Origin of the sequence: Nocardia sp. NPDC058518, assembly GCF_042719655.1 — a bacterium.
GTDB lineage: Bacteria > Actinomycetota > Actinomycetes > Mycobacteriales > Mycobacteriaceae > Nocardia.
In genome coordinates, this window is record NZ_JBHXNJ010000001.1 from 115,344 (window position 1) to 173,014 (window position 57,671).

General features: G+C 67.9%; 46 protein-coding genes (1 of these 46 only partly in view). 20 read left to right on the forward strand and 26 right to left on the reverse strand.

Annotated features, from left to right (window positions below; translation table 11 throughout):
* From ACFWPX_RS00475 to mshC, 3 genes are all read right to left on the reverse strand, one after another.
* Window positions 1-111, reverse strand: partial view of a hypothetical protein gene (locus tag ACFWPX_RS00475; RefSeq protein WP_378924587.1) — the start only. The gene continues 1,308 nt to the left of window position 1, outside the view; 111 of the gene's 1,419 nt are visible here — the first part of the coding sequence; its start codon is at window positions 109-111; the stop codon falls past the left edge of the window.
* A gap of 133 nt (window positions 112-244) precedes the next feature.
* Entirely contained in the window at window positions 245-1,030 is a 786-nt protein-coding gene (locus ACFWPX_RS00480; RefSeq protein WP_378924589.1) for a universal stress protein, read from the reverse strand.
* 169 nt (window positions 1,031-1,199) lie between these two features.
* Window positions 1,200-2,438 carry a cysteine--1-D-myo-inosityl 2-amino-2-deoxy-alpha-D-glucopyranoside ligase gene (gene mshC / locus ACFWPX_RS00485; protein WP_378913622.1) on the reverse strand — a complete coding sequence of 413 codons (1,239 nt, stop codon included), beginning with the start codon at window positions 2,436-2,438 and terminating at the stop codon, window positions 1,200-1,202.
* 295 nt (window positions 2,439-2,733) lie between these two features.
* On the opposite strand from mshC, the gene ACFWPX_RS00490 reads away from it, so the two are divergent.
* Window positions 2,734-3,156 carry a helix-turn-helix domain-containing protein gene (locus tag ACFWPX_RS00490; protein WP_378913621.1) on the forward strand — a complete coding sequence of 141 codons (423 nt, stop codon included), beginning with the start codon at window positions 2,734-2,736 and terminating at the stop codon, window positions 3,154-3,156.
* Complete coding sequence (locus ACFWPX_RS00495) at window positions 3,153-3,995, forward strand: alpha/beta fold hydrolase (protein WP_378924591.1); 843 nt, start codon at window positions 3,153-3,155, stop codon at window positions 3,993-3,995. Before ACFWPX_RS00490 ends, ACFWPX_RS00495 begins: the two co-directional genes overlap by 4 nt.
* Before the next feature lie 51 nt (window positions 3,996-4,046).
* Here ACFWPX_RS00495 and ACFWPX_RS00500 read toward each other — a convergent pair whose 3' ends face one another.
* The 7 genes from ACFWPX_RS00500 to ACFWPX_RS00530 form a co-directional block, all read right to left on the reverse strand.
* Window positions 4,047-4,310, reverse strand: a complete 264-nt coding sequence (locus ACFWPX_RS00500; RefSeq protein ID WP_378913619.1) for a hypothetical protein — start codon at window positions 4,308-4,310, stop codon at window positions 4,047-4,049.
* Window positions 4,311-4,424: 114 nt separating this feature from the next.
* On the reverse strand, window positions 4,425-4,976 hold the full coding sequence (locus tag ACFWPX_RS00505) for a dihydrofolate reductase family protein (RefSeq protein ID WP_378924593.1): 552 nt from the start codon (window positions 4,974-4,976) through the stop codon (window positions 4,425-4,427).
* Window positions 4,977-5,042: 66 nt separating this feature from the next.
* The gene (locus ACFWPX_RS00510; RefSeq protein ID WP_378924595.1) at window positions 5,043-5,408 is read right to left on the reverse strand and encodes a DUF4345 family protein; all 366 of its coding nucleotides are present in this window, start codon (window positions 5,406-5,408) and stop codon (window positions 5,043-5,045) included.
* A 178-nt stretch (window positions 5,409-5,586) separates the two neighbouring features.
* On the reverse strand, window positions 5,587-6,384 hold the full coding sequence (locus ACFWPX_RS00515) for an SCO1664 family protein (protein ID WP_378913616.1): 798 nt from the start codon (window positions 6,382-6,384) through the stop codon (window positions 5,587-5,589).
* 6 nt (window positions 6,385-6,390) lie between these two features.
* On the reverse strand, window positions 6,391-6,978 hold the full coding sequence (locus ACFWPX_RS00520; protein WP_266288581.1) for a DUF3090 domain-containing protein: 588 nt from the start codon (window positions 6,976-6,978) through the stop codon (window positions 6,391-6,393).
* A 49-nt stretch (window positions 6,979-7,027) separates the two neighbouring features.
* Window positions 7,028-7,744 carry a histidine phosphatase family protein gene (locus tag ACFWPX_RS00525; RefSeq protein ID WP_378913615.1) on the reverse strand — a complete coding sequence of 239 codons (717 nt, stop codon included), beginning with the start codon at window positions 7,742-7,744 and terminating at the stop codon, window positions 7,028-7,030.
* Window positions 7,745-7,776: 32 nt separating this feature from the next.
* Window positions 7,777-8,706 carry an undecaprenyl-diphosphate phosphatase gene (locus ACFWPX_RS00530; protein ID WP_378926067.1) on the reverse strand — a complete coding sequence of 310 codons (930 nt, stop codon included), beginning with the start codon at window positions 8,704-8,706 and terminating at the stop codon, window positions 7,777-7,779.
* A gap of 240 nt (window positions 8,707-8,946) precedes the next feature.
* Here ACFWPX_RS00530 and ACFWPX_RS00535 point away from each other — a divergent pair, with 240 nt between their 5' ends.
* From ACFWPX_RS00535 to ACFWPX_RS00560, 6 genes are all read left to right on the forward strand, one after another.
* On the forward strand, window positions 8,947-9,924 hold the full coding sequence (locus ACFWPX_RS00535; RefSeq protein WP_378913613.1) for an aldo/keto reductase: 978 nt from the start codon (window positions 8,947-8,949) through the stop codon (window positions 9,922-9,924).
* Window positions 9,925-9,941: 17 nt separating this feature from the next.
* A complete protein-coding gene (locus tag ACFWPX_RS00540; RefSeq protein WP_378913612.1) occupies window positions 9,942-10,955 on the forward strand; it encodes a hemin ABC transporter substrate-binding protein in 1,014 nt (337 codons plus the stop codon).
* Window positions 10,952-12,073: a FecCD family ABC transporter permease gene (locus ACFWPX_RS00545; RefSeq protein WP_378913611.1), complete on the forward strand. Its 1,122-nt coding sequence runs from the start codon at window positions 10,952-10,954 to the stop codon at window positions 12,071-12,073. Before ACFWPX_RS00540 ends, ACFWPX_RS00545 begins: the two co-directional genes overlap by 4 nt.
* Window positions 12,070-12,942: a heme ABC transporter ATP-binding protein gene (locus ACFWPX_RS00550; protein ID WP_378924597.1), complete on the forward strand. Its 873-nt coding sequence runs from the start codon at window positions 12,070-12,072 to the stop codon at window positions 12,940-12,942. The genes ACFWPX_RS00545 and ACFWPX_RS00550 overlap by 4 nt, the downstream gene beginning before the upstream one ends.
* A gap of 193 nt (window positions 12,943-13,135) precedes the next feature.
* Entirely contained in the window at window positions 13,136-13,468 is a 333-nt protein-coding gene (locus tag ACFWPX_RS00555) for a VOC family protein (RefSeq protein WP_378913609.1), read from the forward strand.
* Window positions 13,469-13,582: 114 nt separating this feature from the next.
* Window positions 13,583-14,677 carry an asparaginase gene (locus ACFWPX_RS00560; protein ID WP_378924599.1) on the forward strand — a complete coding sequence of 365 codons (1,095 nt, stop codon included), beginning with the start codon at window positions 13,583-13,585 and terminating at the stop codon, window positions 14,675-14,677.
* A 22-nt stretch (window positions 14,678-14,699) separates the two neighbouring features.
* Here ACFWPX_RS00560 and ACFWPX_RS00565 read toward each other — a convergent pair whose 3' ends face one another.
* The 4 genes from ACFWPX_RS00565 to ACFWPX_RS00580 all read right to left on the reverse strand — a co-directional run bounded on the left by ACFWPX_RS00565 (window position 14,700) and on the right by ACFWPX_RS00580 (window position 31,904).
* Window positions 14,700-28,481 carry an amino acid adenylation domain-containing protein gene (locus ACFWPX_RS00565; RefSeq protein WP_378924601.1) on the reverse strand — a complete coding sequence of 4,594 codons (13,782 nt, stop codon included), beginning with the start codon at window positions 28,479-28,481 and terminating at the stop codon, window positions 14,700-14,702.
* A 428-nt stretch (window positions 28,482-28,909) separates the two neighbouring features.
* The gene (locus tag ACFWPX_RS00570) at window positions 28,910-30,988 is read right to left on the reverse strand and encodes an MMPL family transporter (protein ID WP_378924603.1); all 2,079 of its coding nucleotides are present in this window, start codon (window positions 30,986-30,988) and stop codon (window positions 28,910-28,912) included.
* A 19-nt stretch (window positions 30,989-31,007) separates the two neighbouring features.
* On the reverse strand, window positions 31,008-31,541 hold the full coding sequence (locus ACFWPX_RS00575; RefSeq protein ID WP_378913605.1) for a hypothetical protein: 534 nt from the start codon (window positions 31,539-31,541) through the stop codon (window positions 31,008-31,010).
* Window positions 31,542-31,547: 6 nt separating this feature from the next.
* A complete protein-coding gene (locus ACFWPX_RS00580) occupies window positions 31,548-31,904 on the reverse strand; it encodes a hypothetical protein (RefSeq protein ID WP_378924605.1) in 357 nt (118 codons plus the stop codon).
* Window positions 31,905-32,070: 166 nt separating this feature from the next.
* Here ACFWPX_RS00580 and ACFWPX_RS00585 point away from each other — a divergent pair, with 166 nt between their 5' ends.
* Genes ACFWPX_RS00585 through ACFWPX_RS00595 form a run of 3 tightly spaced genes read left to right on the forward strand, consistent with a single transcriptional unit; the run spans window position 32,071 to window position 34,428 of the window.
* Window positions 32,071-33,081, forward strand: a complete 1,011-nt coding sequence (locus ACFWPX_RS00585) for a hypothetical protein (RefSeq protein WP_378924607.1) — start codon at window positions 32,071-32,073, stop codon at window positions 33,079-33,081.
* The gene (locus ACFWPX_RS00590; protein ID WP_378913602.1) at window positions 33,081-33,341 is read left to right on the forward strand and encodes a DUF5703 family protein; all 261 of its coding nucleotides are present in this window, start codon (window positions 33,081-33,083) and stop codon (window positions 33,339-33,341) included. Before ACFWPX_RS00585 ends, ACFWPX_RS00590 begins: the two co-directional genes overlap by 1 nt.
* 7 nt (window positions 33,342-33,348) lie before the next feature.
* Entirely contained in the window at window positions 33,349-34,428 is a 1,080-nt protein-coding gene (locus tag ACFWPX_RS00595) for a quinone-dependent dihydroorotate dehydrogenase (protein WP_378913601.1), read from the forward strand.
* A gap of 4 nt (window positions 34,429-34,432) precedes the next feature.
* On the opposite strand, the gene ACFWPX_RS00600 is transcribed toward ACFWPX_RS00595, so the two are convergent.
* Window positions 34,433-34,828 (reverse strand): hypothetical protein, encoded by a 396-nt coding sequence (locus ACFWPX_RS00600; RefSeq protein WP_378924609.1) that lies wholly within the window; start codon window positions 34,826-34,828, stop codon window positions 34,433-34,435.
* Window positions 34,829-35,052: 224 nt separating this feature from the next.
* Between ACFWPX_RS00600 and ACFWPX_RS00605 the strand changes: the two genes are divergently transcribed.
* The 3 genes from ACFWPX_RS00605 to ACFWPX_RS00615 all read left to right on the forward strand — a co-directional run bounded on the left by ACFWPX_RS00605 (window position 35,053) and on the right by ACFWPX_RS00615 (window position 39,253).
* Entirely contained in the window at window positions 35,053-36,531 is a 1,479-nt protein-coding gene (locus tag ACFWPX_RS00605; RefSeq protein WP_378924611.1) for a PfkB family carbohydrate kinase, read from the forward strand.
* Between the two features lie 80 nt (window positions 36,532-36,611).
* Complete coding sequence (gene ribA / locus ACFWPX_RS00610) at window positions 36,612-37,298, forward strand: GTP cyclohydrolase II RibA (protein WP_378924613.1); 687 nt, start codon at window positions 36,612-36,614, stop codon at window positions 37,296-37,298.
* A gap of 131 nt (window positions 37,299-37,429) precedes the next feature.
* A complete protein-coding gene (locus ACFWPX_RS00615) occupies window positions 37,430-39,253 on the forward strand; it encodes an AMP-dependent synthetase/ligase (protein ID WP_378924615.1) in 1,824 nt (607 codons plus the stop codon).
* 53 nt (window positions 39,254-39,306) lie between these two features.
* Here the strand turns inward: ACFWPX_RS00615 and ACFWPX_RS00620 are convergent, their stop codons facing one another.
* Together ACFWPX_RS00620 and ACFWPX_RS00625 are read right to left on the reverse strand one after the other, a co-directional pair.
* On the reverse strand, window positions 39,307-39,834 hold the full coding sequence (locus ACFWPX_RS00620) for a YbhB/YbcL family Raf kinase inhibitor-like protein (protein ID WP_378924617.1): 528 nt from the start codon (window positions 39,832-39,834) through the stop codon (window positions 39,307-39,309).
* 22 nt (window positions 39,835-39,856) lie between these two features.
* Window positions 39,857-41,218, reverse strand: a complete 1,362-nt coding sequence (locus tag ACFWPX_RS00625; RefSeq protein WP_378924619.1) for a M20/M25/M40 family metallo-hydrolase — start codon at window positions 41,216-41,218, stop codon at window positions 39,857-39,859.
* A 157-nt stretch (window positions 41,219-41,375) separates the two neighbouring features.
* Between ACFWPX_RS00625 and ACFWPX_RS00630 the strand changes: the two genes are divergently transcribed.
* Window positions 41,376-42,332: an endonuclease/exonuclease/phosphatase family protein gene (locus ACFWPX_RS00630; protein ID WP_378924621.1), complete on the forward strand. Its 957-nt coding sequence runs from the start codon at window positions 41,376-41,378 to the stop codon at window positions 42,330-42,332.
* Here the strand turns inward: ACFWPX_RS00630 and ACFWPX_RS00635 are convergent.
* Window positions 42,329-43,045 (reverse strand): MarR family transcriptional regulator, encoded by a 717-nt coding sequence (locus tag ACFWPX_RS00635; protein ID WP_378924623.1) that lies wholly within the window; start codon window positions 43,043-43,045, stop codon window positions 42,329-42,331. The two genes, ACFWPX_RS00630 and ACFWPX_RS00635, sit on opposite strands and share 4 nt — an antisense overlap.
* Before the next feature lie 256 nt (window positions 43,046-43,301).
* Here ACFWPX_RS00635 and ACFWPX_RS00640 point away from each other — a divergent pair, with 256 nt between their 5' ends.
* Both ACFWPX_RS00640 and ACFWPX_RS00645 read left to right on the forward strand, forming a co-directional pair.
* Window positions 43,302-44,129, forward strand: a complete 828-nt coding sequence (locus ACFWPX_RS00640) for an alpha/beta fold hydrolase (RefSeq protein ID WP_378924625.1) — start codon at window positions 43,302-43,304, stop codon at window positions 44,127-44,129.
* A gap of 48 nt (window positions 44,130-44,177) precedes the next feature.
* Window positions 44,178-44,585, forward strand: coding sequence for a hypothetical protein (locus tag ACFWPX_RS00645; RefSeq protein ID WP_378924627.1), 408 nt, complete (start codon window positions 44,178-44,180; stop codon window positions 44,583-44,585).
* 71 nt (window positions 44,586-44,656) lie between these two features.
* Here the strand turns inward: ACFWPX_RS00645 and ACFWPX_RS00650 are convergent, their stop codons facing one another.
* Window positions 44,657-45,268 (reverse strand): TetR/AcrR family transcriptional regulator, encoded by a 612-nt coding sequence (locus ACFWPX_RS00650; RefSeq protein ID WP_378924629.1) that lies wholly within the window; start codon window positions 45,266-45,268, stop codon window positions 44,657-44,659.
* A 65-nt stretch (window positions 45,269-45,333) separates the two neighbouring features.
* Between ACFWPX_RS00650 and ACFWPX_RS00655 the strand changes: the two genes are divergently transcribed.
* The 3 genes from ACFWPX_RS00655 (at window position 45,334) to ACFWPX_RS00665 (ending at window position 48,438) form a co-directional block, all read left to right on the forward strand.
* Window positions 45,334-46,179: an alpha/beta fold hydrolase gene (locus ACFWPX_RS00655; protein WP_378924631.1), complete on the forward strand. Its 846-nt coding sequence runs from the start codon at window positions 45,334-45,336 to the stop codon at window positions 46,177-46,179.
* Window positions 46,180-46,298: 119 nt separating this feature from the next.
* Window positions 46,299-47,489: an NAD(P)/FAD-dependent oxidoreductase gene (locus tag ACFWPX_RS00660; protein ID WP_378924633.1), complete on the forward strand. Its 1,191-nt coding sequence runs from the start codon at window positions 46,299-46,301 to the stop codon at window positions 47,487-47,489.
* Between the two features lie 10 nt (window positions 47,490-47,499).
* Window positions 47,500-48,438, forward strand: a complete 939-nt coding sequence (locus tag ACFWPX_RS00665; RefSeq protein WP_378924634.1) for a sigma-70 family RNA polymerase sigma factor — start codon at window positions 47,500-47,502, stop codon at window positions 48,436-48,438.
* Window positions 48,439-48,453: 15 nt separating this feature from the next.
* Here the strand turns inward: ACFWPX_RS00665 and ACFWPX_RS00670 are convergent, their stop codons facing one another.
* From ACFWPX_RS00670 to ACFWPX_RS00700, 7 genes are all read right to left on the reverse strand, one after another.
* Window positions 48,454-49,071: a class I SAM-dependent methyltransferase gene (locus ACFWPX_RS00670; protein WP_378913586.1), complete on the reverse strand. Its 618-nt coding sequence runs from the start codon at window positions 49,069-49,071 to the stop codon at window positions 48,454-48,456.
* A gap of 37 nt (window positions 49,072-49,108) precedes the next feature.
* Window positions 49,109-50,185 carry a metallophosphoesterase gene (locus ACFWPX_RS00675; protein WP_378924636.1) on the reverse strand — a complete coding sequence of 359 codons (1,077 nt, stop codon included), beginning with the start codon at window positions 50,183-50,185 and terminating at the stop codon, window positions 49,109-49,111.
* Between the two features lie 79 nt (window positions 50,186-50,264).
* Window positions 50,265-51,491, reverse strand: coding sequence for a hypothetical protein (locus tag ACFWPX_RS00680; RefSeq protein WP_378924638.1), 1,227 nt, complete (start codon window positions 51,489-51,491; stop codon window positions 50,265-50,267).
* Between the two features lie 135 nt (window positions 51,492-51,626).
* Window positions 51,627-52,361, reverse strand: coding sequence for an HAD family hydrolase (locus tag ACFWPX_RS00685; protein WP_378924640.1), 735 nt, complete (start codon window positions 52,359-52,361; stop codon window positions 51,627-51,629).
* Window positions 52,358-54,691 carry a glycoside hydrolase family 65 protein gene (locus tag ACFWPX_RS00690; RefSeq protein ID WP_378924642.1) on the reverse strand — a complete coding sequence of 778 codons (2,334 nt, stop codon included), beginning with the start codon at window positions 54,689-54,691 and terminating at the stop codon, window positions 52,358-52,360. The genes ACFWPX_RS00685 and ACFWPX_RS00690 overlap by 4 nt, the downstream gene beginning before the upstream one ends.
* Window positions 54,692-54,800: 109 nt before the next feature.
* Window positions 54,801-56,279 (reverse strand): sugar porter family MFS transporter, encoded by a 1,479-nt coding sequence (locus ACFWPX_RS00695; RefSeq protein ID WP_378924644.1) that lies wholly within the window; start codon window positions 56,277-56,279, stop codon window positions 54,801-54,803.
* A 130-nt stretch (window positions 56,280-56,409) separates the two neighbouring features.
* Window positions 56,410-57,585 carry an ROK family protein gene (locus ACFWPX_RS00700; protein ID WP_378924646.1) on the reverse strand — a complete coding sequence of 392 codons (1,176 nt, stop codon included), beginning with the start codon at window positions 57,583-57,585 and terminating at the stop codon, window positions 56,410-56,412.
* Between the last annotated feature and the right edge of the window lie 86 nt (window positions 57,586-57,671).

The following is a 57,671-nucleotide window of genomic DNA, read 5'->3' on the forward strand; positions in this document are numbered from 1 at the left end:
GGCGCTGAAGATCGGGATGGTGATCATCTCGACCCAGAACTTGCTCAGACCGGTCATCTGCTCCCAGTCCAGCAGGCCGAAGAACCCCGCCGCCTCGATCCCAGCATTCATCCGGCGTCCACTCCGTTGTGTGGCGAACATCGCACGTACGGTCATCATAGGCGACCGAACTCCCCGGTCCAGGCAAGTTCCGCCGTTACCCGCTAAACCGGAGCAAACTTCGATGCCCTCGGTGGCCGGCGAATCAATGCGTGGTGTTGACCAGCAGGAGGTTGGTATCGATGTCGTGGGTTACCTTGTTGGCTACCGAACCCAAAAGGCGTGCGGGGCCGCTCATTCCGCGGTTGCCGATCACGACGAGGTCGTATTTCCAGGCCGAGTTGCAGATCGCCTCGGCCGCGGGGACTCCGGTGAGGACGTCGCGGCCGAACAGTTCCGGGTCCTCGACCTCGATCTGACCCTCCACGTCGATCAGGACCTCGGCACCGTCGTCGTCGGTTTTGGCGGAAGTCACCAGGAACGGGCGCGCGCCGAGGGCGAGGGCGAGTTCGTAGCCGCGACGGACCGCGGTCAGCGAACTCGCCGATCCGTCGGTGGTGAGGCCGATGGTGGTCCAGCGTTTGGGCACCTTGCTGGTGAACACGACATCGGTTTGACTGTGGTGCGACACGTGATTGGCTGTCGAGCCGAGCAGGCGCGCCTTGGAACTGCCCAGGCTGCCCCCACCGATGACGAGCAGGGTGTCGGGTTCCTGTTCGGCGAGCTCGAGCAGCAACGCGCCCGCGGCGCCGTCGAGTTCGGCGCGCGATACCTCGGGCACACCGGCGGCGGTGAGAGTTTCCGCGGCCGCGGCGGTGGCCTGTTCGGCCCACTCGGCGTCGGTGCCCGATTTGCGCCCCGCGTCCTTCCACACACTCACCGCGGTGACCGGGATATCGAGGCGCACCGCGAACTCCCCCGCCACCGCTACCGCTGTCTGCGCGGACTCCGAGCCGTTGGTTCCCACGATGATGCGCTGGTAGCACCCCATGTGACGCTCTCCGATCGACGGCAGGTCAGCTGCGCTGTGGCCCACAGTATAAGCGCAGCACACTGCGGGCAACCGGCATGGATCGGCCAGACCGCAAGGCTCTACCGGTGCTGTGCCACCGAGCGCAGCGACAGCCCGCGCGCCCGGCTTCCAGCCGACCGCGATCTCGTCAGAGCGTGATACCCAGGAGTGCGTCGACGGCGGTGCGGACCAGGGTGGGGGCTTCGGTGTCGGTGCCACCGTAGGCGATGGCCTGTTCGGCCCAGTTGTCGATCGCGTCGAGGGCCTTCGGAGTGTCGAGGTCGTCGGCCAGGTGCTGACGCAGCCGGGCGACCGTGTCGGTGGCCGAGGGGCCCGCGGTCAGCGACACGGCCTCACGCCAGCGGTCGAGGCGGTTCTGTGCGGCGGTGAGTACCTCGTCGGTCCACATGCGGTCGGACCGGTAGTGCCCGGCGAGCAGGCCGAGGCGGATCGCGGCGGGGTCGACACCGGAGCGGCGCAGCTTCGACACGAGCACGAGATTGCCCCGCGACTTCGACATCTTCTCGCCGTCCAGGCCGATCAGCCCGGCGTGGACGTAGTGGCGGGCGAAGCGGCGGGTGCCGGTGATCGCTTCGGCGTGTGCGGCGGAGTACTCGTGATGGGGGTACATCAGGTCCGAGCCGCCGCCCTGGATGTCGAATTCGGCGCCGATGCGGTTGAGCGCGATCGCCGCACACTCGATGTGCCAGCCGGGGCGGCCCGCGCCGAAGGGTGCCTCCCACGACGGTTCACCGGGGCGCTCGGCCCGCCACAGCAGGGCGTCGATGGTGTCGCGCTTGCCCGCCCGGTCGGGGTCGCCCCCGCGTTCGGCGAACAGCGTCTCCATGGTCGCGCGGTCGTACCCGGATTCGTAGCCGAACTGCTCGGTCGCGTCGGTGCGGAAGTAGATGTCAGGGAATTCGGCATCATCGACGATGTACGCGGCGCCGGCCGCGAGCAGTTTCTGTACCAGCTCCACCACCTCCTCGACCGATTCGATGGCACCGATGTAGTGCCGGGGCGGCAGCACCTGCAGCGCGGTCATGTCCTCGCGGAACAGGTCGATCTCCCGGCTGCCGAGGTCGCGCCAGTCGATGCCGTCGCGATCGGCGCGTTCGAACAGCGGGTCGTCGACGTCGGTGACGTTCTGCACGTAGTGCACGTCGTGGCCCGCGTCGCGCCAGATCCGGTTGACCAGGTCGAACGTCAGATAGGTGGCGGCGTGACCGAGGTGGGTGGCGTCGTAGGGAGTGATGCCGCAGACGTACATTTTCGCGGTCTCGCCCGGGGTGACCGGGCGGATCTGACGATCGGCGGTGTCGTACAAACGCAACGGCGGCCCTGTTCCGGGGACGGTCGGCAGGGCGATATCGGACCAGGACTGCATGTCTTCGAGGGTAGAGCCCCTGCCGAGGGGCTCGGCTCGCGGCCCGGCCCATGGGGTTGCTCGCGGCGTCGCGACACGGCCCGCTACCTGCACACAAACGTGTTGTGGCGCCCGCGTCAAGGTTTGCACTCGAGCAGATCCGCTGGTCACGGCGGTAACGGGTCAAATCGGGCGTGTCGTGCCCAGTGTGCGTTCCGAGCTGGGCGAACGGTTGCCATCGCGATCATTGTCACAGTCCACAGTTCCCTGAACTTCCCTATTTATCCCTATAGGTACCTTCGTTTACGGTTGTTTCATGACTGATCGTCTCTATTCGGTGGAGCAGGTTGCCGAACTACTCGGACTGCATGTGCGCACCGTGCGTAGTTATGTGCGCGACGGCAAACTCCCCGCCGCCCGCATCGGCAAGCAGTACCGCATCACCCACGAAGACCTCGAAGCGTTCACCGGGCTGCCGATCACCACACCGCAGACAGCGCCGGGGCGGCATGCGGAGTCCTCCTGCATCGTCGAAATCGACGACATCGACCGCGCCACCGTCGACCGGATCACCACCCTGCTCACCGCCACCGCCGGAACCCGCGGCGCGGGCGGTCAGCGGATGCGCGTGGAAACCAGCTACGACCCGGCCCGCCATCGCCTCAAAGTGATCCTGCTCGGCAGCCTCGCCGACAGCTCCCGCCTGCTCGACTACCTGGACGGAATCCTCAGCTCATGATCTACAAGTCCGACGAAGGCCGGCAGCTCGTCCAGCAGCGCTACCGCGAGCATCTCGACGCCTGGCCGGTCCCGCGCGAGGAACTGCGCATCGCCACCGGTGTAGGCGAAACGTTCGTCGTGGTCTCCGGACCCGCGGACGCACCGCCGCTGGTTGTGCTGCACGGCTCAGGAGCCAATGCGAGTACCTGGCGCGCCGATATCGCCGACTGGTCGACCCGTTTCCGCGTGTACGCCGTGGATCTGCCCGGCGAGCCAGGATTCAGCGCCCCGACCCGGCTGGCGCTGGACAGCGATGCGACCGCGAGCTGGCTCGACGAGGTGATCGATGGACTCGGCCTCGACACCGTGGCGCTGGTCGGCATGTCACTCGGCGGGTGGACCGCACTCGATTACGTGCTGCGCAGGCCGGGCCGGGTCACGACACTGGTCCTGCTGTGCCCGGGTGGACTGGGTAAGCATCGCTACGGCTGGCTGGTGAAGGCGATCGGCCTGCGGATGATCGGCAGGCACAGCGCGCGTGACATGGCGCGCATCGGTCTCGGCCTCGACGGGCCGGAAGCGGACCCGATCATCGACGACATAGCGCTGACCTTCGCGCATTTCACGCCGCGCCCCGTCAGTCTGCCCATTTTCCGCGACGAACAACTACGCGAGGTGGACATCCCGGTCCTGGTAATCGTCGGCGAACGCGACGCCCTGTTCGATTCGGCGCGCACCGCCGAACGCGCTCACGGCGCTTTCACGCGAGGCGAGGTGCGTCTGCTTCCCGGCGTCGGACACGCTCTGGTGAATCAGACTGCGGCGGTACGGGAATTCGTGCTGACGCACGCCGGATGATACTTCGGTGCCACCGCTCCCCGACGTGCGGCGACACCGAACGAGATCACATCACTGCTGGTAGCACTGCACATTCGCGGTGTCGGCATCCGGGCCGAACTGCGGCAGCGCGTAGAACGAGGCACCGACCTGGTCGGCGGCCTTCACGGTGACGTCGGGCAGCGGCGCGCCGGCGCGGTCGGTGGCGGTGCAGACGAAGGTCTTCTCGCTCCACCAGCCGGCCGGAAATGCCTGTGCGGGTGCGGCGATGGCAGCGGCGGCACCGGTGAGCAGCAGCGCGGCGGCGGAGGTGGTGACGATTGAACGGGTCGACATGTGGTTCCTCAGATCTCGCGGGGATAACGAAAGTGCTTGGAGCACACTAGCACCGGCACTGACCAGGCAACAGAGCCCCAGCGCCCGCGAGAAACCCGCAGCGGGGCACCCACCTCAGTCGACGAGGTAGCGCAGCAGCACCGCGGTGTCGAAGCGCCTCGTCTCGACCAATCGGAGTTTGATCCGCTTGTCCAGTGACGGGAACATCGGTGTGCCGCCGCCGAGCACCACGGGCGAGACGAACACCTGGTACTCGTCGATGAGCCCGTGTGGCATCAGCGAGGCCGCCAGGCTCGCGCCACCGACCTCCATGACGCCATCACCGTCGGCCTTGAGCCTGCGAACCTCTTCGACCGCGTTCGCGCTGACCAGCGTGCTGTTCCACTCGACCTCGGTGAGCGTTCGGGAGAAGACGACCTTGGGCTTGGCCGTCCAGAGTTCGCCGAACTCGCGTGTGATGCGTGGCGCGTCCTCGGGCACATACGGCCAGTACTCGGCCATCAGCTCGTACAGCCGACGACCGTTCAGCGCGACGTCGAGCCCGCGGAACCTGTCGTTGTGGAACTGGTGCAGCTCGTCGTCCGGGTCGGTCCAGTCGATGCTGCCGTCGCGGTCGTTGACGTAACCATCCAGGGACACGCCGAACCCGTAGATCAGTTTCCTCATGACTGTGTAGACCTCCTTCGTGCTCGAAACTCACCGGACCGTTCCTGCATAACGTAGATCGTGAAATCAGGCGACACCGAGCACGAGCGCGGCGCCGACCAGTTCGACCGAGAAGTAGAACCAGATCGGATAGAAGCGCACCCCGCTGTCGACCAGCCGTGAGATGACGCGGCCGCCGGCCATCCCGGCCAGGGCGAACCCTACTGTCAGCGCTGCCCCGGTTCGCAGCTCATCGGCACCGAACGCCGACCAGAACAACACGCCTGCGACAGCCAACCCGAAACCGCCGTACACCGCGCGAATCTCCGACCGGCTCACCGCCGTTGACACCGACAACCCGAACGGCCGGGCCAGCGCGGCAGGAGCCGCCAGCGCGTACAGTCCCATCCCCGCGAACAGCACACCGACCAGGCAGAGCACAACGGTTCTCATCGCCGACCCACAACCGAGAGCCCGTGCGCGACAGCGCGCTCATCCCGTAGCAGCGTGAGGCCGAACAAGGCCGGACCAGCATGTCGTCGCATGATTTCTCCTCGGATCGATGTCTGGCGATCCTCACACTCGGTGTAACCCGTGCGCTTCCGAAATCCTGCTACACAACCGGTTCGAATCAGAAAGCCGGCCAGGGAATCGGGCGTGACGAGTTGGGCACCGGCATCACCGGATGTTCGAGCAACGCCTTCGCGCGTTCGGTGAGCGCGGCGATCTCGGCGTCGGTGATGTGGGTGGCCAGCGAATCAGCTACGGCGCCGGGCAGATTCGCGGCGAAGGTGGCGATGTCGGTGATCAGTGACTCGTGCACCGGTCGCCCCGCCCAGCCCCACAGCACTGTTCGCAGTTTCGGTTCGGTGTGCAGGCAGATGCCGTGGTCGACGCCGTAGACCTGACCGTCGACACCTTCCAGCGCGTGCCCGCCTTTGCGATCGGCGTTGTTGAGCAACAGATCCAGCACCGCCATCCGTTGCAGCCGCGGATCGTCGGCGTGGATGAGCGAGACCTCGTTGCCCTGCTCATCTAGCGCGCGCAGGACTTCACAGAATCCCGCGGGCACCGTCCCCGGCGTGCACAGGTCGACGAGGTCGAGGCGCTGACGGGTATCGGTGCGGTTGTCGACCGAGGTGACCCAGCGCTGCACCATGCCAGGTCCGAAAGGCCCGTCGCGCAGCACCGTTTCGGGGATGACACCCCAGCCGAGGTGTTCGGAGATCAGATACGACGCGACCTCGCGGCCCGCGAGGGTGCCGTCGGGGAAGTCCCACAGCGGTCGTTCACCGCGCACCGGCTTGTACACCACTCGCAGCGGTGCACCGTCGGGTTCGGGTGCGGCGATCTCGCACACCAGTGTCAGATTGCTGGCGACGCCGATCCGACCGACGATGTCGAGTTCACCTTCGGTGAGTACCGGCACGGGAGATCACTCCTCTTCGAGCTCGGCAGCGCCGAAGATCTCGCCGCGCTTGTACCCGTTGGTGCGCACACACATGTGCCCGCGCGAGGACAGCGGTTCCCCGCACAGCGGGCATGGCGGGCGCCCCGCCGCGATCACCCGCGCCGACCGCAACGCGAACTCGCGCGCCTGGATGGGGGTCAGGAACACCCGCACCGCGTCGGGACCTTCGTCGGTGTCGTCGAGCACCACCGATTCGTCGACCTCGGTCTCGGTGATCGCGAGCAACTCGACCACCACAGCTCCCGCGTCGGAATCCCAGCCCAGACCCATGGTGCCGACCCGGAATTCGGTGTCGATGGGAGTGACCAGCGGCGCGACATCGCGCACGTCCTCCCCTTCGGGTGGCACCTCGGCGCCGAAGCGACGCGCTACCTCGTCGAGCAGCAGACCCATCCGGTCGGCGAGCACCTTCACCTGCTGCTTCTCCAGCAGCACGCTCACCACCAACGGCTCCTGCACGGCCTGTAGGTAGAACGAACGATCGCCCGGTTCACCGACGGTCCCGGCGACGAAACGATCGGGGGTGCGAAATACATGGATTGCGCGTGACACATGCACCTCCTGATACGTGACCCTGATCGACACTCACGAACACACTCCTCTAAGGAGAATCGCGGTGCCCCGCATTCCCATTATCCGCGTTCGCGGCAGTCGGCACCTCTCCACCGGGCGTCGGTGTCGTCGGTGCCGCCACGGCCAGCGCGGAAAGATCGGCGCCGGTGTCGTTGAACTTCCACACCGACGGCCCGTGTGGGCTGTAGCGAACAACGCTGATCGAGGCCGGTTCCACCGCGATCCGCTGAAAACTGTCCAGGTGCAAGCCCAAGGCGTCGGCCAGGATCGACTTGATGACGTCGCCGTGCGCGCACGCCACCCACAGCACATCCCGGCCCGCCTTCTCGGCCAGTGTGCGTTCGGTATCGCGGATCGCGGCGACCGCACGCTGCTGGACCTGGGCCAGCCCTTCCCCGCCGGGGAACACCGCACCCGAGGCATGACCCTGCACGACCCGCCACAGCGGTTCGGTGAGCAGTTCGGCGATCGGGCGCCCGGTCCAGTCGCCGTAGTCGACCTCGATGAGCCGTTCGTCGTGGTCGGGTTCGAGGCCCAGCTTCTCGGCCAGCGGCGCCACGGTGCGCTGACAGCGCAGCAGCGGTGAGCTGGCGATGTGTTCGATCGGCAGCATCGCGAGCCGGTCGGCCACCGCGGCGGCCTGTTCGGTGCCGCGTTCGGTGAGTTCGACGCCGGGGGCACGGCCCGCGAGGGTACGCGCGGTGTTGGAGGTCGACACTCCGTGCCGGAGCAGGATCACCGTCATGGGACCAGCCTAACCATGGGTCGGGGTCGGGATCAGGTGGCGGAGACGACGCCGGCGGCCAGCAGGCCCATCACAGCGAGGCCGACGATGATCCGATACCCGACGAACCAGTACAGCGAATGATTGCTGACGAACTTCAAGAGCCAGGCCACCGAGGCATAACCGACGAAGAATGCCAGCACGGTAGCGACCAGCAACTGCGGCCCACTGGCATTGAGGCCCTCACCGGCCGGTTCGAACGCGTCGGGCAGGCTGAACAGCCCGGACGCGGTCACGGCGGGGATCGCCAGCAAGAAGGAGAATCGCACCGCCGCCTCACGCTTCAAGCCCAGGAACAGGCCCGCAGTGGAGGTGGCGCCGGAGCGAGAGACGCCCGGGATCAGCGCGAGGCACTGCGCCAGGCCCATGATGATGCCGTCGCGGGTGGTGAGCTGTTCGATGGAGCGTTCCTTCTTGCCGTAGTACTCACCGGCGGCGATCACGAGGGCGAAAGCGATCAGCATGAACGACACCAGCCACAAATTGCGGGCACCGGTGCGGATCTCGTCCTTGAACAGGTACCCCAACACACCGATCGGGATGGTGGCGATGATCACGTACCAGCCGATGCGGTAGTCGAGTTCGCGCTGGGTGTCACGTTCGTGAGCTTCGCGGGCACTGCGGTCCATCACCGGCAGTTTCGTGGTGACCCGGTCGCCGACCGCGACCTCGCGCTGCGACCGTTCCCGCAAACGCATGCCGAGGGTGGTGAACCAGGCGACGAGGATGCGCCAGATGTCCTTGGCGAAGTACACCAGGACCGCGAGTTCGGTGCCGAGTTGGGTAACAGCGGTGAACGAGGCACCCGCGTCGTCGCCGAAGAACACGCCCGAGACGATCCGAAGGTGTCCGGAGGAGGAGATCGGCAAGAACTCGGTGAGCCCCTGCACCAATCCGAGTACCAATGCCTGGAACCAGGTCATCGACTCGCCCACCACGTCCTCCTGCTGACTCGCGCCCGAAAGACCGCATCCTCCTGGGCTTTTGCACTAGCCGCAACCTGCACGGCCACGATCTCGCAGCGACCCTACCCGTCGCAGTGTCCGGTCGCCGCCCGCGGACCTCATCGAGACGGATCCGGCCGATCCCGGTGCGGGTCGGTGAATGGGGCAGCGGTGGCCCGCGCATTAGGCTGTCGCCGTGACGAATGCGCGGGCGCGGTGATGGAACAGCGAACGGTGGGACGCAGCGGACTTCGGGTGTCGCGAATCGGGTTGGCGACCCATACCTGGGGGACACATACCGATGCCGACGAGGCATCGGTGCAGTTGGCGGCGTTCACCGAGGCCGGTGGCACGCTCGTCGACATCTCCCCCGTCTACGGCGAGGGCGCGGCGCAGCGGATCCTGGCGGATCTGCTCGGCGACCTGGTCTCGCGGGACGAATTGGTGCTCAGTGGCAGCGCCGGTGTGGTGATGCACGCGCCCGGCGCCGGGGTCGGCGACTCGGTGCCCGCGCCCGCCGCGGTGGGCCCGGTGGTCGACGCGTCGCGGCGCACGCTGCTCAAACAACTCGATCGCACCCTGCTCGAACTGGGCACCGATCATCTCGACATCTGGAGCATCGCCGCCTGGGATCCGTACACGCCGCTCGACGAGGTCGCGGCCACCCTGGACACCGCGGTGCGGACCGGCCGCACCCGGTACGCGGGTGTGCGCGGTTTCACGGCGTGGCAGCTGGCCAGCCTGGCCGCGATCGCGCCGATCACGGCCGCGCAGACGCCGTACTCGCTGCTCGCGCGTGGCACCGAGAACGACGCGATTCCCGCAGGCCGCCACCACGGGGTCGGCATCATCGCGTCGGCGCCGCTGGCCGGTGGGATTCTGACCGGCAAGTATCGCGACGGTGTCCCGGCGGATTCGCGGGGTGCCGACGAGGCGACGGCGGCCGAGATCCGGCGCAGGCTCGATGACGATCGCGCGACCAGGGTGGTCGATGCGCTGGTCACCGCCGCGGACGGGCTCGGCACGTCGCCGCTGGCGGTGGCGCTGGCCTGGATCCGTGATCGGCCCGGCATCGCGAGCATGATCGTCGGTGCTCGCGATATCGGTCAGCTCACCGGGGTGCTGGCCGCCGAAACCCTCGAGTTGCCGCGAGCGATCGCGGCTGCCCTGGACGATGTGAGCGCCCGTTCCGAATGATGGCTAGCCTCACCTATATGAAACTGCGTGGTGTGCTGACGGCGATGCTCGCGGCGACGGTGCTGACCGGTGCCGTCGCTTGCACCGCGAGCAATCCTGCATCGACTGCCAATTCGGGTGGTCCGGTGACGGCGCAGCTCGCTGACCTGGACCCCGTCCCGATCGGGCCCGCGCCGACGCCGCGGTTGCCGGTTACGGTGAAGTCCTATGACGGCAGCGACGTGACGATCGCCGACACCTCGCGCATCATCGCCGTCGACCGGTACGGCACCCTCGCCCAAACCGTGTGGGCGCTGGGTCTGGGCGCGAACCTCGTCGGCCGCAGCACCTCCGCCTCGTTCCCCGCCGTCGCGTCCGTGCCCAATGTGGCGGGCGGCAACGGCAGCCTCAGCGTCGAAGCGGTCCTGAATCTGCGCCCGTCGGTGTTCCTCACCGACACGACCAGCGCCGCCCCTGCCGTGCGTGAGCAGTTACGGGCGGCCGGGGTGACCGTCGTCTACTTCGACCCCGAGCGCAGCATGGCCGGTGTCGTCCCGCAGATCGAGGCAGTGGCCACCGCGCTGGGTGTTCCCGAGGCGGGCAAGCAGCTCGGCGCGCGCACCCACGACGAGATCGCCGCCGCGACAGCCCGCGTCCCGAAGCAGGATCCGCAGCCCAAGATCGCCTTCCTGTACCTGCGCAGCGCCGCCATCACCATGATCGCGGGCCGCGGTTCGGGCGCCGATTCGCTGATCACCGCGATCGGTGGCGTCGACGCGGGCACCGCCGCCGGAGTGAACGAGCCGTTCGTCTCCATCACCAGCGAGGCGATGATCGCGGCCTCACCTGATGTGCTGCTGGTGATGTCGGACGGGCTGAAATCGGTGGGCGGCGTCGACGGGCTGGAGAAGGTGCCCGGCATCGCCCAGACTCCCGCGGGCCGCAACCGGCGCGTGGTCGACATGTCCGACGCGGTGATCCTGAGCTTCGGCCCCAACACCGGCCGCGTCGTCTCCGCGCTGTCCGACGCCGTCTACGGCAAACCGGCATGAGCGATGGCCCCCACCTGACGAAGTCCGCGGACGCCCCGCGGATCACCGACGCCACCCCGGATCCCCTGCCGCCCACGAGGCACCGGGGCACGCGCGTGACAGTCGTGTTCGCTGTCGCGCTGCTCGCCCTGGTAGTGCTGGCCGTCGTGTCGGCGGTGCTCGGACAGGTACCGACGACCGCCGCCGAGGTACTCGGCAGTGTGGCGCATCGGATCGGCCTCGACATCGGGCCGATGCCGGCGCATCCGGCTGGTGAGGTGACGCTGTGGGAGGTGCGGTTCCCCCGGGTGGCCCTCGCCATCCTGGTCGGGGCTGCCCTCGCGACAGCGGGTGCGTTGCTGCAGGGGGTGTTCGCCAATCCGCTCGCCGAACCCGGTGTTATCGGGGTGTCGGCGGGTGCCGCGGTCGGAGCGGGGACCGTCATCGTGGTCGGTGGCGCGTTCGTCGCCGCCTGGTCGGTGGCGGCCGCTGCGTTCGTCGCGGGTTTGATCACGACCGCGCTGGTCTATGTGCTGTCGAGGTCGGGTGGGCGCACCGAGGTGGTGACGCTGATCCTCACCGGTGTGGCGATCAACGCCTTCGCCGGCGGCTTGATCGCGCTGCTGTTGTTCGTCGCCAGCCCCGCCGCGCGGGATCAGATCGTGTTCTGGCAGCTCGGCAGCCTCAACGGCGCGACCTGGCCGTCGGTGGCGGTCGTGGCGGTGCTGTCCGCGGTCGGCATCCTGGCGGCGATCCTGATCGCGCCGCGCCTGGATCTGCTCGCACTCGGCGATTCCGCCGCACGCCACCTCGGGGTGGATGTGGAACGGCTGCGCAGGCAGGTGATCGTGGTGGTCGCCGTGCTCACGGCGGCGGGTGTGGCATTCAGCGGCATCATTTTGTTCGTCGGGCTGATCGTGCCGCATCTGGTGCGGATGATGGTCGGGCCCGGGCATCGGGTGCTCGTTCCGCTCAGTGCGATCGTGGGTGCGGTGGTGTTGCTCGGCGCCGACGTCGTGGCCCGCACGCTGGTCCACAATGCCGACCTGCCGCTGGGCATGCTCACCTCCCTGATCGGCGGCCCGTTCTTCTTCTGGCTGCTGCGCCGCACCCGAGCCCGAGCAGGAGGCTGGGGATGACCGACACCGCCGACGCCGCACTCGGACGCCGGGCCTCCTGGCGTTCGCTGTTCGCACGAACCCCTGACGTGCCCGCGCGCCCCGAACTCGGCACCGTCACCCTGCGCGCCACCGGGCTCACCGTGCGGCGCGGCACCCGTACCGTCCTCGAAGCGGTCGACTTTCAGGTCGCGGCCGGGGAAATCGTCGCTCTCGTCGGTCCGAACGGTGCGGGCAAGTCCAGCCTGCTCGCCGCCCTGGCCGGCGAACTCGAGCCAAGCACCGGCACCGTGAAGCTCGAAGGCCACGCGTTGTCCCACTGGACCCCGGCCGACATGGCCCGCCGCCGCGCGGTCCTGCCCCAATCCCACGCCGTCGGCTTCCCGTTCACGGCCCGCGAGGTCGTCGCCATGGGCCGCGCCCCGTGGCTGCACACCGCGGCCGCCGCCAACGACGACGCACTCGTCACCGCGGCACTGGCCGCCACCGACGTCACCCACCTCGCCGCCCGCGTCTTCCCGTCGCTGTCAGGCGGCGAGCGCGCCCGCGTAGCCCTGGCTCGCGTCCTGGCCCAGGACACCGCCACCCTGCTGCTGGACGAACCGACCGCCGCCCTCGACCTCGGCCACCAGGAAGCCGTCCTGCGCCTGGCAGCCACCCGCGCCGCCGAGGGTGCCGCCGTGGTCGTCGTCGTCCATGACCTCGGGGTGGCCGCCGCCTACGCCGACCGCGTCACCGTCCTGGACGCGGGCCGCGTCGCCGCCGACGGCAAGCCACGCGAGATCCTCACCCGCGAACTACTCACCACCGTCTACCACCACCCCGTCGACGTCTTCGACCACCCGACCACCGGCGCCCAACTCGTCTTGCCCGAACGCGGTCACCACTGACGAACCGCCGGATCGAACGCGGGCGCCGCTGAGAACACTCCTCGACACGCGGATTCAGCCGAGGCGGACGGCCGAGCCCGCCTGAGTAGGGTGGGCACCGAGGTCATTCGTCCATCGCGGTCACCATCGCCGACGACGATCGGTCTACTCGTCGCCCGCGAACGTGGCTCGCTCCCACCGCAGAGGAGATCCGATGAGCCCCACCATCGCCAGCGTCGTCATCCCTGTATCCGATCTGGCCGCGACAAAAGCCGTCTACACCACCCTGTACGGAGCTCCGCACACCGACGAGCCCTACTACGTCGGCTGGGCGGTGGGCGATGTCCAGATCGGCCTCGACCCCAGCGGCGACGTAGCGGCGGGACCCGTCGCGTACGCCGGAGTCGACGATGTCGACAAGGCCCGAGACGCGGCCATCTCCGCGGGCGCCACCGAACGCACCGCGCCTCGTGAGGTCAGCCCCGGCACCCGCATCTGCGTCCTGGAAGACACCGACGGCAACCCGTTCGGCATCATCGGCAAGTAGCCGCCTCCGACCATCGAGACGATCTCACCCGTCGCGCGCAGTACCCCGGTATCGGATCGAGGTACTGCGCGAGGGTGATGTGGTCGCGTACTGGCCGTTCGTAGCGTCAGTCGCATGCCCACAGTCGCGAAAATCGCCGCCACGATCGCTCTCGCCGGAACAGTCGCCAGTGCCGGAATCGGTGTCAGCTCAGCGGATTCCGCACCGGCGGGAACGGCGCCGCGGGTGGCGGTGATCGGCCTCGGTGGCACCATCGCGGGAACCTCCGACCGGCGCACCGACCTCGAAACCTATCGGCCGGGCACGCGGCCGATCGCCGAACTCGTCGACTCCCTTCGCCCCGAAATCGGTGAGATCGCCGCCTTGTCGACCGAGGACTTCGGGCAGAAGGGATCCGGCGACTACACCGTCACCGACCTCTACGATCTGGCGCAACTGGTCGAACGCCGTCTCCACGACCATGATTCGGTCGTGGTCAGCACCGGTTCGGCCACCATGGAGGAGCTGAGCTACTTCCTCGACCTCACCGTACGCAGCACGAAACCGGTGGTCGTGACCGGTGCGATGCGACCGTGGACCGCGATCGGCAGTGACGGACCGGTCAACCTGTACAACGCGATCCGCCTCGCGGCGAGCAACCGGACCACCTGTTTCGGCACGGTCATCGCCCTCAACGACCAGATCCTGCCCGCCCGCGACGCCACCAAAACCGACTCGACCCGCGTGCACACCTTCACCACCCGCGAATACGGCGACCTCGGCACCATCGACGGGGCGGGCATCAGACTGCAACGCGCGCCCGCCCGCGTCCAGCGCTGCGACGACCCCGCCCGCTGGATGACCCCGTTCGATCTGAGCGCGATCAACCGCGACACCCTCCCGCGCGTCGACATCGCCCACAGCTACCTCGACGCCCCCGCCGAGTCCATCACCGCGGCCGTCGCCGCGGGCGCCAAGGGCATCGTGTTCGCGGGCACTCCCTCGCCGAAACAGGCGAGCGCCGCGCTGGCGACCAAGGGTGTCGCCCTGGTCGCCGCCAACGCCTACGGTTCCGGCGCGATCACCGTCGACCCGAAGATGGGCGTCGTCAGCGGCGGCGACCTCGCGCCGAAGAAGGCACGTCTGCTACTCCTGCTGGCGCTGGCCAGAACCACCGAGCACGACCAGATCGTGGCCTGGTTCCGCGATTACGGCAATCAGCAGTTCTGAGGCGGCTGATTCCGGATGATCTTCAGCATCGCCGTCGCGGGTCATCTCCGCGCTCGAGATGGTCTGCCAGCAGCGGACCGATGATCGAGGTCGATTCCGGAGTCATCATCTGCAGGTGATCTCCCTCGACGGTGTGTTCGAAGATCGTCCCCGCGACGGCTTTCCGCCACAACTTCGGGCTCACCTCAGCGGACTCGGCCAGTGAGTCCGCTGCGGCGAAGAACAGCATGTCGCCGTCGAAGATGTCCAGCTCGAGTTCCGCGCCTGCGCTGCGGTGTACCTCGGCATACGCTGCCAGGATACGTTCGAGTTCGAATGCTGTGAGCCCGGTTTCGTGACCGAACGAGCGATTCACCTGCGCGACTGCGGCTTCGGCGGACAGTGTTGTCTGCGTGTCGTCACCGGGGTCGATTCCCAGGCTCGCGAGCATCTCCGCGAGGGTGAGGTCCCTGCTGCTGCGCTGGATCGGGTAGTAGTCCAGAACGACCAGGCCGACGGTCTCTCCCGCGTTGCGAAGCGCAACCGCCATGTGGTGCGCGATCAGGCCGCCCTGTGACCAGCCGAGCAGTTGGTAGGGGCCGTGCGGACGAACGGCTCGGAGTTCGTCGACGTAGTGGCGGGCGAGCTCGCGCGCAGACGCGTAGGTCGGACCGCCGGACAGCGTCGGCGACTGCAGGCCGTACACGGGCCGGTCCGGAAGGTACTGCAGCAGACCGGCATACACCCAGGAGATGCCGATCGCCGGATGTACACAGAACAGCGGTGTCCGGCTACCTTCCGCGCGCAGTGGGATCAGCACGTCGAGTGCCTCGGGCATCGACGTCGTCGCGCCGGACCCGGCATCCAGTCGGCGCGCCAGGTCCGCGGGAGTGGGATCGAGGAAGATCAGTGGCAGCGCGACGTCCCGCGACAGCGCGGCCTGCAGGATGGATGCCACGCGGATGACGCTGAGCGAGTTGCCGCCGAGATCGAAGAAGTTGTCGTCACATCCGACCCGGTCGAGATCGAGCACCTCGGCGAAGGCCTCCGCGACGGTCCGCTCGGTGTCGGTTCGCGGAGCCCGGTACTGCGTCCGGGCGACCTCCGGAACCGGTAGCGCCGTGCGATCGACCTTCCCGGTCGAGGTCACCGGCATCGCGGGGAGCACCGTCAGTGTTGTCGGCACCATGTACGACGGCAGCACCGAGGCCAACGATCGCAGCACCTCGGCCGTGTCGACGTGGCCGTGTTCGGATGGGACCAGGTAGGCCACCAGCCGATCGCCGCCGCCGTCGTCGCGGACCACCGCCACCGTCTGGGCGACCGCGGGATGGCGCAACAGCGTCGCCTCCACCTCCGCCAACTCGATGCGCAACCCGCGCACCTTGACCTGGAAGTCGGCCCGCCCGACATAGTCGAGTTCGAGTCGGCCGGTTCCGTCGGTCCACCGCATCAGATCTCCGGTCCGGTACATCCGCCTGCCCGGTGCCCCGAAGGGATCGGCCACGAACCGGTGCGCGGACATCCCCGGTTGCCGGTGATATCCGCGGGCCACTCCCGGACCTGCGACGTACAGTTCGCCGACCACCCCGACCGGTACCGGTTGCAGTCGTTCATCGAGGAGCACCTCGGCGAATCCCGGCAGCGGGGCACCGATCGTGATCGGATCGCCCGCCGCCAACGGATCGCGGATGTTCGACGTCACCGTGATCTCGGTCGGCCCATACCCGTTGACCATGCGCCTGCCGCTCGCCCACCGCTCGACGAGCGCCGACGGACAGCTCTCACCGCCGACGCTCACGAATTCCAGAGCGGGCAGCCTGATCGGATCGAGGGTGGCCAGCACCGCGGGGGTGGTGAACAGGTGGGTGATCTGCTCGGTCAGGAGAAGAGTCTCGAGTTCGGGGCCTGCGTTCACCGTGGGTGGCGCCACCACCAGTCGCGCTCCCGCGCCGAAGGCGGTGAAGAACTCCAGTAGCGACGGGTCGAAACTCGGTGAGATCACGTGCAGGACGCGCGAACGGTTGTCCGCCACACCGGATAACCGTGCCGCCAGATGTGCCAGTCCCCGGTGCGTGACCGTCACGCCCTTGGGCACGCCCGTCGAACCCGACGTGAAGATCACGTAAGCGATGTTGTCGGGCCGGACCGGTGCGAGCCGGTCCGCGTCGGTGAGCGGGGAGGCATCCGAGCCCGAGGTGTCGAGCTCGTCGATGCACACACCCGAGTCGGTTCCCGCGAACCCGGTGCCCGTCGAGGTCAGCACACACACCGGCTGAACGATGTCGAGAATGTGCTGGGTACGTGCCGGTGGGAGATCAGCGTCGATCGGTACGTAGGCGCCGCCGGCCTCGACGATCGCGAGCATCGCCACCAGTTGGTCGGTGGATCGGCGCATCGCCACGGCCACGTGGACGTCGGGACCCACACCTCGGGAGATCAACCATCGCGCCAGCCGATTGATCCGGGCGCCGAACTCCGCGTAGGTCAGTTGTTTGCCGTTTCCGACCGCGACCTCTCGCCGATGGCGGGCCACCTGGTCGGCGAACATCGCGGTCCAGGTCGCCTCGGGCACTGGAACCGCGGTGGAATCGGTGACCGGAGCCAGGTTTCGGTGTTCGTTCTCATCGAGCAGATTCAGCCGTCCGAGCAGCATCTCGGGTTCGTCGACGAGAGCGTCGAGCACTCGGACCACCCGGGTCAGTGCCTGCTCGGCGTCGGCCCGGGCGTACAGGTCGGGTCGGTAGCTGGCCCGCAGGTGCAACCGAGTGTCCATGTGCGCGATCAGGGTCAGGGGATAGTGACCGGAGTCTTTGCCGCTCACGTCGGTCACGCGCATGCCGGCGATGTCGGTGGCGCGGCTCAGCGCGGCCCGGTCCACCGGATACGACTCGAACACCGTCAACGTGTCGAAGACGGCGCCCGGACCTACGGCCTGCTGGATGTCGCCCAGTCCGAGGTAGTGGTAGTCCAGTAGCTCCGCCTGGTCGGTGCGGACCGCGTCGAGCAACTCGGTGAGGGTCTTGTTCGGGTCGAGGGTGACTCGCACCGGCACGGTGTTGACGAACAGGCCGACCATCTCCTCGATACCGGGAACCGGTGCCTGCCGACCGGAGACGGCGCCACCGAACACCGCATCGCGCCGCGAGGTCAGTGTGCCGAGCACGATGCCCCAGGCGACCTGAACGAGCAGGTTCAGGGTCAAGGAGTGTGCATGGGCAAAGGTCTCGAGTCCTCGGCTCCGGTCTTCGTCGAGGGTCACCGAGGTGTCCTCGGAGACGGCGCCCACCGGCGCGCCGAGCCGAGCCGGGGCCAGCAGGGTCGGGCGGTCGATCCCGGCGAGGTAGCGCGACCACGCCGTGCGCGCGGCGTCGGCGTCCTGTCGGGCGAGCCAGCTCAGATAGTCCCGGTAGGCGGGGGGCCGCGGCAGCACCGACGCGTCGCCGTCGCCCGCGTAGAGAACGAGCATCTCCTTCAGCAGTAGCGGCGCCGACCAGCCGTCGAGCAGGATGTGGTGATTGGTGAACACCAGCCGGAATTCGTTGTCTGTCAGCCGGATCAGGGTCAGCCGCAGCAGTGGCGCGCTGGTGGAGTCGAAACGAACGGCCAGATCCTCGGTCAGGATCCGATCCACATCGGCTGCGCGGGTGGTGGTCTCGCCGCCCGTCAGATCGACCTCACGGAGCGGGAATTCGATCCCGTGTGAGACGACCTGCACGGGATTGCCGTCGTGCACCGCGAAGGCGGCGCGCAGGTTCGGGTACCGCTGCGACACGGCCTCGGCCGCGCGCCGCAGCCGCCGCGCATCGACCCTGCCCTCCAGATGCAAGGTGATCTGTACCAGGTAGGCATCGATCGAGTCGGCCTGCAACGTATGGAACAACAGACCGCTCTGCAGCGGCGTCAACGGCCAGATGTCCTCGAGTCCCGGATACCGATGTTCCAGCTCCTCGATCGCCCGCTGTGTCAGCGACACCAAAGGCAGGTCCGACGGGGTGTGTCCGCCCGCGCCGGGCTCGGTGGCGCCGACGGCGACTGCGGTCAGAGCTTGCTGCCATCGGTCCGCCAGATCGGTGACCTCGGCGGCGGTCAGCACGCCCGTCGGAAACGCGAACGAGGTGCGCAGCACCGGCCCGGCGTCGGTGTCGATGACGACGGCATTGACGGCCACCGCCGCGGTCGCGGGTTGGTCCGGGTCGATACCGCCACCGAGGTCGACGTCGGTGACCGGTAGCCATCCGGTCTCGCGCGCGAGACCGGGCGGTGTGGCGGTGATCCGGCCGAGATAGTTGAAGATGATCTGCGGATCGGGGCGGGCGGCGAGCACCGGCCCGAACTCGTCGTGCAGATAGCGCAGCACGCCGAATCCGATCCCGTGGTCCGGCACGGCGAGCAGTTGTTCCTTGACCGCCTTGACCGCCGCGATCGCCGTTCCTGTCCGCGCGCCGGTAGCGAGCACTTCGTCCGCGTCTATTCCGGACAGGTCAACTCGCAACGGGTACATGCTGGTGAACCAGCCAACGGTGCGGGACAGGTCGGCGCCGGGCATCACCTGTTCTTCTCGACCGTGGCCTTCGAGCCCGATCAGCACCTGGTCGGTGTCGTTGCCTCTGCCCCGTCGCCACGTGCTGACCGCCAGCCCGAGAGCGGTGAGCAGACCGCTGTCCACTCCCGCATGGACGGTGTCGGGCAGTGTGGTCAGGAGGGTCGCGGTGGTGCGGGTCGGAATGTCGACAGTGATCGTGTCGATGGTGGCGCCGGTGTCCGTCGCCGGATCGAGGGGCCGCGATCCCACCGGCGGTTCGTCGACCGAGAGGATCTGCTGCCACAGCGCCAGTTCGTCGCGCCGGGAGTCGATGTCGGCTTCCTCGCGCAATCCGTGTGCCCACCGGCGCATCGACGTGCCGACTGGTTCGAGTTCGGGATCGAGTCCGGCGATGATCCGTCCCCATGCGGTCGCGAGATCCGGCACCAGGATGCGCCACGACACACCGTCGATCACCAAATGATGGGCGACCAACAGCATTCGGCCGGAGGTGCCCGCGTCGAACCACACCGCCTGCAGCACGATCCCGGAGGCGGGGTCGAGTCGGCCCGCAGCGGCATCGAGAGCGGCCCTGGCCGTGGTGACGAAGTCCGGTCCGGTCACGGACTCGACTGGTATCCGCCGGAGCAACTCGGCGGCATCCACCGCCCCGACCGGCCGTGCTCGCAGGCACCCGCCGGATCCCGGACCCGACGGGGTGGGCAGCAGGGCGCGAAGCATGTCGTGTCGATCCACCACGGCTTGTAGTGCGGGCACCAGATTGTTCTCGTCAGCCCCGTCCGGCAGGTTCAGCAGCACCGACTGGGAGAATCGGTCGAAGCGACCGCCGTGCTCGAGCAGCCATCGCCAGATGGGGAGTGCGGTGATGTCGCCGATGCCACCGCCGGGCAGTTCTTCGAGCGGCCCCGGCCTCGCCGCGACGGACGCGGCAACGGCGGCCAGCGCCGCAACGGTCTTGTGCTCGAACACCTCTCGCGGCGAGAGCACCAATCCCGCCGATTTGGCCCGGGAGACCACCTGAATCGACATGATCGAGTCCCCGCCGAGCGCGAAGAACGAATCGTGCACTCCGACGTTTCCGAGTCCGAGGACCTCGCCGAAGATCCCGGCCAGTGTTTCCTCGGCCGGCGTGGACGGCGCTCGGTAGCCCGTGCTCTGGACCGCGAACTCCGGCGCGGGCAGTGCCCGGTGATCCACTTTCCCGTGTGCCGTCAGGGGAAGAGCTGCCATGTGCACAATCGCAGCGGGGACCATGAAGTCGGGCAGACGCTCGTCCGCGAAACGGCGGATCTCCTCGAGACGTGCGCCGGCACCGGGGTCGTTGGCGTAGCGGGCGAGTGCGCCGATCGGCTGGGCGGGCAGGTACACGTCGGTCAGGGCGCTACGACCATGATCACCGGGTTCCTTGAGGAAGACGATGTCCATCGAGCCCGGTGTGCACGACCAGGTGACCGCGGCCGAATATCCGAACGCCGATCCGACGCGGTCGGCGTCGTGCGGCGCCGACCCGTCTCCGGCGCGGGCCGCGTCGAGCAGATTCCGTACCGTCATCACGTCGGGGGCGTCATCGAGTGCGGTGGCCAGCGTGACCGCTTGTCCCAGCCCGGCGCGCGGTATTCCGGTGACACGCATCATGTCCGGTCCGGCTGCCCGGAGGTGCTCGCCCAGGGCCGCGGCGGTCCCCCACCTGGTCCATGGTTGTGTCGGTGCCGCGGCGAGCGAGCGGACCGGAGCCGTGTGCAGGACCACCTGGTAGCGGTAGCGACCGAGTTCGTTGACCGCTGCCATCCGGCCGAGCTGGATGTCGACTCCGGTGAGGCCGGTGAGGTGCTGCGGCAGGGCGACGAAGAACTCGGGGGCGAGCAGCAGTTCCCGCTCGGCGAGCTGGGCGCGGCGTACCCGCTCGCGCACGATCGCGGCGGTGTCGGTCTTGTCGGCCCGCGCGAGCTCGACCCCAGCGGTGAACTGCGGCAGCAGATTCAGGTTCCGGACGTCGCCGATGTACAGCGCCCCGCCGGGCGCGAGCAGTCGCAGGGCCTTGCCGAGTACGTCGAGCAGGTAGGCGGCGTCGGGGAAGTACTGCACCACCGAGTTGAGCACGATGGTGTCGAAGTGGCTTTCGGGGATCCCGTCGGTCACGTGCGCGGGTTGGATGCGCAGCCGCACGTGCTCCGCCCACGGTTGTTCGGCGACCTTGGTACGGAGGGAGGCGATCGTCGGTGCGGCGAAATCGGTCGCCCAGTATTCGTCGCATTCCGGGGCCAGTTCGGCGAGCAGCAGCCCGGAGCCCACACCGATTTCGAGCAGCCGGTGCGGCTGCAGCCGGCGGATCGACCGCACGGTCGCGTCCCGCCACTGCACCATCTCGTCGAGCGGCAGCGGTTCGCCGGTGTCGCTGGCGTTCCAGCCGCTGAAGTCCGCCGCGAGCGCAACCCCTGCCGGTGTGGGGTCGGTGACCTGCGTGGCCGAGTACGCGTCGTCGTACAGCGTCTGCCAGCTCTCGACCACTTCTGATTCTCGATCGGTGTCCGCACGCATGGTCAGCTCGCGGTCGAGCACGACGTACCCGATCAGTTGCCTTCTCGCGGTGTCTCCTGGGGTCCGGCGCGCGATCACCGTCGCCTGGGCGACCGCGGGATGCGACGTCAGAGCCGCCTCGATCTCTCCTGGCTCGACCCGGAATCCCCGGATCTTGACCTGCGCATCGACGCGGCCGAGGAAGCCGAGTTGCGCTGCCGTGACCTCCCCGGCCTCGGTGCGCTCGCAGGGCATCCAGGTGACGAGGTCTCCCGACCGGTACATTCGCCTCCCGGCCTCCCCGAACGGACACGCGACGAACCGGTCGGCTGTCAGTGCCGGTCGGCCGTGGTAGCCGCGTCCGACACCGGCCCCGGCGATATAGAGCTCTCCGGGTACTCCGAGTGGTACCGGTTGCAGGCCCGCATCGAGGACGTACACCCGTACACCCTCGATGGGCGTCCCGATGGGCACCCCGGTCAGGGCTGCGTCGTCGGTGCCGGGAACGGCGTACAGGGTGGTGCAGACCGTAGTCTCGGTAGGGCCGTAGCCGTTGACCACCAGGATGTGTGGATACGCGCTACGGAAGCGGTCGACGGCCACCGGGGACAGCGCCTCACCGGCGGTGATGACAAGGTCGACCTGCTCCCACAGTCGGTCCGGCGCGATGGCCGGATCGGTCAGCAGGTGAAACATCGGAGTGGACACGAACATCGATGTGACGCCGTGGTCGAGCACCGTCTGCGCGATTCGAGCCGGATCCGGGGTTCCGGGCGGAGCGAGGACGAGTTCGATGCCGTTGAGCAGTGTCGGCCAGATCTCGTGCACGGATGCGTCGAACCCCGGCGACGACGCCGTCAACCGCCGCCGGGTCGGGGTCGTCGGCCAGCCGTGGGCGACCAGGTGGACCAGGTTTCGGTGGGTGATCACCACACCCTTGGGAACACCGGACGAACCCGAGGTGTAGATGAGATACGCCGGGTGTTCGGGCAGCAGGGGCCTGCTCCGGTCGGCATCGGTCACCGAACCTTCCCCCGCAACCTGGTCGTCGACCGAGGCCACGCCCGTGTCCAGCAGCAGTACGGGGCAGGCAGGAGAAGGCAGTTGCCGCGCGATGCCCGACTCGCTCACCATCAGGTGCACGGCGGCGTCCTCGAGGATGAATGCGGTGCGCTCGCTGGGATAGCTGGGGTCGATCGGCAGGTACGCTGCGCCTGCGGTCGACACCGCCAGCATCGCCACGATCAGTGTCGCCGACCTGTCCAGCACAATCGCCACGACCGACTCCGGACCCACACCCTGGGCGATCAACCGGTGGGCCAACCGGTTCGCGCGGACGGCGAGCTCGCGGTACGTCCAGTGTTCGGTACCGAACGACAGCGCCACCGCATCGGGAGTTGCCGACGCTTGTTCGGCGAACAGCATCGGCACAGTGGTGTCCGGGACGGCGACCGTGGTGCCGTTCCACTTCCGCAGCACCCCGGCGCGCTCACTCGGATCGAGCAGATCCACCAGCTCGAACCGACCGTGCGGATGAGTCACCATCTCGGTGAGGACCCGTACGAAGCGAGCCGCGATGTGCTCGACGGTCGTGCGATCGAACAGGTCGCTGGCGTACTCGATCGTTCCCCGCACTCCACCGGGCGAGCCGGGCATCGCCGAGCGGTCGGACAGGCTGAAGAACAGGTCGACGCGTGCCACCTCCGCCGTCACCGGCTCCACCGTCACCTGCAAACCGGGATAGTCCAGCACCGGAACCGGGAGGTTCTGCCATGCCATCGCGACCTGGAACAGCGCGTGATGGGCGGTGGATCGCACCGGGTTGAGCAACTCGACGAGCCGTTCGAACGGAGCATCCTGATGCTCGTAGGCCGCCAGCGCTTTCGCCCTGACCTGGTCGAGAACGTCGGTGAACTCGCCGATCCCGGAGAGATCGACGCGCAGCACCCAGGAGTTGACGAAGAAGCCGATCAGGTCGGTCAGCGCCTCGTCGGTGCGACCTGCTACCGGACCGCCGATGGTGATGTCGCTTCCGGCGCCGAGCTTGTGCAGGAGCACCGCGAGCGCCGACTGCACCACCATCGATGCCGTCGCTCCGCGCGATCGGGCGAGATCGTCGACCGCCGCACGCAGCCACTCGTCGATGGTGAACTCGACCAGCCCGCCACGGAAGGACTGGATCGGCGGCCGTGGCCGATCGGTCGGCAACCGGAGCTGTTGTGGCGCGTCCGCCAATTCGGCTCGCCAATAATCGAATTGGCGCGACACCAGGCTGCCCGGATCGTTCTCCGCACCGAGCAGCGTCCGCTGCCACAGCGTGTAGTCGGCGTATTGCACCGGCAACGGGTCCCAGCTCGGCTCCTGACTCGCCGCCCTGGCGCTGTACGCGGTCATGACGTCGCGCACCAGCGGGACCATCGAGGCACCGTCTCCGGCGATGTGATGGAGCACCAGGACCAGGACGTGTTCGTCGGGAGCTTGTCGCAGCAGCGCCGCACGAACCGGGATCTCGGCCGACAGATCGAACCGGTACCCGGCCTCCGTCGCTATCGCTTCGGCGATCCGTTCGGGTGTCACCGTTGTCATCGACAACGACAACGACACGGTGTCGGCAGGCAGGATCCGCTGGAACGGAACTCCGTCGTCCTCCTCGAACACCGTGCGCAGACTTTCGTGGCGGGCGACCACATCGGCGAAAGCCGCGGCCATAGCCGCGACGTCCACATCTCCGCGCAGACGCGCCGCCATCGGGATGTTGTACGTCGCGGACGGACCCTCGTATCGATGGATGAACCACAGGCGATTCTGCGCGTAGGACAAGGGAATCCGCGCCGGTCGCTGCTGCGGGACCAGCGCGGGGCGCGCCACGCCGCTCGCCGCGAGCCGCGGTACCAGTTCGGCGACCGTCGGCGCCTCGAAGATCGTCCTGATCGGCACCTCGGCCCCGAGCGCCGAGCGGATCCGGGCGACGAGCCCCGTCGCCAGCAGTGAGTCGCCACCGAGATCGAAGAAGCCGTCGTCGAGGCCGACCCGATCCGGCGCGAGGCCGAGTACCTCGGCGAATACGCCGACCATTGCTCGTTCCACGCTCGTGCGCGGCGGCCGGTACACCGCGGCCCGGAACTCCGGCTTCGGCAACGCATTCCGGTCGATCTTGCCGTTGCCGGTGATCGGCATCACCGCCAGCACCATCACCACCGCGGGCACCATGTGGCCGGGCAGCACCGACGCCACCGAGGCCAGTACCTCCGGCCCGTCGAGGCTCTCGCCCGCCTCGGGCACCACGTAGCCGACGAGATGTTCGATTCCGCCATCGACACGGACTTCGGCCACCGCCTGCGCCACCCGCTCGTGCCGCAGCAACGCCGCCTCCACCTCACCGAGCTCGATCCGCCTGCCCCGCAGCTTCACCTGAAGATCGGCCCGCCCGACATACGCGAGCCGCGGCACCGAAGTCCCGTCGGCGCTCGCCGCGGTTGTCCACCGCATCAGATCGCCGGTTCGATACATTCGCTGTCCCGCGGCACCGAACGGATCCGCCACGAACCGCTCCGCGGTCGTCCCGAACCGACGGTGATACCCACGAGCGAGAGCCGGACCCGACAGGTAGAGCTCGCCCACGACTCCGACGGGCACCGCATGCAGGCGTGCGTCGAGCACCACGGCCTGGAATCCACGTCCGGGACTGCCCAGTGTCACGTCGTCGCCGGACTGCAGGTCGACGGTCGTCGCCTGCACTGCCGTCTCGCTGGGCCCGTACCCGTTGACCATGCGCCGACCCGGCGCCCACCGTTGCACCAGACTCGGCGGGCATACCTCGCCCCCGACGCTCACGAAGGCGAGGTTGTCCAGGTCCGTCGGATCGAGGGTGGCAAGGACAGCAGGCGTGGTGCACCAGTGGGTGATTCGCTCGGCGGCGAGCAGCCGGGCGAGTTCGGCGCCGCCGTACGCCCCGGGCGGCGCGATCACCAGCTCAGCCCCGGCACCGAACGCGACGAACAGCTCGAACACGGCCAGATCGAAACTCAGCGAGGCGCCGTGCCACACCCGGTCCCCGGCATCGGCCAGTGTCGCCCCGTGCGCAACGAGATTCGCCAGTCCCCGATGGGTGACCATCACTGCCTTCGGCGTTCCCGTCGACCCCGAGGTGTAGATCAGGTAGGCCGGGTGATCCCACCGCAGGGTGGCCGTCCGGTCCATATCGGTCACCGCGCTCGACTGCCGCGCGGGCGTGTGCACCACCTGCGGATCGTCGAGCACTAGCCACGGAATACTCCCGGGCATCCGATCGCGCTCGGCCGCCACCGTCAGTCCGAGCACAGCACCGCAATCGTCGAGCATGACTGCTATCCGCTCGGCGGGATAGGTCGTATCCAACGGCACGAACGCCGCACCCGTCTTCGCTATCGCCCATACCGCCAGTACCGATTCGACCGACCGCGGCATACCGATCGCTACGAAACGTTCCGGACCCGCGCCGAGGCCGATCAGCAGCAGTGCCAACCGGTCGGACCGCTCGTCGAGCATTCCGTAGGAGATTCGGAGATCGCCGCACGATACCGCCGGGGCCGCCGGATCCACGGATGTCGCGGCTGCCAGGATCTCGGGCAGAAGCCGCGGGGGAAACCCGGGCGCGCCACGCACCGGTACCAAGGTCTGTCGCTCGGCCGGGTCGAGCAGATCGATGTCGCCGACCCGCACGGACACCTCCGCCGTCGCCGACACCAGGATCCGCAACCACCGATTCGCGAATCCCCGGATGATCTCGTCGTTGAACAGATCGGTCCGATACCGCACTTCTACGCTCATGCCGGCGGCCCGGCCGTCTCGATCCCAGTGCTCGGTCACGCAGAACTGCAGGTCCGCTGTGCCGAGGCAACTGTCGTCGTCCTGCGCCGCCGCGACCGCGTCGTCCGTGCCGGCGGGTGGCCGCTCGTCGGCATGATGCTCGAATACCACCCGAAACAGTGGGGTGTGCGGCCCGGTGCGCCGCAGCGCCGCCGCCAGCTGGTGCGACGGCATATCGGCGTGCGCGAAGGCACCCCGGTCGACCCGGCCGATGTGTTCGAGCAGTTCGGCGACAGTGGCCGTCGCGTCGACACGCGTGCGCAGCACGAGGATGTCCACGACAGGGTCCTCGGGCCCGGCCTGTTCGGTGCGAAGGACCGGAGTGCCGATCGCGACATCATCGACACCGCCCAGTCGTGCGACCAGCATCGCGACCGCCGCGTGCAGCACGACAAACGAATCGACACGATGTTCGGCGGCCAGCGTGACCACGGCCCGGTTCAACTCGGTGTCGATCGCGAACTCGACCGACGTTCGCTCCCCCGTCACCATGCCCGGGCCGGAAGCGCCCGTCGGCAGTTCCGGCAGTTCCGACAGCCCGCCCAGCGCCGATGTCCAGTAGTCCAGCACCTCTGTGTCCCGGTATCGGCGTTCCGCCTGCTCCGCGCTCGCGCGGTGAATGAGGTGGAGCGGCGTGTCCGGATCCGCGGTGACCAACTCGTCGAGCAGTTCCACGATGAGTGCGCACTGCTCACGCACCTCATCGTCTCGATAACGATTCGGGTTGGCACGAAACTCGACCATGGTCCTCGTCGGTTCACCACTGCGATACACGCTGATCAGGCGGTCTCCGACCGGTCCGCGGGACAGTGGGTGGAAAGTGCCGGTGACCGTCTCCAGTCTCAGTTCCAGGTCGACGAGCATCACATTGACCAGCGGCACGGAAAATCGTGACAGGGTGTCACCCGTGGCGCGTCGGATGTCCTCGATCCCACAGCCTTGATGGCGTAGGGCTCCCAGCAGTTCGACCTGAATCCGCCCGATCACCTCGCCGAGGAGGTCGTCGGGATGAATCCGTATCCGAAGCGGGACGACATTGACCAGCATGCCGCCCGCCCGCTTCAACGGTGCGGTTGTTCGAGCCGACACCGGAATGTTGACCAGCACTTCGTGGCTTCCCGACTGGCGCGAGATGTAGCAGGCGAGGGCCGCGAGCACCACCACCGACGGATTCGTGTGCAGGTGCTCGACGGATCCGGCCAGGTGTTCGGTGGTTGTCTGTGACAGGGCGGCGACCTCGGTGAGGCAACGAGCGGCCGGAGCAACGTCGTCGTTCAGGCTCGCGGCCGGCATATCGCGAGTTCGCTGCGCCCAGTAGTCACGATCGGCGGCGAAACGACGCGAGGCGCGGTACTGCTGATCCCTGTCGTAGAGGGCGCGCAGACTCGTCGACGGTCGGTAATCGTCCTCGCGGCCGGCGAGCGCGGCCGAGTACAGCTCCGCCCCCCTGTTCATCAAGATCATCGCCCCATAGCCGTCCAGCACAATGTGGTGGGCTTTGACATAGAACAGGAAGTCGGAGTCGCCGACGTACAGGATTGCGATCACGCACAGGCGATCGACCAGCAGATCCATCGGACGTTCGGTGTCGCGGTGCAGCCACTCGTCGGCGGCCGACATCGGGTCGTCCTCGTCGCGGAAGTCCAGGACCTGCGGCTGAACGTCGAGCCCTCGATCGACGATCTGGAACGGTTGCCCATCGACCTCGATCAGACGCACACAGGCGGTCTCGAACTCGCGACCGATCGCGGCGATGACGCCCCGCAACAGATCGAGTTCCAGCTCTGCGTGAAATTTCACGTATTGGGCAATGACAAAGGGAACGTCGGGGGTGAGCTGCTGCGCCATCCAGATCCCGTGCTGCGCGGGCGACAGCGGAAACGCTTCAGGAGGAACCCGTTCGGAAACAATCATCGGAGCCCTTCTGCAGTCGGTGCAGCCCGCTGCCTACACGCCGGGATCCGATCGAGGAGGCAAGTACGGGGAATTCTGCAGCCGCGATCTTTCGCGCCGTCGGTTCGGCGCCGAGGATGCCGTTGCAGGCGGGGGACAGATCGGAACGATCCGTTTCAAACCCCTAGCTCGCTGCCGGGACGACCCACAGTGCAGAAACGAGCCCATCGCTGATCTCCACGGGGTTTCAGTCGGCGAACGAGCGTCGGCGCCGAGGCGGCGGCCATTTTGCTCCCTTCCGCGCTCCCATCGGGCCGTGGGAAGCCCGAGTAGCGAGTTGAACAAGCCGTTTCATCATAGGCCCGCACACCTGGCAACTCCAGAGCTATCCGAGATCCGAAGGATTCACCCGCGGTCTCGCCCACGCCACATCCACCCCTGTGTCCCGGCTACTTCCAGATGATCTTCAGCAGCGCCGGGGTGAGCACCATCCGGATAATCGTGGCGTCGATGACCAGCGCCACGATCATCCCGTAGGCGATGTATTTCATCAGCACCAGATCCGAGAACCCGAATGCCCCGGTGACCACGATCAGAATCGCCGCCGCCGAGGTGATCACCCCGCCGGTGTGGGCCACGCCGTAACGGATGGACTCGGCGGCATCGGCACCCGCGGCCCGTTTCTCGGCGATCCGGGACAGCAGGAACACCTCGTAGTCGGTGGACAATCCGAAGATCACCGTCACGATCAACGCCACCACCGCGAACATCAATGGTCCGGGCGTGAACTGGAAGGCCTCCGACCCGTGCCCTTCCACGAAGATCCAGGTCAGCACGCCCAGGGTCGAGACCAAACTGAGCGCACTCATCGCGACGGCCTTCACCGCCAGGATCACCGACCGGAATGCCACGATCATCAGCGCCAGCGCCGCCGCGATCAGAATCGCCAACAGCAGCGGCAGCCCGTCGATCAACCCGTTGATGCTGTCGCGTTCGAGCGCGGGGATACCGGCGACCATCACCTGCACGCCCGGTGGCGCTGGCAGCGAACGCAACGCGTCGATCACCCGGTCGGCGTCGCGTTTGTCACCGAGCCCGGCGGAGAGCACATTGACGTTGTCCTTGGTCGGCGCCGCCGGTTCGAACCGCCCGGTCAGCCCGGGAACCTGATTGGCCTCGAACCGGATATCGCTCAGCTCCTGCGGCGACGCTCCGACCACGATCAGCTTCAACGGTTCGGTGCGGAATCCGGGAAACAGGTGATCGAAGTCTTCCTGGGCCACCCGCGCCGGATTGTCGGCGGCCAGATATTTCTCGCTGATGCCACCGAACTCGATGTGGCGCAACGGAATACTCAGCGCCAGCAGACCGAGCACGATCGGGATGACCACCGCCCATGGCCTTCGCATCGCCCGCTGTGCCAGCCGGGAGAAGAACCCGGCATCGATCTGGGCTTCGGTCTTGCTGCGCGAGAAACGTTTCCAGCCCAGCCAGTCGATCCGGTGTCCGGCGATACTCAACGCGGCGGGCAGTGCGGTGACCGACAACAGCGCCGCCAGCATCACCGCGGAAATACCGCCGTAGGGCACCGATCGCAGCACCCCGTTCGGGAAGATGAACAGCGCACCGAGGCTCAATGCGATGATCCCCGCCGAGAACAGCACGGTGCGCCCCGCCGTGGCGACGGTGCGTGCGGTCGCGTCCTCGACGGAGCGTCCGGCGGCCAGTTCCTCCCGGAACCGGGTCACCGTGAACAGTCCGTAGTCGATCGCCAACCCGAGCGCGACCAGCGTCATCACCGCACTGGCGAACACGTTGACCTCGATCTGGGCGGTGAGCACCCGCAAGATCCCGGAGGTGCCGAGGATAGTGAGTCCACCGATCAGCACCGGCAGCAGCGCGCCGATCACCCCGCCGAACACGAAGTAGAGCAGGATCGCCACGATCGGCAAGGCGATGATCTCGGCGCGCTTGATGTCGTGCTGCATCCCGATATTGATGCCCTCGACCACCGGCTGCAGCCCCGCCAGCTGCACCGTGGTCCCGCCCGGTCCACCGCCGGGCACACCGGCGTCCAGGTGCGGTTTCAACGCGAGATAGTTGTTGACCGTCGCGGTCCCGCCGCCGCCTGCCAGCCCGATACTGGCGAACGCGTGCTGTTTGGTCGGATCGGAGGCATTCGCCGAGAACGGGCTGTCCCAGTAGCTGTCGATCTTGTGGATCCGCTCCCCGTACTGCTTGCGCAGGTCGGCCAGCGCCGCCGTCACCGGACCGCGCACGGCGGGATCGTCGACGGTCGTGCCGGGTGGGGCGGTGTAGATGACGATCAGATCGCCGTCGGTGTCGCGGCCGAAGGTCTCGTCGGCCAGTTTGGACGCCGCCACCGACTGGCTCGACTCGTCGAACCAGCCCTCCTGGGTGTAGCGGTCGGCCAGGTCGCGACCGAACCACCCCGAGACCAGCACGGTCAGCACGAAGAAGCCGAGCACGAGGAATCGGTGGCGGTGGACGAACCTGCCCCACCGCATGGATCGAGATTCGCGCATCTCAGCCGCAGGCGGCGGTGCGGTAGTCGGCCGAGCGCAGGATGCCGCACAGGTCGGTGCGCGAGATCTTCCACTTCCCGTCGAGCAGCACGAAATGCACGATGGTGGTACGCACGTTGGCGCCCGAACCGTCCTTGTCCAGGCGCATGGTCGCGGTGAGGGTGCCGTCGCGGTTGTCGAACACCGGGTCGACGACGCCGTACACCGCGTGGGGGTTGTCGCGCAGCGCCTTGTACATGTCGGGGATGGCGTCGGAGAACGCGGCGCCGTCTTCGATCAGTTCGGTGCGTTCGACATCGGGCAGGCTCGGGTCGAGCGCGCGCTTGATCTGCGCGTCGAGTTGCTGGGCGGTCGGCAGCGGCACATTGGCCTTGCTGGCCGAGATCGCGACGGAGGAGGCGAGGGAGGCGTTGGCCGAAGACCGTGCGGCGTCGACCGAGGCCTCGTCGGCGGTTCCCGCGCACGCGGCGAGGGCGACGAGGGCCGTGAGGCAGGCGGTGGCCGCAGCGGCCCTGGCGAAAAGTGTGGAAGACATCACCATCTACATACCATCAATGACGGCACTGATCCGTCCCAGGATGGCGCGAACTGTGGAGATGTCACTGGTCGCCGCCCTTGCAACAGGGTTGGCGTCGGGGAGCAGATCGCGTACGAAGGCGCTGACGCTGCGTTCGTCACCGAGGTCGATGTCGGTCACCTGAGCGTGCGCCTGGGCCACCACGTCGTCGGATCCCGGTACCGCATCGCCCAGGTCGGCGCGATATATCTGCACGGTCAGGGTGGCGCGGTCGGTGCGGAAGGCGAAGGGGCGGCCGTCGTCGGTGGTGCCGAAGCCGTGGGCGAACGGTCCGACGGAGATGTCATCGATGCCGAAACCCGCTGGTGTCCGGTCGGTCATCGTGGGGATCTCCTGCCGCTGTGTGGCAATCAATTGTCGACGCGTCAACAGTAACGTGCGTCACCGACACCTCCGACGCGAGCACCCGGTCGAAGCTACTGGTGAGTCATCATGGTCAGATGGTGATCAACGGAGTCACCTCGTGCGGATTGAAGGAGTTCGGTGCATGCGCCCTCGTGGCTCGGTCGCCTCTGCGTTGGTCGGCGCGGCGGTTTTGGTGGTACTGACCGGGTGCAGCGGTGAAGACGGCGGTCCCGATGTCCCGACCAGGCCCCCGGCCACCGCTGCCGTCTCGCCCGCTACCGCCGCGAACCCGGCCGGTCAGGTTTTCCCGGCGGCCGCGACGAAAGCCCTGCTCGCCGAACGCTCGACGGGCCGCCTCGCCGCCCTGGACACCGCCGGGACCGCGCTCGCACTGATCGACCCCGCCGCACCGGCCACCCCGCGCACGATCAGCCTGCCTGCCGCCGGCGTGTCGCTGGCCCAGGGCGCCCCTGGCGAAGTGCTCGTCGCCGCCACCGACCGGGTACTGCGGGTCGACGCGACCACCGGCACGCTCGCCGAGATCCCCGTCGACGGTGACGTGCACAGCGCGCAAACTCGCACCGACGGCACGCTCGTCGTCGGTACGGCCGACGGCACCCTGCGCGAACTGAACGCCGACGGCACGGTCACCCGCACGATCACCGGCCTCGTCTCCGCCGACGCGATCGCGTTGACCGGCGAGAACATCACCGTCCTCGATCGCAAGCAAACCGCTGTTGTCGCCGTGGGCGAGGAAGCGCTCGGCCTGATGCTGCGCGCGGGTGACGGCGCCACCAACGCCATCACCGACCCGCACGGCCGCATCATCGTCGCCGACACCGCCGGTGGCGAACTGCTCGTCTACTCGGCCGGTCCGCTCGTGCTGCGCCAGCGTTTCCCGGTATCATCGTCGCCTTACGCACTCGCTTACGACCCGCGTTCGGAGCTGGTCTGGGTGAGTTGCACGCAGAGCAACGAGGTCGTCGGCTACGACCTGTCGACCGGCATCGGTGTCGAGGTGGCCAGGCTCGCGACGCTGCGCCAGCCCGACTCGATGACCGTCGACGAACGCACCGGCGACCTGTTCGTGGCCTCGGCCGTGGGTGATGGCCTGCAGCGGATCGGCGCGGACGAGCGGAAGAGAGGGCAGTGATGGCCGAATCTCCCAGATCTCGCAGTTCGCGCTCGGTGACACCGCCGAGCTGGGAAACCAGCAACGACGACTACGAATACGTGCCCCTGCGGCTGCCACCGGAGGTCAACCGGGTCACCGCCTCGATGCGGCTGGCCATCCAGGCCGAATTCGGTGGCTGGGAGTTGTCCCGGGTGCGCGCCTACACCGACGGCAGTCGCCGGGTGCTGTTGCGCCGCCGCAAAAACGCCGTCCTGCCTGTGCCCGAACCCGGATTGTGAGCCGACCATGTACGCCCTCCTGTTACGCCTGATGTTCTTGATCCCGCCGGAGCGGGTGCATCACCTGGTGTTCACCGCCCTGCGTTTCGCCACCTGGTTCCCGCCGACCCGCTGGCTGGCCCGCAAGCTCACCGTGGTCGAGGACCCGATCCTGGCCACCACCGCGTTCGGTGTCGACTTCCCCGCACCGCTGGGCCTCGCCGCCGGTTTCGACAAGAACGCCGACGGCGCGAACGCCTGGGGCACACTCGGTTTCGGTTTCGCCGAGATCGGTACCGTCACCGCCCACGCCCAGCCCGGCAACCCCACGCCGCGCCTGTTCCGGCTGCCCGCCGACCACGCCCTGATCAACCGGATGGGGTTCAACAATCACGGTGCCGCCGCCGCGGCCGCCCGCCTGCACGGCGCGCACCCCACCGTCCCGATCGGCGCGAACATCGGCAAGACCAAGGTCACCGAACCCGACGCCGCCGCAGGCGATTACGCGACCAGCGCCCGATTACTCGGCCCGCTCGCGGACTTCGTCGTGGTCAACGTGTCCTCCCCCAACACCCCCGGTCTGCGTGATCTGCAAGCCGTCGAATCCCTGCGCCCGATCCTGCAGGCCGTGCTCGACAGTGTCTCGGTGCCGGTCCTGGTGAAGATCGCCCCCGACCTGTCCGACGACGACATCGACGCCGTGGCCGACCTCGCTGTCGAACTGGGTCTGGCAGGCATCGTCGCCACCAACACCACCATCCGCCGCGACGGGCTCGACACCCCGACCCCCGAGGTCGAAGCCATGGGCGCGGGCGGCCTGTCCGGCGCCCCCGTGGCCGAACGGTCCCTGGAAGTGCTGCGCCGTCTCTACACCCGCGTCGGCGACCGGGTGGTCCTGATCTCCGTCGGCGGCATCGAAACCCCCGACCAGGCGTGGGCTCGCATCCTCGCCGGCGCCACCCTCCTGCAGGGCTACACCGGCTTCATCTACGGCGGCCCCTTCTGGACCACCCGCATCCATCGCGGCATCGCTGCCAACCTGCGTGCGAACGGCTACGCCTGCCTGTCCGACGCGGTCGGCGCCGAACATCGCGCCCACTCGGTCTGAGGTCTCAGCCGTAGTACGCCTGGGGCGCCCGGTCCTCGCTTGTCGGTCGCGCCGGGCGTAGCCGCGACAGTTGTGCCGGTGGATCGTGGAACGACTCCCCCGCCGCCGGGTTGTCGCCGCGCTGCCGGGCGTCGATGCGTTTGGCGAGCTTGATCAGTGCCTGCTGCCAGATGATGCCGAGCAGGTCGGCACGGGCACTGATCTCGGCGTGTGCGAGCCGGTCGTGGACGGCAGCGAGATCGCTGACGAGTTCGTCGAGTTCCATGCCCGCCCAGGCCTGCTCACGGCTGAGGGTGTACTCGGGCAACCAGCTCAATCGCCAGCCGCCGGTGTCGGTTCGTTCGGCGAACTCCGGCGTGCGGTCGCTGCGTAACGTGTCGTCGGTGCCATGAATAACCATCGCTGACCTGCCTTCCCCGGCGGGGCGCTGCGCCCTCCCCGAGCGTCTGGCGGGGCATCCTCCCCGTAATCCAGTGTGGCATTTGCCATTTGTCTTGGTCAATTGCCATTGTTAGTAGGTAATTGCCGGATTTCGGGCGTGGCAAACCCGGCATTGTGGCGATCGCAGTGCGGCGTCCGCCCCGATCGGTGCGCGCCGGCGTCGAGAAGTTGACGGGAGGCAGCATGCCGATGGTTCCCCAAGATGCCCGCGTCGCCGCGATCCGCAGCATCCTGGCCAGGTTGGGCAAGTATGCGGGCCTGAGCGCAGAACGCTTGCGCCACACCGAGATCGACGCTGCGCCGCTGCTGGAGCTGCTGTCGGTGCGCCGACACGCCCGCCGCAACGGGGTCACCGCCGAGGCGTCGATTCTGCCCGTGGTGCGCGAGGTCGTGCAGTGGCTGCCCCCGACGGACCGGTTGATCGTGGATGCGGCGCTGTCGCTGGGCCTGTTCCGGGACCGCGAGGGCGTCGGTATCGATATCGAACGCCTTTATGCGGATAACCTCGGGGAACGTCGAGAGGCCTTGACCGAACAGTGGGTCGCCCTGCACACCCTGCTCGACGTCGACCCCGTTCCTGATGTGCCCACCGTCAAACGGTTGCGCACCGTATCCGAGCACCATGCGTTCACCGCGCTCGCCGGTCTGCTCGCCACCGATTCGGGTTATCCGATGTCCGGGCCGTCGGTCGCGCAGCCCGCCACCGTCCCCGCACGACGCGGTGTCGTCACGGTTTTCGGGGACGCCGTCATCGATCATCTCTATCGAGTCGACACCTTCCCCGACGCCGACAACGCCTCCAGCGGCAGCTTCACCGGGCACCCCGGCGGCAAAGGACTCAACCGGGCGGTCGCCGCGGCCCGCCTCGGCATCGGTGTGCACCTGGTGTGTGCCGTAGGCGGCGACGAATACGGTCGGCGCATCCTCGAATTCATCGAATCCGAAGGCGTCCACCTCGATCTGGTCAAGGTGGTCCCGTTCGCGACGTCGCTGGTCACCGCGGTAGTGATCACACCCAACGGGGAGAGCCGCATCATCGGCTGCCGCGACAACCGCGTCCAGCTCCAGGACGAAGACCTGCACCGCCCCGAACTGCGCGCCGCCCTGGAAGCCTCGGATGTGGTGATCCTGAGCTTCGAACCACCACCGACGGTGATCGAGCAGGTCCTGTCGGTGGTGTCGCAGATGCGACCCAAACCGCCCGTCATCGTGTGTCCGACACCGGGTATGCCGGTGCCGCAGAGCCTCTACCGGTACCTCGGCGCGGTCGACTACCTGGTCGGCGCCGCCGCGGATCTCGACGCGCTGCTGCCCGACGTACCGGCCGAATCCGCCGCCGATATCGCCCGGCTGCTGCGTGGCCTCGGCGTCGGCACCGTGTGCACCGTCGAGAACTTCCGGTGCGTGGTCGCCTCCGACACGATCGAGACGGTCATCGACCATTTCCCGCAGGTACTCAAGGCCTCGGTCGGTGCCGCGGCCGCCTTCACCGGCGCGCTGGCCTATCGGCTCGTCAACTCCCGAACCCCGCTCACCGCAACCGATTTCGTGTGGGCCACCGCGGCGATGATCCCGACCCAGAATCTGGGCGCGGTGGCGGTGTCGATGCCGAGTACCGAAGAGATCGACCGCATCGTGCGTCTGTACGCGCCGTCGGTCTGATCCGGGGGTAAGGTCGCGACATTCAGCTCGCGCCTGTCCGGCACCGGCGCCTCGCCGCCCTGTTCACGCACGGAGGATCGTTGACCATACTGTCGTTCGGCGGTGCCAGGACCGGGAGAGCCGGTGCCGACACCGCACACCGACTGGGTCGCCGTGGCACGCAGCTGCCGATCCGGGTCATCGAGATCCCCGACCGCGACGACGGCGGGCACCTGTTCATTTTCGGCGAACCCCGCGACGGGTGCCTGGTACGCATGCATTCGCGCTGCCTCTACGGCGAGGGCCTCGGCTCCGATGACTGCGACTGCGGCGGGGAACTCACCGAGTCGATGGACCGCATCCAAGCCGAGGGCGCGGGTGTGCTCGTCTACCTCGAACAGGAGGGCCGCGGGGCAGGCTTGATCTGGAAAGCCCGCGGCTACCGGGAAAGCGAACAGTCCGGCGCCGACACCTTCGACAGCTACCGGCGCCTCGGTCTCGACGCCGACACCCGCCGCTACGAACCCGCCGCGCACGCACTGCGCGACCTCGAACTCACCCGGGTCCGGCTGCTCACCAACAACCCCGACAAGTGCCTGGCACTGACCGAGGCCGGGATCACCGTCGAGCCCATCGCCCTCACCATCGCCTTGCAATCCTCGCGCGGCAGGCAATACCTGCAGGCCAAACGGCGCCACCGCCAGCACACCATCCCCGCCGATCCGCTCGCGGACGACGAGCGATCGGGCCGGGTGCGGTCGTGGTGGCGGCCGCGCAGTCGCCGGTAACCCCCCTCGCAATCCCGTATGTCCGGTTACGATAAGTGAGCCACGCCACTGCCGACGTCTTCGTCTCGAGATAACGAGACAGTTTCACTCGCATTGGCTCGGCGTCCAGCTCGGCCTATGGGAACAGGGATATGACAGACATCGGTTTCGCGCACGCATCCGGGGTCACGGTGCACACCGTGCCCGCCGCCTTCCAGCAAACCGCCGCGTTGCGGCCCGACCAGATCGCCTTGCGCACGGTCGGTGGCACCCAGGAGATCACCTGGGCCGAGTATGCGACGAGGGTGCGCGCACTGGCCGCGGGGTTGGCGAAACTCGGAGTCCGCCACGGTGACGCGGTCGGCATCATGCTCACCAACCGGCCCGAGTTCAACCTGATCGACACCGCCGCCCTGCACCTGGGCGCTATCCCGTTCTCGGTGTACAACACCAGCTCCACCGAACAGATCGCGCACGTGTTCGCCAACGCGGGCAACAAGGTGGTCATCACCGAACAGGCGTTCCTCGACACGATCCGTGCCTCGGGCGCCGTGGTGGAGCACACGGTCATCGTCGACGGCACCGCCGAGGGCACCGTGACCCTGGCTCAGCTCGAATCCGATCCCGCACCGGACTTCGACTTCGACGCGGCCTGGCAGGCGGTCCAGCCCGGCGATCTGGCCACCTTGATCTACACCTCCGGCACCACCGGCCCGTCCAAGGGCGTCGAGCTCACCCAGAGCAATGTGATCGCCCAGGTCGTCGGCCTGGTCTCGGGTCCGCTGCCGGTCGGTTTCGACGACCGCGCCGTGTCGTATCTGCCCGCCGCGCACGTCGCCGACCGCATCTCCGCGCACGCGATGAGCCTGCTCACCGGCATCCAGATCACCACCGTCACCGACCCGCGCGAGATCGCCGCCGCCCTGCCCGATGCCCGCCCGACGGTGTTCTTCGGTGTGCCGCGGGTGTGGCAGAAGATCAAGGCCGGTATCGAGAACAAGCTCGCGGTCGAGCCGAGCCCGGTCAAGAAGGCGCTGGCCAACTGGGCGATCGGGGTCGGTGTCGCGCAGGCCAAGGCGAACCTGGCCGGTGAGAGCTCGCTGCTGCTCGGCGTGCAGCACAAGATCGCGGACACCCTCGTGCTGTCGAAGCTGCGTGAGGCGCTCGGGTTCGCCGAGCTGAAGGTCGCGGCGTCGGGTGCCGCGCCGGTGCCGCCGGAGACCCTCGAGTACTTCCTCGGCCTCGGCTTCGCCGTCAGCGAGGTGTGGGGGATGTCGGAAACCGCGGGTGTGGGCACCTACACCGAGATCGACAAGCCGCGCCCCGGTTCGGTCGGACGCGTAATGGACGGTGTGGAGTTGCGTCTCGACGCCGACGGCGAGGTCCTCATCCGTGGCCCGATCATCACCCCCGGCTACCGCAATATGCCCGACAGGACCGCCGAGGCGATCGACGACGACGGCTGGCTGCACACCGGCGATATCGGCACCCTCGATGCCGACGGCTATCTGCGCATCGTGGATCGCAAGAAGGAACTGATCATCAGCGAAGCGGGCAAGAACATCGCCCCCTCCAATATCGAGAACGCCATGAAGGCCGCCTCGTCGATGATCGGCCAGGCCGTCGCGATCGGCGAGGCCCGCGCCTACATCACCGCCCTGATCATGCTCGATCCCGACGTGGCGGCGTTGCGCGCCAAGGACTTCGGTGCCACCGACGCCACCCACGCGGAACTGGCCCGGCGTCAGGAGATCGTCGACGAGGTCAAGGAAGCGGTGCTCGCGGGCAACCGCAAGCTCTCCCGGGTGGAGCAGATCAAGCGTTTCGTGATCGTGGAGAACCTGTGGGAGCCCGGCGGTGACGAGCTGACCCCGAAGATGTCGCTCAAGCGGACCCCGATCTCGAACAAGTACGCCGAGACCATCTCCGAGCTCTACGCCGCGACCCCGCCGGAGCATGTCGTCAACGTGAAGTGATTGCGAAAACAGCGGTGGCCCTGGAAGTCTCAGGGCCACCGCTGTTGTGTGTCTCAGTGCTGTTCGTAGGTGCCGATCAGGGTGGCCCTGGCCAGGGTGTGGAAGAACAGGTTGAACCCGAGGTAGGCGGGCGTCGCGTCCGGTCCGATCTCGAGTTCGGGGATATCGACCGCGTGCACGACCACGAAATACCGGTGCGGGCCATGGCCTTTCGGTGGGGAGGCACCGACGAAGCCGGGGAATCCACCGTCGTTGCGCAGGGTGACCGCACCGGCGGGCAAGACCCCGCCCTCGCTGCCCGCGCCGACGTCGAGCGAGGTCACCGAGGCGGGAATGTTGGCGACGGCCCAGTGCCAGAACCCGGAGGCGGTCGGCGCGTCCGGATCGAACACCGTCACCGCGAAACTCTGGGTCTCTTCCGGGAATCCGGACCAGCTCAGCTGCGGTGAGATGTCCTTGCCGCCCGACCCGAACACCCCCGATACCTGGTCGTTGGCCAAGGGCTGACCGTCGGTGATGTCGGCGGAGGTGACGGTGAACGAGGGCACCTGGGGCAGCGCGTCATACGGGTGGTAACTCAATGGAGGACCTTTCGGGTCGAGGTCAGCTGTGCAGAAGGAAGTGTTCCAGCACGCGGGTTCCGAATTCCAGTGACTGCACCGGCACCCGCTCGTCCACCCCGTGGAACAGGGCGGTGAAGTCCAGCTCCGGCGGCAGCTGCAACGGTGCGAAACCGAAGCAGCGAATCCCCAAGCGAGCGAACGCTTTCGCGTCGGTGCCGCCGGAGAGCATGTAGGGCACGGTGCGCCCCTGTGCGTCGTGGGCCAGCACCGCGTCGTTCATGGCGTCGACGAGGTGGCCGTCGAAAGTGGTCTCGTAGGAGTCGAGTTTGGTGATCCATTCCCGCTCCACATCGGGCCCGATCAGTTCGTCGACCTCGCGTTCGAACGCCGCCTGCCGCCCCGGCACCACCCGGCAGTCGACCACGGCTTCCGCGGTCTGCGGGATGACGTTGGCTTTGTATCCGGCCTGCAGCATCGTCGGATTCGCGGTATCGCGCAGGGTGGCGCCGATGATGCGCGAGATGGTGCCCAGTTTGGCCAGCTGGCCTTCGATATCGGGTCCGTGCGGGTCGAAGGCCAACCCGCTCTCCTCGCTGACCGCGGCGAGGAATTCGGCCACCGAATCCGAGAGCACCACCGGGAAGGTGTGGCGGCCCAGGCGCGCGACGGCTTCGGCGAGGATGGTGACCGCGTTGTCCTCGTGCAGGAACGACCCGTGCCCGGCGCGGGCCTTGGCGCGCAACCGCATCCAGCCCAGGCCCTTCTCGGCGGTCTCCACCAGGTAGAGCCTGCGTTCGGTGCCGTCGGGTCGCGGGACGGTCAGCGAGAACCCGCCGACCTCACCGACCGCCTCGGTGACACCGTCGAACAGGTCGGGCCGGTTGTCCACCAGCCACTGCGAGCCCCATTTGCCGCCGTTCTCCTCGTCGGCCAGGAACGCGAACACCAGATCCCGTGGCGGCACTGTGCCTTCGGCTTTGAACTGGCGCGCCAGGGCCAGGGTCATCCCGACCATGTCCTTCATGTCGATGGCGCCGCGCCCCCACACGTAGCCGTCGCGGACCGCACCCGAGAACGGGTGCACGCTCCAGTCGGCGGCCTCGGCGGGTACCACGTCGAGGTGCCCGTGGATCATCAGCGCGCCGCGACTCGAATCGGCGCCTTTCAACCGCGCGAACACATTCCCGCGCCCCGGCGCACCCGACTCGACGTATTCGGTCTCGTAGCCGACCTCGTGCAATTGCTGTGCCACCCACTCGGCGCACTGCCGTTCGCCCTTGGTGGTGGCCAGCTCGCCGGTATTGGAGGTGTCGAACTGGATCAGTTTGCTGACCAGCTCCACCACCTCGTCCTCCGCGCGGGACCGCCCGTTCGAACCAGAATTCTCGCCAGATGCCGACACGCCCCCTTTCCTACCACCATTCGCGCACCCGACGCGCCACCTCCCCTGCTCGGGACCGTTGCGCCGCTGCTCGGCGCCACAGACTCGGTGTGAGCAGAACTCCGCCGGATCCGAAGACGAATTCGCCTACATCGCCGGCGCGTGCTTGGCTGGCGAGGTGAGAGCGCAGGTAGTTCGGAGCGGTGTCCGCCTGCTGGCCGGGGCGGCGACGCTGGCCGGGGCCGCGGGGGTCGCATTGCATTTCAACCGGTCGACGCTGGAACTACTCGTCCTGGCGGCTTCGGGGGCACCGTATCTGATGGGCGGTGCGGTGCTCGGTGCCGTCGGTTTCGCGGCGACCCGGCAGTGGATCGCGACCGGGGTGGCCGTGGTCGTGGCGGGCGCGGGTATCGCGACGCAGGCGCCGCTGTATGTCGCGCAGACCGGTGGTGACGGACATCCGGTCATGGCGATGCAGGCCAATCTGCTCTTCGACGGTGCCGATCCGGGCGCGCTCGTCGACCAGGTGCGGGCCCGTGACATCGCGATTCTCACCGTCAACGAGCTCACCCGCCCGGCCGTCGAGAGCCTGTCTCGCGCAGGCCTCGACCAGCTCCTGCCCCACCGCTATCTCGCCCCCGGCCAGACGGCCAGCGGTACCGGCATCTGGAGCCGATACCCGTTGTCCGACACCGTCGAATACGACGGGTATGTCCTCAACCAGATCTCGGCCACCGCGACCATCCCCGATCTCGGCCCGGTGGCGGTCTATGCCTTCCACCCCGTCCCGCCCGTCTACGACACCGGCGTCTGGGCCGACGAGCTCTCCCGCCTGCACGAGATCCTGCGCCGGTCCCCCACCGATCGCCCGGTGATCGTCGGCGGCGACTTCAATGCCACCTACGATCACGCACGCTTCCGCGCCATGGCATCGGGCCGTTTCGCCGATGCCGCCGAACAAGCGGGCGCGGGCCATCTGGTCACCTACCCCACCGACAAACGCGTGCCCCCCTTCGTGGGGATCGACCACTTCCTCGTCGCCGACGCGCACGCCACCACCGTCGAAACCGTCGAACTGCCCGGCGCCGATCACCGAGCGCTGGTCGCCCGCGTGGTCCTCGATCGCCCTCGTTAGGCGCTGCGCTCGGCCAACCGCTCTCGCCACTGTTCCATCGCCTGCCGCAGCGCCGCGCCCACGATGACGACGAATTCGGCGGATTGTTCGAAGCGTGCGCCCGCGGGAGTGTCGGGGCCGAGGATCTCGACTCCGCGCCGGGTGATCGCGGCCAGGGCGTTCTGCATCTGCACGGAGGCGACAAGGTTGCGTAGCCAGATGTCGTCGTCGATGACGTAGCGCTCGCGCCGTGCGCCGGGGACCAGTTCGCGGCGCAGCATTCCCTGCTGTTCGAGGAAGGCGACCGCGTTGGAGATGGAGGCGGGGCTCACGCGCAGTCGTTCGACCAGTTCGGCGGCCGTGAGCGCCCCCGAGTCGGTGATCTGCAGGCAGGCAAGCACTCTGGCTTCCATCCTGGGCAGACCCTGCTCGATGAGCAGGGCGGTGAACGATTCGGTGAACTCCGCTACCGCCTCGGGGTCGCGCCCGTGCGCGTTGTCCGGGATCGGCGGTGCTGGGGGCTTGGCCTGTTTGTGTCGGCGCGCGCGCTGCTCGGTGGCCTGCTGTGCGCGTTCGGGTCGGTAGTCGTCGGGTCCGCCGTTGCGGGTCACCTCGCGCATGACGGTCGAGGCGGGCCGACCCAGCTGCCGCCCGATTTCGGCGTATCCGAGTCCTTCGGCCAGGCCCGCGGCAATGTGCCTGCGGTCCACGTCGTCGAGTCTGCCTCCGGGCATCGCTACTGGTCACCTCTCTGTCGACAGGTACTCGGCTCGTCACCCGTACCGCACCAAGTATGCATTCACCCTCATCTCATTGCAACGTGCAACGTGGTTCTTCTTTGCATTCACTGTCATATTCATTGCAATGATTCTGCATAAATACTCGCCAACACGACTTTTGGGTGACACCCGATGTTGACAGAACAGTGAACGCAATCTACTGTCTTAATCATTCAGTAAAGCCCGAACAGCGCAACGCAAGGACATGGCAATGACTTCCTCGAACCCCACCAGCCCGACCACCACCGCATGGACCGGCATGGTGTCGATCGACGACACCGAACTGGCCGTCACCGACACCGGCGGCACCGGCACCCCGGTGGTCTACCTCAACGGCCAGTTCGCCACCCAGGGCTACTGGCGCAAGGTCATCGCCGAGCTCGGCCCCGGCTACCGCCACATCACTTTCGACGAGCGGGCCCGCGGCAAGTCGAAGAAGTCGGCCGACTACTCCTTCGACACCTGCGTGCGCGACATCGACGCCATCCTCGCGGCCAGGGGCATCACCGAGAAGCCGATCCTGGTCGGCTGGTCCTACGGCGCGGTCCTCGGAGCGCACTGGACCAGCCGTTATCCCGACGGCGCCCTCGGCGCGGTCCTCGTCGACGGCGCGTTCCCCTACGACTGGCTCGACGAGGCGATGGAGCTGCGGATCCGCAAGCTGTTCAAGCGGCTGAGCTGGATCTTGCCGCTGGCTCGCCCGACCGGCCTCGCACCACGGCTGACCGCACAGCAGCAGGCCGAGAGCAATATCGAGATCGGCAAACTCTCCCGCGTCAGCGCGCTGGGCCCGGTGCTGGACGCGATCACCGTCCCGGTGCGGTACGTGGTCGCTTCGGGAACCTCGTTCGGCAGCCGTGGCGACGAGCAGGAGAAGATCCGCGCCGGCCTCGACGACGCACTGGTCCGCAACCCGAACATCCGCGTCAGCGCCAAGGTCGCCAGCAACCACGGTGCGATCCTGCGCAAGGACTTCCGCGCTGTCGCCGACGCCGTGCGCGAGATCGAGACCATGGCCGACACCGCCACGACCCGCTGACCCAGCACCGATCCTCTTCCCTCGCAACACAACCCAAGGAGAACCACCATGTCTGTCACCCTCACCACCCAGGAAAAGGCCACCCTGCGGACCGCCGCGTACGGCGCCGTCTCCCTCCTCGCCGCCGCGGGTGGGGCTACCAGCAAGCCGCACAAGATCGCCACGACCGGCAGCATCGCGCTGTCGTCGGCGACCGGTCTGGTCGGCCATGTGCTGGCCGAGAAATCCGGACGCATCGCACTGAGCGGCTCGTCGGTCGCCGAGCTCGCCGATCAGGTGCTGCCCGCCCTCACCGCGGCGATGAGCCTGCTCGGCGAGCACGACCCGGTCGAGGCCGAGAACTTCCGCAACACCATCGCCGTCGCCATCGACACCGCCCAGCTCTATCAGACCCAGCCCAACCCGACGATGGCCGAGATGACCCGCAAGATCACCGGAGCGCTCGCCGCCGCGTGATGAAATATCCACTCGCACAACCACCGCCGTGTCACAGGACCCGTGACACGGCCGCGTGGCGTGTCAGGTGATCAACGATCGATGGCAGAGCCCTCGCGCTCGGCGAGCACGATATCCACTCGCGCCGCCATCGCCCGACCTGCCGCACGCAACGGTTCGGCCGAACGCAGTGTGCGGCCGAGAATGAAAGCCCCTTCCAACGCCGCCAGCATCGCCACGATCAGCTCGCGTGCCGCGGATTCCTCGACCCCACGGCCGGCGAAATATGTTGTGCCCCGGTCGATCCAGTCCCGCACCACCTCGGCGGCGACCTCACGCAAAGCCGGTTCGCTGTCGGCGATCTCGCCCGCGACCGTGCCGACCGGGCACATGTTCATCCACCCGGACTCCTCGAGCGTGCGCGCGGCGTCATCGAACGCGGCGGGCACGGCCACCCGCAGGTCCTCGTGTGGGTCCATCAGCAGGGGCAGTAGCTGGATGTAGACCGCGCCGGTGCCGCGCAGCGCCTCGGCCGCGATCTGCACTTTGCCCTGCGGAAAGTGGTGGTAGAGCGACCCCATCGGCGCATCGGCGGCGGCGGTGATCTGTTTGACGGTGATCGCGCTGTACCCGTGTACACGCATCAGTTCGGCGACCGCGCTCACCAGGCGCTCACGGGTACTCGTTGACATCTGCTCGCTCACCCCACCAGACTAGAGCAAACGCACTAGAGTGAATGCTCTAACCGTGAGCGCAAGGGAGGATTGTCATGCCGACCGTCGAACTCGATGCGGGCCGGATCCACTATCGCGAACTCGGTGACGGTCCCCCGGTGGTCCTGCTGCACGGGCTGCTGATGAACCACACCGTCTGGGACTCGGTCATCGACCACCTGCCCACCGGCTTCCGCTACGTCCTGCCCGACCTGCCACTGGGCGCACACCCCGAACCGCTGCGCCCAGGCACCGACCTGAGCTTGCGCGGCCTCAACCAGCTCGTCGCCGACTTCCTCACCGCGCTGGACCTGCACGATGTCACCCTCGTGCACTCCGACTGGGGCGGCGCCCTGTTCCTCACCGCCTACGGCCTCGACGACCGCGTCGGCCGGCTGATCATCTTCCCCAGCGAAGCCTTCGACAACTTCCCACCCGGCCTCCCCGGCAAAACCGCCACCCTCGCTTCAGCCCTGCCCGGCGGCGTCACCCTGGCCCTGCGCCAGATGCGCATCGGCTGGCTCCGCCGCAGCCCTCTGATGTTCGGCTGGATGGCCAAATTCCCCCTCCCCGACGCCCTCGTCCACGCCTGGACCGAACCGGGCCTGCGCGACCCCGGCATCCGTGCCGACCTCCTCGCCTACACCCGCTCGGGCTTCGACAAACGCGAACTCGTCGCCAACACCGAAGCCCTCCAACACTTCCCCGGCGAAACCCTCATCCTGTGGTCCAGCGCAGGCAAAGTCATGCCCCGATCCCACGGCACCCGCCTTGCCGCCCTCATCCCCCACTCCCGCCTCGTCGAAATAGACGGCGCCTACGTCCTGTCCATGCTCGACCAACCCACCACCGTCGCCACCGCCATCACCGACTTCCTCACCACCACCACCGCCAACCGCTGACATTCGGTCCGGAATCGACCCGGGGCAACCACAGAGGTGACCCACATCACATATCGGGCCTGTCAGGAAATCGCGAGCTGTCTCGTTCAGGGTGCACGCGAAGCAGACAGGAGCGAATCATGAAGCACCGTATCGTCGTCCTCGGGGCCGGATATGCCGGAGCGTTCTCCGCCGGATACCTGGCCCGTCAAATCCACTCCGACGACTTCGAGATCACCGTTGTCAACGCCGAACCCGATTTCGTGGAGCGGCTGCGCCTGCATCAGCTCGCGGCCGGGCAGGATCTGCGGCACCGCCCGCTGGCGGAGATCTTCGCGGGCACCGGCATCCGGTTGCGGGTGGCGCGGGTCGAGGCCGTCGATGTCGAGCGTCGGATTGTCACTGTCGCCGACGGCGATGGCCTCGACCGGCTGGAATACGACACCCTGCTCTACGCGCTCGGCAGCACCGCCGCCGATCACGATGTGGTCGGCGGCGCCGAGCACGCCTTCCACGTGGCCGCGCGGCCGGCGGCGCGGCGGCTGCGCGCACGCTTGGACGAGCTGGGCGAGCACGGTCATGTGCTGGTGGTCGGTGGCAACCTGACCGCGATCGAGGCCGTCACCGAGATCGCCGAATCCCGGCCGGGGCTTCGAGTCAGCCTCGCCACCCGCGGTGAACTCGGCGGTTGGTTGGGCCCCAGGGCCCGGCGCCACCTGCTGCGCACCTTCGACCGGCTCGGAATCGCGATCCACGAGCACACCACCATCGAGCGTGTCGAGGCGTCGGCCGCGATCGCCGCCGACGGCACCACGTTCGTCGCCGATGCGACCGTGTGGGCCGCGGGCTTCGCCGTGCACCCGATCGCCGCGGCCAGCGGCCTCGCGGTGGAACCCAACGGCCAGATCACCGTCGACCGTCAGATGCGCTCGGTCTCGCACCCGGATGTCTACGTGGCCGGTGACAGTGTCTTCGTCATCGGAGACAACGGCCGACCGCTGCCGATGTCGTGCGCTTCCGCGGGGTTCACCAGCATGCAGGCGACGGCCGCGATCATCGGTGACCGCACCGGGCGCAAGGTCTCGAAGACCACGCTGTCCTACGTGGGCAACCACATCAGCCTCGGCCGCAAGGACGCGATCTTCCAGCTGGTCGACGGTGACGCGCGATCGAGGTCGTGGGCTCTGCTCGGTCGGCCCGCCGTCCGCGTCAAGTCGTCGATCCTCGGGATGTCCGCGTGGACCCTGAGCCGCCCGAACCTCGGAAAGCCAACGCACAAGTACCGTTTGGCGACCGGCCACGAGCACTCCTCCGACACGATCGCCGCCTAGAGTCGTGCTCATGGACACTGCCACCGTGGCGCACTTCGAGGCCAGCCGTCACCGGCTGGCCTCGATCGCCTACCGCCTGCTCGGCTCGGCCGCCGACGCCGAGGACACGGTGCAGGACGCGTTCCTGCGGTGGCAGGCCGCCGACCGCGAGTACGTCGAGGTGCCGGAGGCGTGGCTGACCAAGATCGTCACCAATCTGGCGCTCGACCGGCTCCGTTCGGCGAAGGCGCGCCACGAGCGCGCGGTCGGCACCTGGATGCCCGAACCGCTTCTCGACGGCGACGCGATGCTGGGCCCCGCCGACACCGTCGAGCAGCGCGAATCGGTGACCCTTGCGGTGCTGACCCTGATGGAACGGCTCTCGCCCACCGAACGCGCCGTGTACGTGCTGCACGAGGCCTTCGCGTACCGGCACGCCGAGATCGCCGAGATCCTCGACATCACCGTCTCGGCGAGCCAGCAACACCTCCACCGTGCCAGGGGGCGGATCACCGTCGCCCGCAACGCCACTCGCCTCGACCGTGCTGCCGCGCGTCACATCGTCGAGGCGTTCGTCGATGCCGCCACCTCGGGCCGCACCGATCGGCTGATCGCGCTACTGACCGACGACGCGACCGGGATCTCCGACGGCTTCGGGGGGCTGGCCGTCAAGCTGATCCGCTACGCGACCCCGCAGCGGCTCGCCAGCGTGGTGCGGGCGGGTTTCACACCGACGCAGGCCAAGCGCCGACTCGCCGGTGGTTCACCCTCGATCCACGCCGTCGTGGTCAACGGCTGCCCGGCCGTGCTCGTCACGCTCGACGATCGAGTCCTCGGCGTCGCGATCCTCGAGTTGCGCGACGACAAGATCGCGAGCCTGCGCAGCATCGCCGCACCGCACCGGCTGGGCCGTCTCACCGACGAATGGCGGCGGCGCGAACATGACGCCCCGCTGGTCGAATCGTGGTGATCGGCGGTGCGGGTCTCAGGGCCGTCCGGCGACACCGAGGGACAACGCCGCGAAGGCTTTCGGGGCGCCCGGCTGGTAGAAGCGGTCGAGTTCGGTGATCTCGAAGCCCGCGCCGGTGATCAGGCCCGCGATGTCACGGTTGAGGTGACAGCCGCCCGCGATCTTCTGCTGGATCGGGTCGAGTCGGTGCTGCCAGGTCTGCACCGACTCCTCCAGCGCGAGCCCGTGTTCGACGAAGTGCAGCGTGCCACCGGGTCGCAGTACCCGGCGGATCTCGGCGAGTGCCGCGGCGACATCGGGGATGGTGCACAGGGTGAAGGTGGACAGCGCGGTGTCGAAGGTGGCGTCGGGAAACGGTAGCGACTCACCGTCCAGACCGGCGCGTTCGATCGGAACCGAGCTCGCCGCAACACGTTTCGCCGCGATCTTCCACGCGGTGTCCGCGGGTTCGACCCCACTGACCCGCTCGACCGCGGCGGGATAGAACCCGATGTTGTTGCCCGACCCGAAGCCGACCTCGACAACAGTGCCGTGCAATGCGGCGCATGCCCGCTCGCGTAATGGCCCGTTCTGGGCCACCCCGCACACTTTGTCGACGATGTGCGGGAGGATCCGATCGGTATAGAAGCCCATCCGTCGATCATCCTCCCGCCACCACCGGCGGTCGAGTTCAGCCGAGTCGGCGGTCGAAGACCTGGGTGCTCGCGCCCGAGGCCGGGTCGACGGTGAGCACGCGCAGGTTCACCGAGTTCGCCTTGAGGTCCATGACCATGAACCCCAGTTCGTGCTGGGTTTCGAACAGTGCGCCGTGACCGCCGGCCGTCAGGCGCGGCTGCCCGCCCGAGGTCTTACCCGCCGCACCCGACACGATCTGGCGGGTGCCCTTGGTCGCCGGTGTCGGCTCGAGCACCTGCAAGGTGTGGTCGTGGCCCGAGAGCAGGAACGACACCTTGCCGAGCACATGGTCTTCGAAGAATCGCTTGGCGTGCACGCCGTTGAGCGGCTCGATGGGCAGGCCCTCGTAATTGCCCGCGTCGCCGTGCGGGCCGTTGCTGAGGTAGGGGTGGTGGGTGCAGGCGATCTTCCACTGTGCGGTCGATTCGGCCAACGCCCCGTCGAGCCATGCTCGCTGGGCGTTCATGTACGGACCGTCCACCGCCCAGTAGGGGTCGAGCAGCGGCGGAATGTAGGCCGCGAGCGGGTTGAGATCGAGGACGAAGAACTCCACGACCGGGTTCTGCTCGGGCACCCGCACCGAGTAGTAGCGGCTGGGCATCCACCACCGCGACGACTTCGCGTGATATTCGACCTCGTGATTGCCGCGCGCGAGCCAGCCGCCGTCACCGGGGAATACCCCGGAGGTGTCGTGATTGCCCAGCACCATGGCCCACGGAAAATCCAGTCCCGCATTCGGATCCTCGAATTTCGTGGCGAACTGGACATCGTCGGGGCCGCTGGGACCCGAATCATAGATGTTGTCCCCGAGTCCCACCGCCATCGCGAACGGTTCACGCGCGTGGAACGCACGGGCCGCGTCGGCGACCGCCCACTGGGTGCGGGTACCGGTGCCCGCGTCGCCGGTGATCAGCACCCGCACGCTGCGCCCGGCTTTCGGGGCGAATTTGGGCACCTCGGCGGGCACCGCCGCGGCGGGTGTGAGCCCCACCAATGACACGCCCGCGACAACACCGGCCGCCCCGGCCAGAACTTCACGACGGCCGATTCCGGACGAGAACTGATCGTGCATGCTCACCTTCTGGGTAGTAGCTCTGTTGGACAACTGACCTGATCGAAGCACAGTGCCATGATCGCCGCGCCGCCGCAGCTTAGACGGCGCACATCGATTGGATGACACCACGCACGATCGGCGCGCCGTAATCGGTCGGCGCGAACACCAGTTTCTGCACGACCGACAGCGGCGTGGTGACCGTTCCGGCGAGGCCGGTGAACCCGGCGATGGTGGTACCCGCCGAGAACAGCAGGCTGGTGATGTCGAGGGTCAGGGTCGCGAGATCGAAGGCGTTCTCGACCCGGACCTGCGCCAACGGCACCGTGTCGAGCGCCGTGCCTTCGGCGACGTCGGCACCGAGATTGGCCAGGAAGGTCAGCGGGCCCATGTCCAGAGCCTCGACCAGCGGGCCGAGGTCGTCGGCGCGGCGCATCAGCATCACCTTGGCCACCCGGTTGCTCGCCAGGAACACCTGCAATGCGTCGGCGGCCTCGTTCATCGCGATTCGGTCCACCGCCACGGCGCCGCTGTCGAGGAAGGCGCGTGCGCGTTCGACCACGGTGGCCATGGTCAGTTCCGCGACGGGCGTGCAGGTGCCGTCGGCGTTCATGACCAGCGCGGCCAGATCCTCGATGGGCTGGGGAACCCGCACCGGCTCGATGACGGCGTCACCGAGTTCGAGCGGCGGATACACATTCGGCGCCACACAGCCCGCGTCGATCGAATTCTGCACCGCGCGGGCCAGCGCCTTGGTTCCGGTGAACATCGCGCTGACCACCGGCTTCAGGAAGATCCCGACGGTGGGCATCATGCCGGCGACCAGTTTGGCCGGGATCTTGACGATGCCGGTCGCCAGGATGAACACCTCGATGGCGTCATTGACGGTCAGTTGCGAGACCGACATCGTCTCGTCGATGCGCCCGGTGCGCACCGCGTCCAGGCCGTTCACCAGGTAGGTGACGATCGGATCGTCGAGTTCGGCCGGCCGCGGGCCGACCTGTTCCGGACGCAGGGGCAGCCCATCGCGATGCACCCGCAGCGCGGCGATCCCGGCCCGGAAATCGGCGACCTGCTGGTCGTAGGCGAGCACCTGCGCGGGCCCGACGGTGCCGCGCAGCACCGATGCCGCGGCAGTTACCACATCATCGAAAGTCGGTGCGCCACTGGTACACAGGGCCGCGGCGTCGCTGATCGGCGTCGCCGCCAGCGTCTCGGATACGTCCGCCTGCGCGGTGGCAGGTGCGAGCATCATGCCCGCGACGAGGGTCAATGCGGTGAGGGAACCGGCACAGGGCGCGGCGAGGCGGGGCGGGGGCATTCGCATGCGCGGTGATCTCCGACCAGAGGATGACAGGGTGAATCGTGCGATCCGAACCTATTGCCGCCTGGTTTCCAAAACAGCCCCGCTCAAATGAACACTTGCCCAACTTGGACAAATGTTCAGTTTACGTGGAGTAACTCAGCTTCCCCGGCGCGGATCCTCGACCAGCTCCGCCAAGTCGCTGACGACGATGTCGGCGCCGGCCGCGCGCAACGCCGACGGTCCGCTCCCCCGGTCGACCCCGATCACCCAGAACCCACCCCGGTGCCCCGCTTCGACCCCGGACACCGCGTCCTCGATCACCACCGTCCGTGCCGGATCCACCCCCAGAACCCGTGCGGCCGTGAGGAACATGTCGGGTGCCGGTTTGCCCGCGAGGCGCTCGTCCTGGGCGAGCACACCGTCGACAACCACCGCGAACCTGTCCAGCAGACCCGCGGTCCCGAGCACCAGTACCGCATTACGCGAGCTCGACACCACGGCCATCGGGATACCGGCGGCCGCGAGCTCGTCCACCAGACGCAACGACCCTTCGAACACCTCGACACCGTCGCCGCGGATGATCTCGGTGAAGCAGATGTTCTTGCGGTTGCCCAGGCCGTACACGGTCTGCGCGTCGGGCGGGTCCTCCGACTCCCCGTCGGGCACTCGCACGCCGCGGGAGACGAGCACCGACCGCACACCCGCCGCACGCGGCTTACCGTCCACCAGTTCGAAGTAGTCGGCGTCGGTATACGGGGCCGCCTCGGGCGCGACCCTCGGCAGGAACTCGGTGAACAGCGCCGACCACGCCCGCCGGTGCACCGCCGCGGTGTCGGTGAGCACGCCGTCGAGATCGAACAGCACCGCCTGCGCATCGAACACGCGTGTCATGGCGCCTCGACCTCGACCACATCACCGGGTTCGAGCGTCACCGGCCGCTCCCACACGGTGATCTCCACCGCGGGCCCCTCGCCGACCAGCTCGAATCGCGCGTCCCGATGTCCGAGATCGGCCCGCACCGTGCGCCCCCGCCAGTGCACCGAGAACCGCAACCGTTGCCAGGACGGCGGCAGCGCGGGCGAGAAACGCAACCCATCGGCGGCGGCCCGAAAGCCCCCGAAACCGTGCGTCGCGACCTGCCATGTCCCCGCCGCCGACGCGATGTGAATTCCCTCTTCGGTATTGCCCTGGTTGTCGTCGAGATCGACGAACGCCGACCGCCCGAAATACCGTTCCGCCATGCGGGAATCGCCCACCTGCAAACCCACGATCGCGTGGATCGACGGGCTCAGCGAGGACTTGTGCATCGTGCGCCGCTCATAGAACTCGTAGTTCAGCAGCCGGGTGGACAGCGAGTAGTCGTCGGGCAGCATGTGCAGCAGCATCACCACATCGGGCTGTTTGAGCAGCGAGGTCTCCTCGCAATTGAACGGGGTACAGCCGACCGGGTATCGCGGCATATCGTGGTCGTCCCATTCGACGATGGGCACGTCCGTGCGATCGAAATAGCCGTCGAATTGTTCGATGACACCGCAGTCGGGATCGGTCGGTGCCCGCAGCCGGTCCGCGGTGGCCAGCCACTGCGCCGGCTCACCCGGGTCGAGCCCGATCGAGGCCATGAGCTCGTGCAGTTGCTCGCGACGTTCCCGCGACATCCGTTCGTACACCGCCGCCGCCTGCTGCAGATGCCAGTGCACCAGCTTGTTGGTGAACGCGTTGTTGTCGACGTGGGAGTGAAATTCGTCCGGTCCCATCACCGTCCGGAGAACGAGCGAATCCCCCTCTGCGACGCACCGTTGCACCCAGAAGCGGGCGGTCTCGAACAGGATCTCGGCGCCTTCACCGAACAGGTAGTCGTCATCGCCGGTGACGGTGGCGTAGCGCATGATCGCGTAGGCCACGTCGGCGGTGATGTGGAGTTCTTCTTCGCGCGTGTAGAAGCGGTCTTTGCCGTCCGGGGTGTACTGCGGGCATTCCTCCCGCCCGGTATCGGCCGATTCCCACGCGAAGCGAGCGCCCCCGGTTCCGTTGGCGGCGGCCACCTCCCGCGCACCGGGCAGGGTGTGGTGGCGGTAGCCCAGCAGTGCGCGGGCGGCGCGCGGCTGGGTGAACAGGAAGAACGGCAGCAACATCACCTCGGTATCCCAGAAGACATGGCCCCGATACCCTTCGCCGGACAGCGATTTCGCGCCGATACTCACGGTCGGGTCGTCGGGGTCGGCGGCGATGATCAGGTGATAGATCGCGAACCGCAACGCCTGGGTCACCCGATCGTTGCCGACCACTTCGCAATCGGCGTCGGCCCACGCCCGATCCCACGCCGCCCGGCTCGCCGCCGCGGCGGTATCGAAGGAGCCTGCCCGCGCGACGGTGTCGACGGCCCGCTCCCTTGGCGGGTTCACCGATCGGTAGTCGCGGCTGGTGGCGATCCCGACCAGTTTGTCCACCCGCACGGATTCGCCTGCGCCGGTGTCGAATTGCCACTCCATCTCGATGGCGTCGTGCCGGGAGCGCTGCTGACCCCGCCCGCCGACGGCCGCGCAGGTGAAGGCGTAGGCGAGATCGACCCCGCTGTCGATGGTGCGGCTCTCGATCACACCGACCGCACCGTCGAATCCCGCACCGACCGAAACCAGGTGCGTGGACTTGGCCCACTTGTCCCACTTGCGTTCATAGCCGAACGCGGTCTGTTCGCGGTAGGTCGGCAATCGTTCGCGATTGCGCCGGTTCGCATCGATACCGGTCCGCAGCGTCACCGCCCCCGCCCGATCCAGGCAGCTCACCTCGATCCGCAAACCGCACAGGTCACGATCGGCGATGCTGGCGAAACGCTGGGTCCGCAGCCGGACCCGTGCGCCGTCGGGCAGCGCGAACACGGTGTCGCGGTGCAGGACTCCGCTGCGCAGGTCCAGTTCACGACGGTGCTCGACGACCTGCGCCGACTCGGTGTCCAGGCGCATACCGTCGACGAAGACCTCGCTGTCGAGCCAATCCGGCGCGTTCACCAGGTCGATGACCGGCGAGTCGTACGCGTCGTAGACACCGGCGATGAACGTGCCCGTCAACGCGCCCGTGTGCCGTTCCTCGAGCGACCCGCGGGTTCCGAGGCGCCCGTTGCCGACGGTGAAGATCGTCTCGAAGTAGTTGGCGCGCTGCGGGTTCCAGCCGTCCTCGACCACCGACCAGGTCGCGGAGCCGTTCGTCGGGGTGGGTGTGTTCACTGCGCCACCGCCTCGGCGCCGCATCCCGCACGCACGTGCCGGTTCGTCTCCGCCGGCGACCGGTACACCGCAAGGTACATCGCGCAGCCTTCCTCGTCGCGGGTGATGATCAGGCGCTGGCGGTGGGGCGTTCGAAGCCGGCGGCCTCGTCCATGTCCTCGAGCGACATCCCCTTGGTCTCGGGCACGAACTTGGCCACGAAACCCAGCGACAGCAGCGCGAACACCGCGTACATCCCGTAGGCGAACCCGAGCGAGAAGGTCTTCAGGCTGGGGAACGAGACGGTGATCGCCCAGTTCGCCGCCCACTGTCCCGCCGCGGCGAGCGACAGCGCCGCACCACGGATCCGGTTCGGGAACATCTCACCGAGCAGCACCCACACGACCGGGCCCCAGCTCATGCCGAAGAAGACCACGAACAGGTTGGCCGCGACCAGCGCGATCGGTCCGAGCGCACCGGTCAGATGCGGCTCCATGACCCCCTCGGCGTCGGGTACCTGGTCGGCGCCGCCGAAGCAGATCGCCATCGTGGCCAGCGTGACGGTCATGCCGATCGAGCCGGTCAGCAGCAGCGGTTTGCGCCCGACCTTGTCGATGAGCATGATCGCGACGATGGTGGTGGCGATATTGACCACCGAGGTGAACACACTGATCTGGAACGACTGGGATTCCTCGAAGCCGACGGCCTCCCACAGCACGTTCGAGTAGTAGAAGATCACGTTGATGCCCACCGCCTGCTGGAACACCGACAGCATCAGCCCCACCCACACGACCGGGTAGAGCCCGCCTCCCGAGCGGCGCAGGTCCTTCCACGACGGTTTGGTATCGCTGCGCAGGCTCTCCTCGATGCGGCCGATGGTGATCTCGAGGTTCTTCGCACCGAACAGCATCGACAGCACGCGCCGCGCCTCGCCGATCTTGTGCGTGGCCACCAGGTAGCGCGGTGACTCGGGAATCGTGGAGGCCAGCACGCCGTAGACCACGGCGGGCACCACCATGGACAGGAACATCCAGCGCCACGCTTCCAGCCCGAACCACAGCGTCTCGCTCGCGCCACCCGCGAGGTGAGCGAGCACGTAGTCCACCAGCAGCGCCAGGAAGATACCGAGCACGATGGCGAGCTGCTGCAATGATCCGAGCCTGCCGCGGATGCGTGCGGGCGAGGTCTCGGCGATATAGGCCGGGGCGATGACCGAGGCCACGCCGACACCGACACCGCCGATCACCCGGCCGACGACCAGAACCCAGACATCGGGGGCGAACGCGGTGACCACGGCGCTGACGAAGAACAGGACCGCGGCGATCTTCATCACCTTGAGCCTGCCGATGCGATCGGCGATCCGGCCCGCTGTCATCGCACCCGCGGCCGCACCGAGCAGAGCCGAGGCCACGGCGAAGCCGAGAACGGCGTCGGCGACATCGAATTCGGATTGGATCGCCGAGACCGCGCCGTTGATCACGGCGCTGTCGAAGCCGAACAACAATCCGCCGAGCGCCGCGACGGACGCGATCCGGATCACGCGGCTGCCCGAGGATCCCTCGCCGTCGGGGAGAGCGGACCGGTCGGTGAAGGAGCCTCCATCGTGCATCGGCTTCGTCCTCTCCACGGCGGGCAGCATTGCCTCGCGAGTAGCGGCGTGAATCAGCTCACAGTGTCCCCCGAATGAGGTGGCATCTGCAGGAATTCACGATACCGAGCCCAGATCGCCGTGTTGCCGTTCAGGAAATGAACACCGAGTGGTCCGCATCGGCGATCGCCCGCGCGATCGCGCCGAGCAGATGGGTCTGCGCGCCGAGCATCGCGGGGCGGATACGCAGCGCGGCCGCCGCCGAGGGCACCCCACAGCGATCGACCACCCGCTGGATCGAGGGGATCAGGATCTGGGCGGCCTCGGCGAGTTCGCCACCGAGGACGAGCAGTTCGGGATTGAGGACGCTGCACACCCCGGCGACGGCGGTGCCGACCTGCCTGCCGACGTCGTCGAGGACGCGCACGAACGCGCGATCACCGGCGATCGCCCGGCGCACGACCTCCTCGATCGAGAGATCCCCTTGGGTGGGGGCCAGCAACGAAACCACATGACGCGCCGACACCACCGTTTCCAGACACCCGCGATTGCCGCACCGGCACACCGCACCGAATTCGTCGACCGTGGTGTGCCCGACTTCGCCCGCGGTGCCGCCGAACCCGGAGTACAGGCGCCCGCCCACGATCAGCCCGGCGCCGATGCCTTCGGACAGCTTCAGATAGACCATGTCGGTCGTACCTGACCCGGCCCCCCACTGATGTTCGGCGAGCGCACCGAGATTCGCGTCGTTGTCGACGACGACACGCACCGGCAACGCCAAAGCTGTTGCGGCCAGCGCGCTCGCATCGACCCCCACCCAGCCGGGCAGGATCGACGGTGAACCGACGCGACCCGTCGTGCGGTCGATCGGCGCGGGCAGTCCCAGCGCGGCACCGACCACACCGGCCCGCTCGATGCCCGCGTCGTCGAGCGCGGTGTCCAACAGTCGACGGGCATGGTCCATGGCGTGATCCGCCGACAGGCCGACAGGCAGCGCGGTGTGTGTCCGTGCCACCACGTGATGGGTCAGATCGCTGATACCGACGGTGAGATGGCGGTACCCGAGATCCACACCGACAACGAACCCCGATCCCCCGGTCAGCCGCACGGAATTGCGTTTGCCACTGCGTTTTTCGATATGCAGACTGCCGGCGCCCGCGAGATCGCGCACGATGTTGGAGATCGTCGCGGGGGCGAGGCCGGTCGCCCTGGCCAGGTCGGCCTGGGTGGCCTGCCCCTGTCTGCGCAACTCCTCGACCACGCGCACCCGGTTCTGATTCCGCAGCGCCGTCGGTGAACCGGGGCGTCGACCGTTGGGCCCGGTCATGGAGCCGCCGTACGGATTGCTGAGTCGAACATCCTCCGATTGTGCACCTTGCCCATTCGTGGTGCGGCCGGGTTGGCGTGGGCGAC

Coding starts and splice junctions, on each gene's coding strand:
- ACFWPX_RS00480 (WP_378924589.1), bottom strand. CDS start 1,030: ATGGGGTGCTACCAGCGCATCATCGTGGGAACCAACGGCTCGGAGTCC.
- mshC (WP_378913622.1), bottom strand. CDS start 2,438: ATGCAGTCCTGGTCCGATATCGCCCTGCCGACCGTCCCCGGAACAGGG.
- ACFWPX_RS00490 (WP_378913621.1), top strand. CDS start 2,734: ATGACTGATCGTCTCTATTCGGTGGAGCAGGTTGCCGAACTACTCGGA.
- ACFWPX_RS00495 (WP_378924591.1), top strand. CDS start 3,153: ATGATCTACAAGTCCGACGAAGGCCGGCAGCTCGTCCAGCAGCGCTAC.
- ACFWPX_RS00500 (WP_378913619.1), bottom strand. CDS start 4,310: ATGTCGACCCGTTCAATCGTCACCACCTCCGCCGCCGCGCTGCTGCTC.
- ACFWPX_RS00505 (WP_378924593.1), bottom strand. CDS start 4,976: ATGAGGAAACTGATCTACGGGTTCGGCGTGTCCCTGGATGGTTACGTC.
- ACFWPX_RS00510 (WP_378924595.1), bottom strand. CDS start 5,408: ATGAGAACCGTTGTGCTCTGCCTGGTCGGTGTGCTGTTCGCGGGGATG.
- ACFWPX_RS00525 (WP_378913615.1), bottom strand. CDS start 7,744: ATGACGGTGATCCTGCTCCGGCACGGAGTGTCGACCTCCAACACCGCG.
- ACFWPX_RS00530 (WP_378926067.1), bottom strand. CDS start 8,706: ATGACCTGGTTCCAGGCATTGGTACTCGGATTGGTGCAGGGGCTCACC.
- ACFWPX_RS00535 (WP_378913613.1), top strand. CDS start 8,947: ATGGAACAGCGAACGGTGGGACGCAGCGGACTTCGGGTGTCGCGAATC.
- ACFWPX_RS00540 (WP_378913612.1), top strand. CDS start 9,942: ATGAAACTGCGTGGTGTGCTGACGGCGATGCTCGCGGCGACGGTGCTG.
- ACFWPX_RS00545 (WP_378913611.1), top strand. CDS start 10,952: ATGAGCGATGGCCCCCACCTGACGAAGTCCGCGGACGCCCCGCGGATC.
- ACFWPX_RS00550 (WP_378924597.1), top strand. CDS start 12,070: ATGACCGACACCGCCGACGCCGCACTCGGACGCCGGGCCTCCTGGCGT.
- ACFWPX_RS00555 (WP_378913609.1), top strand. CDS start 13,136: ATGAGCCCCACCATCGCCAGCGTCGTCATCCCTGTATCCGATCTGGCC.
- ACFWPX_RS00560 (WP_378924599.1), top strand. CDS start 13,583: ATGCCCACAGTCGCGAAAATCGCCGCCACGATCGCTCTCGCCGGAACA.
- ACFWPX_RS00565 (WP_378924601.1), bottom strand. CDS start 28,481: ATGATTGTTTCCGAACGGGTTCCTCCTGAAGCGTTTCCGCTGTCGCCC.
- ACFWPX_RS00570 (WP_378924603.1), bottom strand. CDS start 30,988: ATGCGGTGGGGCAGGTTCGTCCACCGCCACCGATTCCTCGTGCTCGGC.
- ACFWPX_RS00575 (WP_378913605.1), bottom strand. CDS start 31,541: ATGTCTTCCACACTTTTCGCCAGGGCCGCTGCGGCCACCGCCTGCCTC.
- ACFWPX_RS00580 (WP_378924605.1), bottom strand. CDS start 31,904: ATGACCGACCGGACACCAGCGGGTTTCGGCATCGATGACATCTCCGTC.
- ACFWPX_RS00585 (WP_378924607.1), top strand. CDS start 32,071: ATGCGCCCTCGTGGCTCGGTCGCCTCTGCGTTGGTCGGCGCGGCGGTT.
- ACFWPX_RS00590 (WP_378913602.1), top strand. CDS start 33,081: ATGGCCGAATCTCCCAGATCTCGCAGTTCGCGCTCGGTGACACCGCCG.
- ACFWPX_RS00595 (WP_378913601.1), top strand. CDS start 33,349: ATGTACGCCCTCCTGTTACGCCTGATGTTCTTGATCCCGCCGGAGCGG.
- ACFWPX_RS00600 (WP_378924609.1), bottom strand. CDS start 34,828: ATGGTTATTCATGGCACCGACGACACGTTACGCAGCGACCGCACGCCG.
- ACFWPX_RS00605 (WP_378924611.1), top strand. CDS start 35,053: ATGCCGATGGTTCCCCAAGATGCCCGCGTCGCCGCGATCCGCAGCATC.
- ACFWPX_RS00615 (WP_378924615.1), top strand. CDS start 37,430: ATGACAGACATCGGTTTCGCGCACGCATCCGGGGTCACGGTGCACACC.
- ACFWPX_RS00635 (WP_378924623.1), bottom strand. CDS start 43,045: ATGCCCGGAGGCAGACTCGACGACGTGGACCGCAGGCACATTGCCGCG.
- ACFWPX_RS00640 (WP_378924625.1), top strand. CDS start 43,302: ATGACTTCCTCGAACCCCACCAGCCCGACCACCACCGCATGGACCGGC.
- ACFWPX_RS00645 (WP_378924627.1), top strand. CDS start 44,178: ATGTCTGTCACCCTCACCACCCAGGAAAAGGCCACCCTGCGGACCGCC.
- ACFWPX_RS00655 (WP_378924631.1), top strand. CDS start 45,334: ATGCCGACCGTCGAACTCGATGCGGGCCGGATCCACTATCGCGAACTC.
- ACFWPX_RS00660 (WP_378924633.1), top strand. CDS start 46,299: ATGAAGCACCGTATCGTCGTCCTCGGGGCCGGATATGCCGGAGCGTTC.
- ACFWPX_RS00665 (WP_378924634.1), top strand. CDS start 47,500: ATGGACACTGCCACCGTGGCGCACTTCGAGGCCAGCCGTCACCGGCTG.
- ACFWPX_RS00670 (WP_378913586.1), bottom strand. CDS start 49,071: ATGGGCTTCTATACCGATCGGATCCTCCCGCACATCGTCGACAAAGTG.
- ACFWPX_RS00675 (WP_378924636.1), bottom strand. CDS start 50,185: ATGCACGATCAGTTCTCGTCCGGAATCGGCCGTCGTGAAGTTCTGGCC.
- ACFWPX_RS00680 (WP_378924638.1), bottom strand. CDS start 51,491: ATGCGAATGCCCCCGCCCCGCCTCGCCGCGCCCTGTGCCGGTTCCCTC.
- ACFWPX_RS00685 (WP_378924640.1), bottom strand. CDS start 52,361: ATGACACGCGTGTTCGATGCGCAGGCGGTGCTGTTCGATCTCGACGGC.
- ACFWPX_RS00695 (WP_378924644.1), bottom strand. CDS start 56,279: ATGCACGATGGAGGCTCCTTCACCGACCGGTCCGCTCTCCCCGACGGC.
- ACFWPX_RS00700 (WP_378924646.1), bottom strand. CDS start 57,585: ATGACCGGGCCCAACGGTCGACGCCCCGGTTCACCGACGGCGCTGCGG.